The organism is Paenibacillus lutrae, from assembly GCF_009757775.1.
Lineage (GTDB): Bacteria > Bacillota > Bacilli > Paenibacillales > NBRC-103111 > Paenibacillus_F > Paenibacillus_F lutrae.
Genome location: NZ_RHLK01000006.1, coordinates 169018 through 226688 on the forward strand (window position 1 = coordinate 169018; position 57671 = coordinate 226688).

Sequence of the window (57671 nt, forward strand, 5' to 3'; positions counted from 1 at the left end):
TTATGATTCTGCCCCAGGATCGGTTTACCGTGAAAAACAGGATCTGCCGCAAGAGGCGCCAGAGGCTCCGGGTTGCGAAGCACAACATTAATCTGGCGGGCGCTCCGCGCTGCCTGGAGGCTATCTGAAGAAGACAGGGTTCTTCCGTTCAATGCTCCTCACCTCTTCGGTCAGGCGAAGGGCAGCCTGTGGAGGTCTGGCTATCCCTTGCCACTAAAGACTTTGTTGCGAGATAGCGGTCTGCGCGGCGGAGTTTATGACATTGATTGTACCTCTTTCCTAACGAAAAATCCATTCGTCACCCTCCTATTGCCCTTAAGCGGCCCAAGAAAAAAAGAGAGGCTATTGCCCCTCTATTACTCTATTCGATCCCGGCTTGTCTTAGAAATAAAGGCTTGGTACTTTTCCGGCTACCGGACTTCGTTTTTACTATGTGCCGGCTGCCGGGGCTTGTCCCGCAGCTCATCTTCGTCTTCCTGCCGCTTGTCTGAATTAAACTCGGAAGGTGATTCTTCTGGAATTCCTTCAAAGATTTCAACGCCGTTCTCTTCGAGATTCTCTGTATATTCTTCTTCGGGGTACGTTTCTGCGTTCATAACCGGATTCTTATTGAATGCATCATAACTGCCTTCGGCATCTTCCGTTCCCTCAATGGTTCCTTCCTTCTCTTGAGCGGGCTCTGATGGCGTCTTCTGAACCGGTTGCGGTTTCAAATAAACCGATGCCATATCGGGCCGCCAATCCGCAACGAAATACGTAATCAGCTCGGAAGGAACTCCGGCCATATCCGCCTGCTCCCAATCTCCTGTCAAATTCGCCAGTTTGAAATCTTCTCCGCGGTATAGATCTGACACGAAAAAATCGTTGGCCCAGTTTAATTGAAACAGCCGTCCGTCCGCGGATTGAATCGTCGTTGGGGCATAGCCCATTCGGATCTCTTGCGCCTGAGAGGTCGCAAGTCTAACATCCGCAGGCAGCGTATAGACAGATGGCGACACTTCTTTAATCTCATCGCAAAAGCGGATGCGGCGACCGTCCTGCCAAAGATCAATAGGCGGCCTGTTCTGAAAGCTCACGTACGCCATATCGAAGATTTCTCCGCGTACGGTCTTAACTTGGCATGGAACTTCCGCATGCCCGTGTCCATTGCCCGACAGAGCTGGCGGAATCGCTCCGATTCGTCGGAGCGATTCCCAGATAGCATCCGGCAATTGGTAAGAGCCGGCATTCCAGCGCTCTACTAGGCCAGCCTTGGATGGATGAATGTAGGACATCATATTGCCATCCCGTCCCAAATACCACTCACTGCCGCATGAAACACACGTATACTGCCATCCGTGCTTCAGCTGCTTGCTGATTCGAAGAGCACGCTGCACTTGCCTTGATTCCGCATCATCACCATGCTGAAAGCGGGTCCAGTTAAAGGAGATATACCGTTTGCCGCTGCACTGGGGGCAAGCAGCAGGCAGAGAAGGCTTCGCAAACAAACGAGGCATTACGCCTCCTCCCCTTTCAGCATAATGAGCCGGATAAAGTCCTTGCGCTCCACAGCTCCGAAGAAAGAGGTCAAATCCACCTCTTGCAGCGCTTTGGACACCGACTCGGTTTCGTACTTGACGCCAAGAAGAAGCTCCTCAATCTCGGCTACGTCTTTGACCCCAAAGAAATCTCCATAAATTTTGAAAAGCCGGATACAGCCTTCTTCTATAGACATGCGAATATCGATATTCCCGACCGGAAAACGCTTAGAATTGGAAATTTCCGATTTAGGAGATTTTCCATAATTCCAGTCCCAATTGGCATAACGTTCAGCGGATAGTTCACGAATATTGTCCCAATCCTTCTCGGTCAATTGATACTGCGGAATTTCATCCAAGGCCATACCGAAAATATTCTGGAGCAGTTCCACCCGGAATTCTTCAATCGTTATCGGCTGATCGAGAAATTCTGTGATGTTGGCAACCCGGCTGCGGATCGACTTGATGCCCTTGGACTGAATTTTATCCGGTTTCACTTTCAATGCCGACACAACATGTTCGATCTCCGAATCAAACAGCAGGGTTCCATGACTGAAGAGACGGCCTCTCGTCGCAAACATTGCGTTGCCGGATATTTTCCGTTCCCCGACTTGAATATCATTTCGTCCGCTGAGCTGCGCGTCTACACCCAGCTTTTTCAATGCTTGCACTACAGGTTCCGTAAATTTGCTAAAGTTATGGAACGACTCTCCGTCATCTTTAGTGATAAAACTGAAATTCAGGTTGCCCAAATCATGATACACGGCTCCTCCGCCCGATAGACGCCTGACTACATGAATCCCGTGATCCTCCACATACTCCGCATTAATTTCCTCCACCGTGTTTTGATTTTTGCCAATAATGATGGAAGGTTCATTTATATAGAAAAGAAGATACGTCTCGTCTTCCGGCAAATACTTCAGTGCGTACTCTTCGATAGCCAGATTTATTTGTGGTTTGGTTATATTCTCGTTATCAATAAAAAGCATAGTACCCTCCATTATCGTCTTGCTGGTTTACCTCCTATTTTAAATCATTCCTTGTCAAAAACAAAACTTGTCTCCAAACTCAGACTGCACCTTTACCAGCGAATGCACGTTCATAAAATATTCATGTATAACCATTCCATTTATTGTATTTTTACAAATAAACCGGTTCGTTTAAATTCACTGGCTGTGTGGTAAAAGAGACATAGGCGCATGACATCACAAATGAGTTTGTTTTAATCTGCGCGTCTATGGGCAGACTAACTCGTTCGTTAGAGATTATGTAAACGGGCGGATGTGTGCCGGATCTTTGTGTAACTTGCCGCACGTTATGGTGGGGTATGAAAATTCCGGAATTTCGGAATTCTATTACAAGGAACAAGAAAGGGGACGATTGTCATGACATCTAACAACCAGCAGAAGCAAACCTTTCCGCCGCAGCATCAAAATAACCAGCCGGGTATCGAGACTCAAATGGATCCGCAGCCACAGTATCAGGACCGCAAATACCGCCCAGCAGGTAAACTGGAGGGCAAAACAGCACTGATTACGGGTGGAGACAGCGGAATAGGACGAGCAGTTGCGGTCGCCTATGCCCAAGAGGGCGCTGATGTAGCCATTGTCTATTTGAATGAACATTCGGATGCGGAGAAAACCCGTTCTCTAGTCGAGCAGGAGGGCAGAAAGTGTCTTCTGATTCCCGGTGACATCGGGGACGAGTCTTTCTGTAAAGAAACCATAGAGAAAATCATAGCGGAATTCGGTAAGCTCGATATTCTCGTTAATAATGCGGCAGAGCAGCATCCGCAGAATAGCATCGAAGATATAACAGCCGAGCAGTTAGAGAAAACATTCCGGACCAATATATTCTCCATGTTCTATTTGACGAAAGCAGCACTTCCTCACTTATCGCGCGGAAGTTCCATTATTAATACAGCATCCATTACCGCCTATAAAGGCAATCCTACACTGATTGATTATTCTTCGACCAAGGGAGCGATCGTTTCCTTCACGAGAGCGCTGTCCCAGTCTCTGATCGACCAAGGAATTCGTGTGAACGGAGTCGCGCCAGGGCCGATATGGACCCCTCTCATTCCTTCTACATTCGATAAGCAAAAAGTTTCTGAATTCGGATCGGACACGCCTATGAAGAGAGCCGGACAACCTGAGGAACTGGCGCCAAGCTATGTGTTCCTCGCTTCCGATGACTCCTCTTATATGGCAGGACAGATTCTTCATATTAACGGGGGAACTGTCGTAAACGGTTAAACCTATAAGTGTGAACTGCACCCCAATTGTTAGACATCACCTAACAATTGGAGGTGCAGTTTTTTTGACTACATATGCACATGAAGAAAAATTAGAAGCCGTCTTTGCTTATTTAGAGGAAAGATGTCAGTCATCTGTCATGGAGGACTTCCTGGTGCTTCTAAAACAAAGCCAAAGGACATGAGCCCGGTACAGTACCGAACCCATGCCCTAGGGGCTGCTCTATTTGATTTGTGTATCCTTGTCTGGGTTAAATAAGCCGTTTCGGATCATTTTCACAGAATAGACATCGGATTCTTTTAGAAATACTCTCAAAACGCTTGCCTTTTTTTGGTAAATGAGGTATTTTACTAGAGTAGCAGAAATAACCCATACAGAAAGGAGGAAATTCAGATGGAAAAAATGTGTATGCAAATGATGATGAACATGTGCATGGATGACATGATGTGCAAAATGAACTCCATGAAAATGATGATGGGCTGCATGACTGAAAAGAACATGATGCCTGAGATGGACATGGATATGATGATGAACAAAATGCAAGAATGCGATGAAATGATGACTATGATGATGAAAATGATGAGCAACATGAAACAAATGTCTATGTAATCATAGGTAATAATTTATACGATCGCTTCCTTATTCATCCCACAATGAATTCGGAACTTCATTCTTTCCACGGCAGAGCGGTCCACCGCATGTCTTTTTTTATGTTCAAATTCAGCTATACGAATTGATCTTCCTCGTGATTTCAACCCGCATCGTTTTAAGTTCCCACATTTGCTCTCTTAATTGTTCCTGCTTATGACTGTCCTCGGTCATCTTCAATTCTTCAAACAAATCCAGCATTTTCTGATTGATAGCATCAAACTTCTGCCATAATTCTCTTCTGATCGTTTCCAGATAATAACGCTGAACATGTTCTTCTCGTTCTGCCAGAGCAGCAAGAATATGTTCCTGCCAAGCTCTATCACCTAACAAGCTGGCCATATTGTAGAGATCCAGATGATCATCCACCCATATCCGGGATAATTCGTTTCTTAAGGGTGATCTCATCATCAGCATCTCCTGTCGTCCTTTACCAAGTATTATACTCGGTTTAATAAGAAATGCAACAGAAAATACAGAAAATGTATAAAAAAACTCTCGTTACCTGTTGGCAACGAGAGTTCTCATAGTTATCTGTTCTAAATGGTACGAGAATTCATAGTTATCTGTTCTCGTGGTAACGAGAATTCTTAGTTATCTGCCCTCTGTACCTACGCTCGTATCTGGAGGATTTCCCGCACCAGAGGCAGGCGGTTTTTCAGTTGCTGCTCCCCCTTGACCAGGTTTAGGTTTGGGGGAAACGGGTGGAGCAGATGGTGTTGGCGAAGGGGAAGCCGTATTCCCTTGCTCACCATTGCCGTTATCTTCCTGATCTCCGTTGTTCCCGCTGCCGGAATTGTTGTTCCCGTTGCCATTATTGCCGTTATTGCCGTTATTACCGCTATTTCCATTGTTGCCGTTGTTTTCATTGTTTCCGTTATTACCATTATTACCGGTATTTCCATTTTCGTTATTGTTTCCATTGTTGCCATTTCCGTTTCCTTCACCGTTCCCGTTTTCATTCGGATCCGATGGTGTCGGCGTCGGAGCTACTTCGCCTGGCACTGTAACTGAGGCTACGTTGGATTGAACACCGGCCGCTTCACCATTAGCCGGAACGACATAATACTGATAAGAGGCTCCAGGCTGTACAGCCTGATCGATATATTCCGTCGTGTTCGATGGAGTAATTGGAACAAAGTCTCCTTCAGGCCCTTTGCGGAATACCTGATAAGAATCCGCACCGTTCGCCGCGGACCAACTTAAGCGGACCGTATTATTTTCAAACCGGGCCCTCAAATCGGTTACAGTGTTGATATCCTGTTTAGGAGTCTCGATCGGTTTGCCGCCGCTTGGACGCTCAAATCCCTTGACAGGCATCCCTTTCATGGCTTCGCTCATAACAGCACTGAAAATCATGTTGGCACGATCTGAATAGGCTTTACGCACGTAATGTTGCGGATTCGTTTCATCGAATCCTGTCCATACGGCTCCCGTCCACTGCGGGGTATAACCGACGAACCAGATATCTCTGTAATCCGATTCGAGCCCTTTCAAATCTAACTGCGTGGAACCCGTCTTACCTGCCAGCGGACGTCCGAAGTTAGCTTTAACTCCTGTACCGCCATCCCCTAATACTTCCTGCATCATTTGCGTCATGTACCAGGAAGTCTTTTCACTCATTACTTTTTTAGGCTCCGGCTTATGCTCGATCAGCGTACCGTCGCTCTTCTCGATTTTGAGAATGGCAAAAGACGGATTGAGCACCCCGTTATTGGCAAAAGCCGAGTAGGCCTGAGCCATCTGCAACGGGGATTCCCCGCGGGTCATACCGCCCAGTGCAATCGCTAAGTTGTTATCTTTCTCATCAAAGGTCAGACCCAAAGATTCAGCGAACTGCTTGCCTGTGCTGATACCGATCTTACTCAGGAGCCAGACCGCCGGAATATTCTTGGATTTCTTGATAGCGTACGTCATATCAACCTGGCCCAAGTACCGGCCGTCATAGTTACGCGGATTGTATCCGTTAAATTCCTGCTTCGTATCGTCCAGGATGGAAGAAGGCAAATAGCCCTTCTTTTCGATGGCAGGCGCATACACGACAACCGGTTTAAAAGCAGATCCGGGCTGTCTCGGTTTAATCGCGCGGTTCCAAGTACCCGGCTTATAATCCCGGCCGCCGATCATGGCAACAATACCGCCATTAGTGTTATCCACAATAACCATGGCGCTCTGCATAGGCTGCTTGGGACCGTTTGGCTGGAACAGCTTCGCATTCGTATAGGCTTTGTCCATAGCCTTCTGAGCTTCACTGTTCATGGTCGTATAGATTTTATAACCACCGTTGGAAATCTGTTCTTCAGTAACGCCATACTTGTCATTGGCTTCCTTAATCACATAGTCACGGAAGGTCGGGAACATGTTAACCTGCGCAATCGAGGTAGCTGTCTCGGGATTGTAATCTACCGCAGCAGCCTGAGCACGCTGTTCTTCCGTAATAATGCCCTGATCGGTCATCAGTCTCAGAATAACTTCGCGTCTTTCTTTGGAAGCCTCCGGATCAGAAATTGGCGAATACTTGGATGGGGCCTTAGGCAAGCCTGCCAGAGTCGCGATCTGCCAAAGCTCCAGCTGTCTCAGATCCGTTATACCAAAATAACGTTTGGAGGCGGCCTTAACCCCATAAGCCTGACTGCCGAAATAGATCCGGTTTAAATACTTCTCAAGAATTTCTTCCTTGGTTTTCTCCTGCTCCAGGGCAAGGGCAATCGACATCTCGGTACCTTTACGGAAAAAAGTCTTATCCGAATTCAAGAATACGTTCTTCGCAAGCTGCTGGGTAATGGTACTTGCCCCCTCAACCGCACTTCTTGCGATTACGTCCTTGACTACCGCCCGGCCGATCGACCAAATATCAACCCCGCCATGCTCCCAGAACCTGCGGTCCTCGGTAGCGACGAAAGCTTTCACCAGCATATCGGGGAATTCTTCGAATTTCACATTCTCCCGGTTTTCTTTTATCAGCTTCGCGATCTCGGTGTTTCCGGAATCATAGATTACGGAAGCATTGAGCGGATCCTCGAGCTTATCGAAGTTCTCGCGAAGAATTTTAACCCCGTTCATATAAACGACCAAATAAATACCCAAAGCGCATATCAGCGCAAGAAGGGCGGCGATAACAAGGCCCAGTAATACCTTCATACCGCTCGTTTTTTTCTTCTTCTTCTTTACAGGGGGTTTCTTGCTGTTATTATTGTTATTGCTTGGTGCCATCTTGCTCCCTCTCTTTCTGTGCAATGGCTCTCTCTCTGGGGCAGGCCGCCTTGCAAATATGCCGTCCTATTAAAAGAACAACCCTATGGAATAAGGTTGTTCCGGACGGTTCTTTAGTTATATACGAATCTCGCGGTCAAAAAGTTTCTGCTTCCTTATTCTGCCGATGCTGGATCTGTAGCTTGCGGCATCAGTGAAACGGGACGCTGCGGCGTGAAAGTCGAAATGGCATGCTTATAAACCATTTGCTGACGTCCGTCACTGTCAATAATAATGGTAAAATTGTCAAATCCGCGAATCAACCCTCTGATTTGAAACCCGTTTGTTAAATATACGGTAACGGGAATGCTTTCTTTGCGGAGCTGGTTCAGAAAATTGTCCTGAATATTAATCGACTGTTTCATCAGAAGGGTCCCCCTTAACATATTCAAACTAGGCTGCTTCTAAAAGCAAGCGTTTGCTTATGCATTATATTCGTTATCGTGTACAAACTTTCCTGTTATTATATCACGGAATTTATCGAGATGCCTAGAAAAGTTTGAGGGTTCGGTAACGTCGATCCATTGAATATCGCGCATATGGCGGAACCAGGACAACTGTCTCTTGGCAAAATGTCTAGTATCGCGTTTGAGAAGCTCTACGGCTCTATCCAGCGTAATCTCTCCGTCCAGGTAAGAGACTATCTCTTTGTAGCCCAGGCCCTGCATCGCGACTGATCCGCGGGGTACTCCGCTCTCCAGCAGCCTTTGGACCTCATCCACAAGCCCTTCAGCCATCATGATGTCGATTCTCTCTTCGATCCGGCTGTACAACTGCTGGCGGTCCATAGTCAGACCGACTATACAGAGTTCGTACGGTGATTCTTTTTTCTGGGAGGCTGCATGAACGGAAAGCGGCTCGCCTGTCAAATGGTATACCTCCAGAGCGCGGATGACCCTTCTTCTATCATTGGGGTGCAATTTTGCGGCAGAACCAGGGTCTACCTCCTGCAGTTTCCTGTGGAGAGCCTCATCCCCCTGCTCCTCCGCAAACAAATGCTGACTCTGACGGAATTCTTCATCCGCTCCCACTTCAAGGAATTGATACTCATAGCAGACCGATTCTACATACAGCCCCGTTCCTCCAACAAGAAATGGAAGCTTGCCGCGTGCTGTAATCTCCGCAACAAGCTCACGGACACACTGCTGAAACTCGGCAACCGAGAACGGGTAACCCGGTTCATGGATATCGATCATGTGATGCACGGCACGCTGTCTTTCCTCGGGCGTAATCTTCGCGGTTCCGATATCCATCCCGCGGTAGACCTGCATGGAGTCCCCGGAAATAATCTCACAGCCAAATTGCTCCGCAATTTCCAGGCTCAATTTCGTTTTCCCTACCGCTGTAGGCCCGATTAGGGCCAGCAGACGCGGCTTTGCATTCCTTGTACTCAGCATGAAATCACCCCGTAGGCAAGTTTAGCTCCGGAGTTCGTGACTTCATTGAAGCCAAGCCGGGTGAATTCACTGCTCTCTCTGCTTTCCTTGAGAATAACGCAGCGTCTTGCAACCCGCCTGGCCTCCATGACTGCAGCAGCCTCAAGAGCACGGTCATCAGCAGTACTTCGCAGCGGTGAAATCCCCGACGACTGCTCAATTGGACTTCGGAACATGGGATCGAAATACACGATATCACAACTTCGGTCCGGCATGGAGCGCAGACCCGTCAGATGATCGCCATACCGGACTTCGATACGCCTCATAGCGTCATCAAAATCAGCATGTCCGGTCACATAAGTCCGAAGACCTGCTTCTAAGAGAGAAGCGAGTACAGGGCTGTTCTCCCAGGCAATAACCTGACCCTTCGGCCCGGCGGCATAGGAGAAAATAATCGAGTCCGAGGCCAGACCCGCGGTACAATCGACTATAACATCCCCTGGCCTGGCCTTGGACAGCTGGAGCAGAGCGTCGGGCATGTTCTGGCGAATTCTTTTGTAGCGCACCAGAGACATGCTCGGATGGAAGAAAAGCGGATGGTCGCCTCCGTAATCAAAGCGCAGACCGTCACGGGTCACCAGCATAATTTCGTCATCGGAATAACGGGACCGGAGTTTGGAAAGCCCGCTGTGACCCCTGCGCACCAAACGGGCACCCAGTGTTTGAGCGAGGCTCACCGCTTCTTCCAATTCTTCATTTGACGGATCATAAGAAGTAGTTACAAGCACGAATATTCCCTCATTCATATAGTAGCCAAATATGCATCTTCGACACGTAAAGATGCCGGTTCGTCAGACATGTACAACATATCATAATGCTCAGAACCCGTCAAAATGCCCTGCCCAGGCATCATTATCGTCCATCCTATCTTTGGAAAATATCTATTATCGGAACCAAAGCGCTGTCATGCAGCGGACGTTCACATGACGCGTTTAAACATTTTTTCCAACTCATAGGTTGAAAAAGAAATCACAACCGGCCTTCCATGCGGACAAGTGTACGGGTTCATACAGCTTCCCAGCCGGTCCAATAAGGCTTCCATCTCCGCTGTGCTCAGGCTTTGATTCGCTTTAATGGAAGCCTTGCACGAGCAAAGGGTCGAAGATTTTTCCCGCAGCTTCGAGAGGTCGACTCCCTTGCGTTCCGTTAAAATCCACTCGCACATTTCTTCCACAATGCTCTGCTCATCCCCTGCCGGAAACCAGTGCGGATACGCCCTTACCAGGTACGTATTACCCCCAAAAGCTTCCAGATAAACGCCTACTTGTTCAAGAAGCGGAAGCTTCTCCTGGAGGGCAATAAAATCGACAGAAGTAAATTCGAGCGGAATCGGCACGAGCAGTTCCTGGCTGGCTTCCTGAGGCTCGCCGAACTTCGTGTAATAGTACTCGTAGTTAATCCTCTCATGCGCTGCGTGCTGGTCAATCATATACAGCCCGGCTTCATTCTGGGCAAGGAGATACGTGCCGTGCAGCTGACCGATCGGCGCAAGGGACGGAAAATCCGGCCGCCGGAGGGCTTCCTTGTCGCTGCGGGTGTGCAGCGAAGACATCAGGTTCCCCGCAGCCTCACGGGAGAAGGGCCGCTCTTCCTGGCTGGCCCGGCGCTCTTGAGGCTGCATCCGGCGCTCGGCGCTGCGATGCGGAGCCTGCGGCTCATGGCCGGAGCCTCCGCCGAGTCCTGCCGGCGGCTCGGGTGGCGGAGCATCCGGCCACGGTACGGACGCTCCGCCAGAAGCGTCCGTGCTCTGCCCGGCAGGTGCGTCCGGAGCTGCGCCGAGACCGCGCTGCGCAGCCCCAGCCATCGGCTGCCCGGCTGTCGGCGCGCCCGGGGCGTGCTCGCGCGATGACGCGGGGTCGCTGCCGGGACGCTGCTGCTGCGGACTGCCTGCTGCGGCATCCTGGGCATCGCCTGCTCCCCCAGCCGAATCCCCCACGGCTGCGGATCGGACGGCTTCTAAGCCGGCGGTCGCATGACCAGCAGCGATGCCATCGCTTGCAGGCGCGGTATCGCCGCCCAAGTGCCCGGGACCGCCGGCGGCATCGGCGCGTTCCTCCCGAGCTGCTTGGGGCCGCTCCGCTTGTCCGGGCCGAGGGGCATCTGCCGCCTCTGTCATCCCGGGCGGGCCGGGAACAACATCCGCTTGCGGATCAATTCCCGGCGATGCCGGCGCCGGCCGCTGATTCTGCAGCTGCTTGTTATCCCAAGCTGCCGTATCCGGCTTGTACTGCTCCCTCCACTTGGCAGGAGTGGTCCCTGCCTGGAGAAGCGGCTCGGCTTCGGGACGGTAAAGCGTCATCGTCTCCTGCACGAAGCTCTCTTTGATGCGCGCGGTTTGCTGTACGCCTTTGGGTATAAGAACCTGCTGGCCGAGCGCTTGCTTGATCAAATCTTCAACCATACGGATTAATTCCGGTTCTTTGCTGAAACGTACTTCCAGCTTCGAAGGGTGCACGTTGACATCCACCAGCGAAGGGTCCATCTCTATATGAAGTATAACCACCGGAAAGCGGTTAATCGGCAGCAGAGTATGATACCCGTTCATAATCGCATGCTGAACGGCAAAGCTTCTTACATACCTGCCGTTAATGATGATCGAAATGGCGCTGCGGTTAGCCCGGTTTAGCTCGGGACGGGAAATATAGCCGTTGATTTTATAATCCAGGCTCTCTTCCTCCACGGGAAGCATCTGCTTTCCGACTGCCGAACCGTATACCCCGGCGATTACCTGGAGGAGATCTCCCTTGCCCAGAGTTTGCAGAAGCGTGTTCCCGTTATGCTTCAAGGTAAAGGCGATATCGGGATGCGCCAGAGAAAGCCGGTACATATAATCCGAAATGTGCCCTAGTTCTGTTTGGATCGTCTTCATGTATTTCAGACGTGCCGGTGTGTTATAGAACAGTTCTTTGACCGAAATATCGGTACCTTTGCGGGCGGCTGCTTCTTCATGCGCCGCAACATGGCCGCCTTCTACGGCCAGTTTGCGGCCCAAGCCGCTGCCATCTGTCGCTGTAATCACTTCGGTTTTGGATACGGCAGCAATACTGGGCAGCGCCTCTCCCCTGAAGCCTAAGGTACGAATCGAGAACAGATCCTTGCCGGAATTGATTTTGCTCGTCGCATGACGGAAAAAAGCCATCTCACAGTCTTCGCCTTCAATTCCGGCACCATTGTCCGTCACCCGGATTAATTGAAGGCCGCCTTCTTCCACAATAACATCGATACGGCTGCTTCCGGCGTCAATTGAGTTCTCGACCAGTTCCTTCACGACCGACGCAGGTCGTTCCACAACTTCGCCGGCTGCGATTTGGTTGGCGATATGCTCATCTAGAAGCCGAATTTTGCCCATCTGAATCTACTCCTATTCTATGTCGAGCTGCAGCAGGTTATTAGCATCCGTCCACTGCAGCTGAGGGTATTTGTCATCAAATTTATCAAGATTAATATAGCTCGTCCCGTCTTTAAGCAGCAGGCTCCCTGCGGATAAAGCAAAGGTCGATTTACTGCCCGGTGAAAGATGAATTTCAACGCCTTGTATCCCCTGGTTCCACTCGATATCAGCGCCTATGAGCGCTGCCAGCGTACGCGAAGCCACATAGACTTGACCCTTCTCACGGATAGGTCTATGAGGTTCAGTGACTTCAATCTGATTAAGCGTCACATCATGCTTGCCCACCTCAACACGGAATTCCGTGAGACCGGCTTTGCGGAGGGCCGTAATCATTTGGGCCGTGTAGCCGTCTGATTTTACATCAGGATGGATGCCTACCCCGTTAACAGGCTTCAACGAAGGGGTTAAATATTCCTCTATCGTCACTTTAAGCGCACTGCCGTCACTCAGGCTGTACACGCTCTGCATGCTTCCCTTGCCATAACTTTGCATCCCGACAACTTTAGCGGCTCCGTAATCCTGAAGAGCACCCGCCAGCATTTCAGATGCGCTTGCGCTATTTTCATTCATAAGCACATAGACAGGTACATTCAGTTTGCTGCCTTTAGTAATCTCAATCGGGTTGTCCTGTCCATCCCGGTTTTTCGTATGGGCAAAGACACCTTGTTCCACAAAATTGGAAGCGATATTCTGAGCCGACTCGACCAGTCCGCCAAGATTATCGCGAAGATCAATGACAAGTGAGGTCATGCCCATCTCTTGAAGCGCATCCAGGTGAGCTTGGAACAGCTCGTCCGAGTCGCTTGAGAAACTGTCGATATCCATATACCCGATTGACGGTGTCAGCAGGTAACTCGTTACGTTGGGCATCTGAATCATGCCACGGGTGATCGTCATATCCATCTTCTTGCCTTCACGGTCAATCGTCAGTTTGACCTTCGTTCCATCGGGTCCGAGGATGGTGTTGACGACCTCATCGAGACTTTTGCCCTGGGCAGAAACTCCTTCGACCTTCACAATATAATCTTCTTTCTTTAAACCGCTCTTCTCGGCTGGTGATCCTTCAAACACTTTATCTACGTAAATCCCCTGTTCATCCATGCCCATTTGAGCACCGATCCCATAGTAGTTGCTTTCCAGATTGTTCGTGAACTTCTTCAATTCTTCTTTCGTAAAATATACCGTATAAGGATCTTTCTTCTTAAGAAGGTCAATCATTTCCTCAATGCTCTTGCCCTTCAGTTGGCTGTCCTTGATGCCGCTGACATGATATTGACCAAGAAGTTCTCTGACCTCTTGTGTGATTTGTGCGCTTTCTTGCGCCCATGCGGCCGAAGCGGGAAGTACGCCTCCAATTGCAGCTGCCAGAAGAAGGGCTGTTTTGAATTTACGGAATCCGGTAAAAGCCATCGAAAATCACCCTTTTATAAGATTAAGAAAATAATAACAGGTTAACTTCATCAGCATGCTCATGTTGTAGGGTCAAGGGTGTATCCGCTGTGAACAGTTGGAATCCATAAACGAGACTATTGAAGCTTCTTTCTAAGCTCATGCATCACATTAATCGCCTGAAGCGGGGTCATGTTCAGCAGATCCAGCGATTTAAGCTGATCGATAACCGACTGGACTTTGGAGTCCGGCTTGGCGCTTACTTGCTTGGGCTGCGGTTCGCCAAAAAGACTCAGCTGTTCAAAAGCTGCTGCAGAAGATGCATTTCCCCCCGCTTCCGGTCTCATATCTGCAATTACATGCGGTTCAGCGCCCTGCGTAAATTCCGGCTCCGCCTGCTGCTTATCTGCAGGGGTACTTCTTAAACGTATACCTGCTCGAACGGGCGCTTTCTCACCGGAAGGTGCGGCTGTTTCTTCTCCCGATCCAAGCGCTGCTCTCGTCTCAAAAGTTTGCAGCAGCTCATAAGAGCGGGTGATGATGGTATCCGGCAGTCCCGCAATTTCTGCGCAGTAGATGCCGTAGCTTGTGCTGGCGGCGCCACGGATCAGCTTGCGCAGGAAGGTTACCTGCTGCCCGCTTTCTTTGACGGCCATGCAGTAATTGCGCAGCTGCGGCAGCGTCTCTTCCAAGTGAGCCAGTTCGTGGAAATGGGTCGAGACGAGTGTCTTGCAGCCAATCTTGTGATGGAGGAACTCGATCACGGCTTGGGCGATCGCCATTCCTTCGCCCGTAGAAGTGCCCCGGCCCAGCTCATCGATAATAACGAGGCTGCGGGCGGTCGCTTTCTCCGTCATGATCTGGATGTCCATCATCTCGACCATGAACGTGCTCTGGCCCCCGATCAGATCGTCCGCTGCGCCGATGCGCGTGAAGATGCGGTCGATGATCGGCACAACCGCGCTGCGGGCGGGAACGAAGCAGCCGATCTGCGCCATCAGGCAGATCACGGCCACTTGCCGCATATAGGTGCTTTTACCGGCCATATTAGGACCGGTAATGAGCAGCATGCTGCCGTCATCGGCAGTGAGCTTCGTCTCATTCTCGATGAAAGCTCCGCTGTCGAGTACGGCTTCAACGACCGGATGACGTCCTTCCTCGACCAGCAGGTCATAGCCGTCACTGATCTCGGGACGTGTGAAGCGGTTAGATGCGCTGACGGTTGCCAGAGACTGGTACACATCCAGCTCCGCAATCGCTTCAGCCAGCTTCTGCAGCCGTCCGGTCTGGTCCGAAATACGCTCGCGCAGCTGCACGAACAATTCGTACTCCAGATCGGTCCGTTTGTCCTCCGCCTCCAGGATTAAGGCTTCCTTCTCCTTCAGCTCCGGTGTGACGAAGCGCTCCGCATTGGCAAGTGTCTGCTTGCGCTCATAGCGCCCCTCAGGCAGCGCGCCTACATTGGCTTTGGTAACTTCAATGTAATACCCGAACACCCGGTTGTAGCCGACCTTAAGTGTGCGGATACCGGTTGCTTCCCGCTCGCTTCTTTCCAGTTCGGCAATCCAGCGCTTGCCGTTCGTGCTGGCTTCACGCAGCTGATCCAGATAATCGTGGCAACCTTCGCGGATCATCCCGCCGTCCCGGACAGAGACGGGCGGTTCGTCTTCTATGGTACTGCGTATCCAGTCCGCGATATCGGAACAAGGGTCCATGTCTTCCACCAGCTTCTCCAGTACAGAGGCACCGGCATCCGCGCACACGGCTTTGAGGCGCGGAACCTGCTCCAGGGAAACCCGGAGAGCTACCATGTCACGGGCATTGGCACTGCCGTAAGCCATCCTGGCAACAAGCCTCTCCAGATCATAGACTTCCTTCAACACGCTCTGCAGATCGTCGCGCAGCATAATCTGGTTATACAGGATGTCTACCGCATCATGTCTGCTGCGGATCGCCTCCGCCTGCATCAGCGGTTTCTCGATCCACCGCTTGAGCATTCGCGCGCCCATTGCCGTCACCGTCTCATCCAGGAGCCAGAGCAAAGAACCTTTGCGGCTGCGCTCTCGGACGGTTTCGACCAGTTCAAGATTACGGCGGGTAAAAGGATCCATCGTCATGAACTGCTGCGGGGAATAAGCGCGTATTTCTTTGATATGCGTAAGACTCTGCTTCTGAGTCTCTAGCAAATAAGCGAGCAGGGCCGATACAGCAAGCCTGGAAGAAACATCCAGAGCTTCGACTGCCTGAACTCCAAACTGCGCATGCAGGTGATCGTCACCCAGACGATCCCAGGAAGTAAAGACAGCGGATTTGGCCGTCTGGAGGAGCGGTTTCCGAACCTGTTCGAGCAGTTCTTCCTGCCCGATAATCTCCGTAGGCGTATAGGCGTTCAGTTCGTCGATCAACATCTGAAAAGAGCTGTGAAGCGAAGTTGCATACAGCTCTCCCGTAGATACGTCGCAAGCACTAAACCCGTAGCGCCCGTCAGCGATAGATACGGCCGCTATGTAATTATTACTCGTCTCTCCGAGCGTTTTGCCGTCCATAACGGTGCCCGGTGTCACAATGCGGACGATTTCACGCCGTACGACACCTTTTGCAGCCGCCGGGTCTTCGACCTGCTCACAGATCGCGACTTTAAAACCTTTTTCTATCAAACGGGAAATATAGTTATCCGCAGAATGATAGGGAACTCCGCACATCGGAATGCGCTCATCCCCGCCGCCGCCGCGGCCCGTCAAGGTTATTTCCAGTTCTCTGGATGCGGAAATGGCGTCTTCGAAAAATAATTCATAGAAATCTCCCAAGCGGAAAAACAAAAAAGCATCCGGCACTTGAGCCTTAATTGCCAGATACTGTTGAATCATTGGCGTATATTGAGTTTGAGTCATGTTAACCTCCGACAAACGTCCAGCTAGTAATGCTGCCCTAGAATGTTTTCATTATACCATGTTTTCCTGCCTGTCATCTGCTTTACGGCTAAAGGGCCGGATTTTCCAGGCGGGCCGAAAATCCGTCAGTTCCCGCCAACCTTCCATTTGCCGGATCTGTTTTTGAAGCGGTTTGATATAGCGTGCAAACTCCTTGTAAAGAGCGGCCTTCTCCAGATCGGGCCAGAGACCTTCAACCGCTTCGGCAAGGAGCTTCTTCTCCCCTTGATAATACGCCCGCTGAAGCGCTATATCGTCTAAAGGCCGCTGGCGGAGCTCCTCGTATCCGTCCGCGATCAGCCGGGCTAGAGCAAACACTCCGAGCGTAACATGCGGGGAGACGAGCCAGCTCGGCAGCGTGCGGTACTCGAAGCCGCCGTGACTGCGCTGGCGGCGGTAATCGCCCAGCAGGCCGTAACGCGGTCTGCGGCGCGCGGTTGACTCCCCTTCGATCAGCATGAGAGGCAGCGCGAGGTAGTTATCGAGCGCGCGCAGCAGATGAGTATTCAGCCAGCAGCGGCTGAAATGTACGTGCCCGCCGAGCGGAAAGCCGGGCAGCGGCATCCCCCCGGCTACCCATGCGAGGCTCTCGTTGCCGATCTGCCGGGCAGCGGCAATCATCGCAGTGCGCAGATTAGCCGCGAGCTGCGCCGGATCACTGCTCGGCTGCGGACGAAGCTCGGCCAGCGGCATAATGACGCGGTGGCCGCTGAGCACGATGGCATCGCAGCCCGCTTGACCCTCCCGCCCCAAATATTTGGAGGCGGAGACGACCTTCCCGCCCGGACTGAGCAGCAGGAACTCGGGATCGCTGCCGAGTACCGCGGGCTCTGTCCGGGCAAGCTCTTCGGCGAGACTCGCCGCATAGCGCTCGATTGCGCGGGCATAAAGCGCCGCAAGCTTGGCATCCAGCGCAGGGACGGGGTGCACGCGCAGCACCACCGTGCGGCCGGACGGCTCAATCGCCACGTGTACGTGTCCATAGTCCAGGCCAAGCGCATACACGGCCTTCACAGATTCTCGGACCGCCCGCTGGTAATGAAAGGTATGCCGGTCCGCTCCGACTTCCTGGAAGCTCGGGGCGTCACTTCCGGCAAGACCCGGAAGCAGCAGGGAATTCTTCCGCTGAAAAACCGTAAGAACCTCCATATGAAATACATGAACCTGGAATTCATGAGTATAATTCCGGGAGTCCCTGCGGCCCTCAGAAGACGAGGTTACACCAGTCCGTGACCCGTACTCACTCAAGCCGTGCAGGGAAATACCGGTTCCACGTTCAGCCGCAGCAGACCCGGACCTGGGCAGATCATCAGTCCCGGGCCGATGGGAAGTTCTTATGCCGTGAACGGCTAATTGCTTCGAAGCTGCTTCTTTGTCAAGAGCCAGCTGTATTGCGCCTGGTGACTGCAGGACTCTTTTTATAGAAGAAGAAATTAACGCACTGCTCTGCTCCTCCGCCGGCAGCCCCCATATAATTAAAGCGGAAGGATAACCGGGAATTGTCGTTCCGGCCGCTTTACCCAGTTCTTTTGCAAGCAGCCTGGCTGTCCTCGTATCTTCCTCCGCATATAGAACGAATACCTTCATTCCTCATTCCTCCCGGATGCCCATTTGCGCCAGAGAAACAAAAAAGAGGGCAATCGCCCTCTGCAGCAGCTTCATCTGCCGCATACTATAATGTATTCTTTAGTTTATATCGTCGTCGAGCAGGTCGGGATTCAAATCTTCGAAGTCACTGTCATCTCCGATCAGATCGAAGTCCACATGCTTCTCCTCGTAGTCCCCACCGTTAGGGTCTACAATGACGTGCACCTTCGTTTCGGCCGTCAGCTCTACATGAAACTCGCGCTCTACGCGAATCAGCACGTTCCCGCCTCCGGCGATACTTGCCTCTACACAGTTAGGTTCCTGCGTCGCAACCGCGGAAACCTCTGCCGTCGACGATTTGTGTCTTTTGTCCAGATACGATAAACCAACTACCTCCGCATAAGAAACCGTTTCTTTCGCGACATCGGTTTTCGTATTCTTATCATACGAGTACCAGATGTTGATATCGTAAGTACCGACGACCTCGACTCCCTCTCCAGACTTGACGGCTTCGTATTGATTGTTAATAATCCAAGCGCCTAAGATACTGGTTGGAGCATGAGGCGGAGTCACGGTATGGCTTACGTGCGAAAATTTGCGTCCTTTGCCGCAGACAGCTTTAACGAGGATCTCTCTGCTTTGCAAATTTCTATCTATTGACATCCTTTCAACCTCCTCCATGCAATCATTCATTACAAGTGTATGCAGGACATAGGCGTTTGTTGATTGAACGAATGCAATCTAATCCATATATTTTGTAAAACCCGCATAAATCCAAGCATTCCGGTTCTATATTTAATGAATGGAAACAAATCAGTACAAATGAAAAGCGAGCCACATAGATCATTAATGGTAATTATGAAGCCGTAACTAAAAACGGATGCCTCAATTTAGAGGCACCTGTTTTCTTTATTTCTTATCCGGTTCGTTACCCTAGTCCCCTATCTACTTTTCAAAGAAACACAATGCTGTGAGTACCTTATTCTCTATAATCCGCATGGATTTGGAAGATCCGCACGCTCTAGCGCGGCCCTCTTCAACTTTCTTCTCTTAAAGCTGCTTTTCAGGAGCGTGCAGCCGCGGGCTTCTGTTTTTTTTGCTTTTTGGCCGTAATGAGATATTGATGAAGTTCCCGGGTCAGATGCAGCAGGGCAGCCCTAACCTCGAACTCCGCAGGAGTGCGCGGCAGAGGCTGTGTTTTGAACTCCTTTTCAAGCACATGTATTTTCTTCTCGCAGCGGCCCGTATAATAGTCTACCTTACAATCCATGCTGAGCTCTTCAAAAATAGAAGCCAGACTTTCACCGATCGGCAGCTCCTGGCTGACCTGTGAGACAAGTCCCACCATTCGTTCTATGGATTCAAACTGTTCACTTCGCATGTAGAAATAAAGCTGCATATCGGCATAGGCTTCCGTACCGAAAAGCAGTGCATTTTCGAGAGACCGCTCGGCTGTCTCTGTCCCTGCCTTCAGGACTTCGTTCAATTCAAGCAGTTCTTTGCCGTCCCAGACGGCATGGGTGTCCCTCAGATGCTCCGCAATATGCAGGAAGATGACAGAGAAAAGCCCCTCCACCTTGCTGCGATGATCCATCATCATCTTATCCGGCTTCGGCATATACGCGATATTGATCAGTGTGGCGCTACCTAACCCGATTATGAGCAGCAGCACTTCATTCAGGATCAGATCCGCACTGACCGTTTGTGCATTGTAAATATGAAACATCGTGACAGAAGCAGTGACCGCGCCATCGCTCAATTTCATCCGGTGCAGGACCGGAAAGGCAAGAAGTACGAACAAGCTGAGCACCCACACGCTAAAACCGAGTAATGAAAAAAGAATAGACGCAAAAAGAACAGCGAGAATCGAAGCAGCAATGCGCTGAAAAGCGTTCTTGATCCCTCTTCGTTTGGTTACTTGCACGCCCAGGATAGCAAGAAGCCCGGCGGAATTGGGGCTGCTTAAACCAATCCACCCGGCTATTAGAATGGAAACAATGACGGCTAGGGCCGTTTTAAGTACGCGAATGCCAATAAAAGGAATATTCATGAATATTAACTCCGTATAGTGGATTTTTCCTTTATTGATTATTCCATGTTCGGCTGCCGGGTTCAAGTTTTCCGCTTGGCCCCATCCTGTTATCAGGTACCGATTTCAGTTTCATCCGGACTAATTCGTGACAACTTAAAGACTTTTAACCTCGAATTCTTTTTGATATAGTCGGTTCAAGCAGGTGATGACTTCATTAAGTTGTGAACAGGAGGGGTATCATCAATGAGTAAATTGAAAACGGTTACAAGTCGTGAGGGTTTACAAAAAACGAATGGTTGGAAACAGTTTCTGGCCCTGCTTGGCCCAGGCTTTATCACAGCCGCTACGGTTATCGGTCCCGGAAGCATCACAGTCAGCAGCAAATCCGGTGCACTGATGGAGTATACAATTGTATGGGCGCTGGTGGCGGCAGCTATCTTCATGTCCGCTTACACGGTTATAGCAGGCAAAATCGGCGTACTAAGCAGCGAATCCCTGCTTTCCCTGGTTTCCCGTCATTACGGACGCTGGCTGGCAGTCTTGATCGGCGTATGCGTCTTCCTCATCACGGGAGGCTTCCAGACAGGGAACAATATAGGCGTTGGGCTGGCGTTCGATGCTATGTTTGGCGGCGGAATTGCGCTGTGGGCCTTCATCTTCCTCGTCATTACGCTGGTTTTCTTATGGACATCAAATAACTTTTATCAAATGCTTGAGAAAATTATGATGCTGATGGTCATTCTGATGATCGTCGCGTTTGTCGGCAATTTATTCAAAATCACGCCGGATCTGGGAGCTCTGGCGTCCGGTCTGGTTCCTTCCACCCCCAAAATATGGGGATTGGTCGTCGCTATTTCGGCTACAAGCTTCAGTATCGCCGGAGCAGCAGGCCAGGCATACATGGTGCAAGGCAAAGGCTGGAAGCTGCCTGACCTGCGCAAAAGCAATGCAAGCGCACTGATCGGCATTACCATTCTCTGCTTACTGAGCCTCATTATCATGATCACGTCCGCCGCGGTGCTTGCGCCCAAAGGCATCACCGTAGACAGCGCGGTCGATATGGCTGTGCAGCTCGAGCCGCTGCTCGGACCACTCGCCAAATGGCTGTTCCTGCTCGGACTCTTTGCCGCTTCATTCTCGTCCTTCGTGGCTAATGCCGTACTGGGCGGCATGATGCTCTCAGACGGGTTCGGCTGGGGCCGCACGCTCAATGACCGCAGCGTGAAAGTGCTCGGCTCCCTGCTGCTTATCCTCAGTACAGTCGTTGCCGCCGTGCTCCAGGTCAACCCGATCCAGCTAATCGTGGTTGCTCAAGCTACCACGGTACTGGGTGCCCCGCTAATCGCCATTGTTCTGCTTCTGCTCGGGAACAATAAGAAGGTCGTCGGCTCACATAAGAACAGTCTGGTGACGAATATGCTCGCCATACTTGCAACCGTCTGGCTGATTTACTTGTCCTACAACCAACTGACCGACTTCCTGAAATAATCACTTGGCTTGAAGATTCGGAATCCATGGAAGAGAAGGCATGTTATGTATTCCGGCAGTTCCACTCCTAGGTTGATCCGAATTCTGATCCACTATCCATTCCCAGTATAAGAGCCTGCTTCCAGCAGGCTCTTATCATGTTAGATCCTGCCTCCGGAATATGTCCGCGCTTCCATGCTATCCCGATGTCATAACGCACGTTACCTCCGGGAAATCAGCTTTTTCTCCAAATAAACGACAGCCTGGTACATAACCGTAGCTACCAGCGCAATAACAACCAGGCTTGCCATCACCAGTGTGAAGTTGAACACTTGGAAGCCGTAGACAATCAAGTACCCCAGTCCCATTTTAGAAACAAGAAACTCACCGACTATGACGCCTACCCATGCAAGCCCCACATTCGCTTTTAAAGTAGCCACAATGGTAGGAAAAGATGCCGGCAGGATGACGTGACGGAACACCTCGCTCCGGGTTCCTCCGAAGATCCGCACGACTTTAACATAGTTGTCATCGACCTCACGGAAACTTCCATACACGACAAGGGTCGTAATGATGACCGTTACAGACAGTGTTGTAGCGACAATGGACAGGATACCCGGACCGAAACCCACGATAAACAGAGGTCCCAAAGCCACTTTGGGCATCGAGTTCAGCACCACAATGTAGGGGTCGAGGACACGTGACAGAAAAGGCGACCACCAGAGAAGCATAGCCAGAGCCGTACCGCACAGCGTCCCTAGAATGAATCCGACTACCGTTTCCACTACCGTATAGCCCATGTGCGGGAAAATAGAACCATCCGCGATTTTCGTGCCCAGCAGAACAAACACCTTGCTCGGATAGCTGAACAACAGAACGTCAATCCATTTCAAGCGTCCAGCAACTTCCCATAGTCCCAGGCTGGCAATCAAAATGATCAGCTGTGTCACTCGGACATTCACCGCCACTTTGCGCTTGCGAACCAAATGGGCCGTATGAATCCTCTCCGGCAGATTATTCCCGCCTGCGGCATTCTCAGGCAGATCCTGCAAATTTGCGTTCCTCATCTTCCTGCCTCTTCCCCCTTTCCGCCCATAAGCTCGAATTCCCGCCATATATCGCGAAACAATTCGTGGAACCCCGGTATTTCCCTCGCCTGGAGCGGCAAGGTCCGCCGGATTTCTTCCGGAATCACTATTTCCCGCCGGATACGCCCCGGCCTGGGCTCCAGCAGAATAATCCGGTCACTCATCGCGATGGCTTCCGTAATATCATGGGTTACGAGAATGGCGGTTTTGTCTCGATCATGGAGTGTCTGAATGACGAGATCTTCCAACTGCAGCTTGGTCTGGTAGTCAAGAGCGGAGAAGGGTTCGTCCAGCAGCAGAAGTTCCGGTTCGGTGGCAAGCGTGCGGACCAGGGCGACACGCTGCCTCATCCCGCCGGACAGCTGGGATGGCCGGTACGTCCGGTACCGGGATAACCCCATCTCCTCCAGCAGATGAGCCACATAAGCCTCCGTCTCCATATTAAGGCGGCCTAGCAGTTGAAGTCCGATGATGCTGTTATCATAAATGGTCCGCCACGGGAACAAATAGTCCTGCTGCAGCATATAGCCAACTTCCGGTGTCGGAGATGTAATCGACTTCCCGTTGATCCGCACCTCTCCTTGAGTCGGTTGGATAAGGCCGGCGATAATGGACAGCAAGGTGGTTTTGCCGCAGCCGCTCGGACCGAGCAGACTCACGAATTCACCCGGATGAACCGTTAATTGAACATCCTCGAGCGCCATATTCGCCTGATCATCGGACACATACACGTGGGACATTCCGCTGATCTGTACCGTAGCCTCCATGTTCATTCCTCCTTTGCGGCAAGGCATCCTGCAGAATAGAAACAGGGATTTCCCGCCTTTACAGAAAACCCTGTCAGTTTCTTGAAGCCCTGTTCGTTCTCTGTACCAACTGCAGGATTGCATCCGCACTTATTTCACCGTGCTTTTCGCTTTCTCGGCGAACGTATTATCCACCAGCTTGTTCCACTGCGCTCTCTGCTTCAATTCACCCGCCTGAGTCATGATATCCTGCAAGTTGTTCCATTCCTGTTCATCAATGACGGGATCCGTGGCGTAGGAGCCCTGCTCTTTATAGCGCTTTATTACACTTCTCACAATCTCGATATCTGTATCTTCAAAATACGGAAGGACTGCATCTGCAATCTCGTTAACACTCTTCTGATCCACCCATAGCTGAGCACGCTGAACGGCGTTCGTAAACTTCTGCACCGCATTAGGGTTCTGCTTTATGAAGCTTTGCTTTGCCATAAACACCGTATAAGGCAGTTTCCCGCTTTCCACTCCGAAAGACGCCATTACGCGGCCTCTGCCTTCTTTTTCAAAAACAGATGCTTGCGGTTCAAAGAGCTGTACATATTCACCCGTACCGGATGAAAAGGCGGAAGCGATGTTGGCAAAATCAATGTTCTGAATCAAATTCAAATCCCGATGAGGATCGATTCCATTCTTACGGAGTGTGAACTCTCCCGCCATCTGCGGCATTCCGCCTTTTCGCTGACCGAGGAAAGTGCTGCCCTTCAGCAATTCCCATTTAAAATCAGGATTCGGCTCACGCGAAACGAGGAAAGTTCCGTCTGTCTGGGTCATCTGCGCAAAATTGACGACAGGATCATCACTTCCCTGCTGATACACGTAAATGGAGGTTTCGGAACCGACGAGGCCTACATCAATACCGCCTGACAGGAGCGCGGTCATCGTTTTGTCTCCCCCGGCCGTTGTTATCAGTTCAATTTCCAGTCCCTCGTCCTTAAAAAAACCTTGAGAAAGCGCGACATACTGCGGCGCATAAAAGATGGAACGCGTAACTTCACCGACCCGGATTGTACTGACTTCTTCCTGTTTCGAGCAGCCCGGCAGAATCAATCCCGCCAACAGCAACGCCGACAGCAGGAGGAAGACGATAGATCTTCGTTTCATGGCGTCTCCTCCAATTCATTCCTACTTACTGTCAACATATGCGAATGAGAATTCGTTGGTTAATAAACGAACACTCCGTCAATAAAAAAACACTTTTAGGAGGAATTCTCGAAATTTAAACCCTAGACTGCCGCTATTTGTTTGGAAAATAAAAATCCCTGCTTAACCAGAACCGTTAAAGGTCTGGTCAAGCAGGGATCCGGAGGGAAGATACTCTGTCTATTCAGAATCCATATCTATTCATAGGGTCTGACTTACTGCAGCAGGATTCAACCTGCCTTAGCTCAAACCGTATAACGGTTTGTACTTGTCTTTCAAATAATCGACCAGATACTGAGGATTGAGATCCTCGCCGGTCACACGGCGTATAATTTCGTTTGGTGTCTGAGATTTGCCGTATTTATAAATATGCTCGGACAAGAATTCCTTGATAGGGGCGAAATCCCCTTTTGCCAGAAGCTCATCGAACTGAGGAATTTCTTGGCGAAGCGTATGTGCGAATTGCGCCGCATACATGTTGCCAAGGGCATAGGATGGGAAGTAACCGAACGACCCTCCTGCCCAGTGAACATCCTGAAGGACGCCTTCTGCGTCATTGTCCGGCTCTACCCCCAAGTATTCACGATACTTGGCATTCCAGACTTGCGGCAGATCCGCCACAGTGAATTCTCCGCTTAACAGGCCTTTTTCAATTTCATACCGAATCATGATATGCAGGTTATAGGTCAGTTCATCCGCTTCGATTCGTACTAGAGAAGGCTCGGTGTGGTTGACCGCCCTGTAGAAAGCATCTTCCGACACATCGTCCAGCTGCCCCGGGAACGTACGCTGCAAGTCGCCGTAATAGCGGGACCAGAACTCACGGCTGCGCCCCACCATGTTCTCCCAGAAACGGGACTGTGACTCGTGTATCCCCATTGAAGTTCCCGTGCATAAATTCGTCCCGATCAGATCCGGGGAAATATTCTGCTCATACAGCGCGTGGCCGCATTCATGGATCGTCCCGAACAGAGCGCTCGTCGCATCCTCCGGAAGATAACGGGTCGTGATGCGTACATCGCCGGGATTGAGTCCGGTCGCGAAAGGATGAACCGTCTCATCCAGGCGCCCTGCCTCGAAATCATATCCGAGTTCCTTCAATATAAAGAGGCTGAACTGCTTCTGCTTAGCGGCATCGAATTTTTGGCGCAGGAAAGAACGATCCGGCTTCTCCGCCTTTTGAATCTCTGCCAGAAGCGGAACAACTTCTTGACGAAGAGCGCTGAACACTTCATCCAATTTCTCAACCGTCATTCCGGGTTCGTACATATCCAGAAGCGTGTTGTATTTGTGCCCTTCGTAACCCCAAAGTTCGACAAATTTCAAATTTGTATTTACGATTTTTTCCAGGTAAGGCTGGAACATAGCAAAATCAGACGTTTCCTTCGCTTCTTCCCACTTGCTTTCGGCTTGAGAAGTCAGAACCACGTATTCCTGGTACATCGCAGGCGGAATTTTCTTGCTGCGGTCGTATTCTTTCTTGGCTTCGCCTACGATGCGCTGATTCGTTTCATCCAATTGCTGTTGGTGGTCCGGTTCAGTAAAGTAATCGAGATATTCGCCCATCTCATCGGAAACAGATAGTTTGAAAGCCTCGGTAGAGAGTTCTCCAATCACTTCGGAACGCTCATTCATGCCTTTCTTAGGCGCCCCCGTGCGTAAATCCCAATATATAAGGCCGACTGCCTCTTCATAATGTTTGATTTTACGTATGTATTTACGGAATTCATCCAGTTTGCCCTGATAATCGGTTTGGCTCATGGTGGATTCTCCTTTCGTAACTAATAAGTTCCTTTAATCATACTTTCTAGGCGCGGGATAATCAAATTCATCAGATTGTGGTACAATCAGAAGAGGAGGGATCAGTGTATGTATCTTCATTTTAGCGAGTCAGCGATCCAGGAGATCAACCGGCGTATCCCGCCTAATGCGATCATCAGGCTTGTATGGGATATCGAAGGCTGTGGTTGCGCTCTTAGCGGAGTTGCCGCTCTTCATGCGCAGAATACGCGGACGCCTGACGATGTGGATGCCGAGAGCAACGCGTTCACCGTTCAGTACGACCCTCGCAAAGAAGTGTTTTTTGAAGACAGAATGACGGTAGACTTCCAGCCCAGCCGCGGCTCCTTCATTCTGAAAAGCAGCCAGCAGACTTATAACGCCGCTATGCAGTTGGTCAGCTACTGCGCCTAGAACTACCGCTGAATGACCTATTTATTAAAGATGAGACGAATCGGAGGATGGAATATGAGTTTGGTATCTGAAATCATGACGTATAATGAATCATTTGTACAAGACAAACAGTACGAGAAATTTGTAACCACCAAATTTCCCGATAAACGGATGGTTATTCTAACCTGTATGGATACCCGCCTTGTAGAGCTTTTACCTAAAGCGATGAATTTGCGCAATGGGGACTCCAAAATCATTAAGAATGCAGGGGCGCTCGTCTCCCACCCGTTCGGCAGTATTATGCGCAGCATTATTGTAGCCGTGTACGAACTGGACGCAGATGAAATCCTGGTCATCGGGCACCGCGATTGCGGCATGACCGGTCTGAACTCCGCGAATGTACTCCGCAAAGCACAAGAAAGAGGCGTCAAGCCCGAGGTGCTGGATACGCTCAAAAATTCCGGCATCAAACTGGATAATTGGCTGACCGGCTTCGATCATGTGGATGAAGCGGTAATCGGAAGCGTCAATATTATCCGGAACCACCCTCTGCTGCCCAAGAACCTCCCTGTACACGGACTCGTGATGAATCCGCACACAGGCAAACTCGATCTTCTTGAAGAAGGCTATGAAGTGACCAATAAAAATTCTGTCGGGCTCGAGGAATTTCCTTTCATCTAATCCTCACGCTCGGTGGATATAAATCCAACAGACCCCGGACACCCTATAGAAAAAGACATGAAGATATAAAATCCCCATGCCTTATTCTATCGGGTATTTGTGGTCTTTAGGCCCCCCAGTTTCTTATAACTGACCCCTACGATAACTAAACCTGCCAAGTACACTACGGCAAAGCCTGATGTCATCCAAAGCGCTGTAAGTGTTCCCCAATCGTCCATTACATACCCGATCAAGGCCGGGAATACTGCACCGCCTAACCCCGCCAGCCCTGTAATCAGACTCGTAACGAGCCTTGCCATGCCAGGGAAAGTATGATTCGCATACACCATTGTGATGGAGTAAACACCCGACAGGAATAAGCCCAGCAGGACAATCAGCGCATACCCTGCCCAAATATTACGCAGCAGAATAAAGGCAGCCAGCACGACAAAACTTCCGGACAACGAAGCGAACAAGAACTTACTGTAGGTAACTTTGCGGATAATCCATCCGGTTACCAGACGCCCCAGCACCATGGCGGCCCAGAAAATACCGATGCTGAGCGAAGCATACGCAGGAACCGCTTCGAGATAAGTGATGAAGATAGACGATAGGAAATTGTTCATCGTGCCTTCAATGCCGCAGTACACGAAAATCATAAATCCGAACAGCGTAAGCAGCAGCACTTTGGTGCGAGGCGTCATATTCTCGGGCGGAGCCAGATTAGCTGCATCTTGAGGCGCAGCATGATCCACATCCGACAAGGAGTACGAAATCACACTCCATACAACAGCCATAAGGAGAGCCGTCACTCCTGTGAGCAGAAAAACAAACCGCCACTCGCCCAACGAAATCAGCAAGCTTGAGAGCAGGGGCATAATTAAGGCCCCGAGGCCGAAAGAAACTTCCAGGTAGCTCATAACGACCGCCCTGCGGCCGACAAAGACTTCCATCATTAGCGTGGCGACTACAATTTCCACGGAAGCAGCCCCCAGAGAGTTCAGGAAGTTCAGCACAATTAGAGCGGGAAATGGCGGTAAGGACCACATGCCTACTTGTGCCAGCGCGATAACTACGCAGGCCAGTAATAAGATCCGTTTTTCGCTAAAACGGCTGAGCAAAAACGACGAAATAGGAACGCCGAGCAGGAATCCGATCGCTCCCCAGAAGACGAGCTGCCCTCCCATCGTGTAGGAAACTCCATAATGCGTTAGAATTTGCGGGAGAACAGAGCCGATCGTCGTAATAACAAGGCCTGCCAGAAAATACATGACATATGATGCTTGAGCAAAACGTTTCAAAAGCGGACTCACTCCTAGTTTCGGTAGTATCGGGTTATAGGTGCACCTCCCTATGCTAGTAGAGAATGCGCGAGAATACAATTGTTAATTGAATTGCTATTTTACCATTTAAATTACTGCTGCACGGTTCAAATCTCCAAAAAATATTCATATATAATCAAGCTGCAAACCCTCATCCCTGTAATAAACCTGAGGAGCTGCTTGCCGTACTATAAGCCGGGTAATGCCCGGCACGCCAAGTCAGCTGACTTGGGAGAATCTAACCTAGAGGTCATTCACAGCCTATCTTTGAATGACTTTAAACTGACGCTAACCTTACCTATGGGTGTCTCAATAACCATCTTCCCCTCTCCGCAACTTCCTGCTCTCAAGCTGCCGGGCACGTTCACGAATAACATCGCTTCGATCTCTAAGCTTATGCTTATCCAGCAGATGCTTGTCAGACAAGTCACTTGATTTTCCCCACTCCAGTCCCCTTTCCTGACATTCCGTCTGACTGGCCTTTAGAAGTTTCAGGTTACGAATCGGTAGATTCAGATCTATGTAAGAGAATCCGCCCGATTCTACTTCATGCAGTCTTTGTCCAATCAAAGCCTGTAACAATTCCGGATCTAATCCAAGCTTGTCTACCGGCATTTGTTCCAAATAATCTAGAGAGCTCCTTAGCATCTTCGCTGCGCCTGCCAGGTTCCCTCTTCGCTGATGATACAGACCCACGGCAAGCTGAATTAAGCCTACATAGGCGTCGGCCAGCGGGTGTGCGCCCGCTTCTTTCCAATATTCTTCCAAAACTTCGTGGCATTCAAAAAAATCCCGGTCCCCGTGAAAATGGATCAAAAAATCGATATAAGCTTGCGGATACTGTTCCAAATCCGGCCCTCCCCGACAGCGTTTTATTTATTTTAACAAGTTTCGAAAAAAAATTGAAACCATGCTGCTTCTTATACGTATAGCATATACGCAGACAATAACTTTGTCGCACACACATTAAAGGGGGAAGCTTACATTGAAGAAATTGTTACTGCTAGTTATGGCCTGCATGCTCACCTTCACGATGACACTGCCGGGTACAGTTGAAGCTAAGAAATCTTACAGCTCGACTAAAAAATCTTATACACCTTCGGCGCCGAAAAGTAATTCTACGAATAACTCCGTAAATAAATCGGATGCCAATACATCTTCGACGAACAAAGCGAACACGACAGCAGCAACGAAGAAACCCGGCTTTTTCAGCGGCGGTCTGATGAAAGGTCTACTGATCGGCGGTATCGCCGGCATGCTGTTCGGCGGTCTGTTCGGCGGCATGGGCATGCTGGGCAACATCCTTGGTTTGATGGTTAACCTGCTTGCTATTCTTGTACTCGTTATGGTAATCCGCCGTATCGTTGTTTACTTCATGGACAAGCGCAAAGCCAACAAGCTCAAAGAGAAGCATAACCTGACATGAAGCTAAACGAACAGGAAATCACGAACGCGTTATGCCTGAATATGGCGCAGCGCAAACAGTTAAATCCCTCACAGGTAGAAGTAGTTCTCATGTGGGACGAAGATCTCGGCTTTTCCGCCGAAGTGTTTGCTGAAGGACGCAACCAGATCCTGATTGAAGCGAATATCCATGAAGCGCTCATGCAGTTCCTGGCGCAGCAGCAAATCCGCGTTTTCCGCGAACAGATTCGCTTAGAGCTTGAAGATGAAATCGTGGCTTATATTTCGGAATAATGATTTAATACCAGAAACCTCCTCGGGATTACTCCTAGGGAGGTTTTTTTTGCGTGGCATGCGGCATCTGTAGAACTTGATTATCCTTGCGCTAAGCGATGAATGGTCCTGTAAACGGCTAGCTGCACGATCCCTGGATCAACTTCGGTAAGAACGATTTGATACCGCCAAACTGCCCGCAAACCGCTGTTTTGCTTCTTTTTGCCTGTAAAGCGCAACTAAACAGAGGTTCCTTGCGTCCAATAGTAGGAAGATTGATAGAAAGAGGCGTGATAGATGAAAGCAATGCGTTGGATACTAACAGGAGCCATCGTCGTCAGTCTTGTTACCCCGCTTGGAGCACAAGCAGCAGACAAAACTACCAAATACCGCGTATATCAGAACAACAAAATCCTGGTTGAAATGTCCGACTATGAACAAGCCAAGGCTTATGCCCAGCAATATAAAAATTCATATGTCGAAGATATTTCCTCCCGCAACTGGCTGTGGAACAACTTCCCCCGCTATCAGGTTTTTCAGTATGATGCGACCCTGCCCGAATGGACTTTCTCTACGCTGGAGGCTGCAATTACTGAAGCGAGGCGCTGGGGCCATGCCAGTGTCCGGGATTTGCAAAGCGGCGGCTGGGCTTGGAATAACTACCCCAAATACCGGGTCTATCAAGGAGATAACACTCTGAGTGGATGGGAGTTCCTTACTTTCGACGAGGCTAAGAACGAAGCCCGCAAATGGCGCCATTCTCATATCCTGGATCTCAATTCGAATACTTGGATCTGGGACAACATCAGTGACGCCGATAAGAAACAGATGCGCGCCGGTAAAGGAATCTATCAAGTCTATCAAGGGACAACGACCGATAATTCCTGGAATTTCGCTTACCTGGAAGACGCTGTTGCCAAAGCCGTACAGCTCAAAGGCTCTTCTATTGTCCGCGCCTCCGATAACAAAGTCATTTACCAGAACGAAATTCGTTACAAGGTCTACCAGAATGATGTGTTTCTGAGCGAGTTCGTCTCTCTCGCCGATGCACAAGCTTATGCCGCACGCTGGGCTCATAGCGAAATCTCACTCGATGGCAAAATCATCTGGAGCAATTATCCTTACTATCAGGTATTGCAGAATAATTCCCTTATCGGGGATTTTAATACCATTCCTAAAGCGCTTGAATATGCCAAAAATTACTCCAATACAACGATCCGTACCCTGGACCGTAAAGTGATCTGGGATAACCTGCGCAAGCTTCAATATTGGGGTTGGACAGGCTCCTCCGCTGCCGCCACTGTGCAGGCCCAGGCTGCGGCGACTACAGGACTCGATGTCGTATCTCCAACCTACTTCCAGCTGATGGATGCGACAGGCAAAGTCGACGACAAATCCGACGCGGCAACCGTGGAATTATTGAAGAAGCAGGGCTTCACCGTCTATCCGCTCATCAACAACCAGTTTAATGCACAGCTTACAACCGCATTTCTGGCCGATCAAGGTGCCGTAGACCGATTCATCAAGCAGATTGTCGACAAGGCGGCGCAGCTCAAAGTGGACGGCCTTAACCTGGATTTTGAAAGTCTGGACGGCAAGGACCGAGAACGCTTCAGTGCTTTTGTCAAAAAATTCGCAGATGCTGCCCGTCAGAAGAAACTGAACGTCTCCATTGATCTGCCCCGCGGCAGCATCAAATGGAATGCCAAAACGGCGTTTGACCACGAGAAGCTCGCTTCTTACGTAGACTACGTCGTCATTATGGCCTACGACCAACACTATAAAGGCAGCACAGAACCCGGTTCCGTATCCGGACTTCCTTGGGCCGAGCAGGGCGTCATTGAATTCCTGAGCTATGGAATACCAAGAGATAAGCTCATCATGGGAATCCCGTACTACGTCCGGGATTGGACGCTCGATGCCGCAGGCAAGCTCGTGGCGAACAAAACCGTCCTGCTTAAAGATATTCCCAAACTGATGACGGAGAAGAAAGCCGTCAAAACATGGGACAATGAATTTAAGCAGTACCGCGTTGAGTACACCGAGAACGGCCAGAAGCACGTATTCTGGCTGGAAGACCATGACACCGTCAAACAGAGACTTGGGATCGCGCACAAGTATGACCTCGCTGGTGTCGCAGCTTGGAGGCTCGGGTACGATACCCCCGAGCTGTGGAACATGATGCTGCAGGAGAAGTAGCAGCATCACGGGATAGACAGGGGCCCCTTGAGCCGCCCTGTCGTGTAAGTGAAAGGTGACGATTCTGATTGCTGGAATCGTCACCTTTTTTGTGTAAGGATAAGCGTTATGATGATGCACAGCTCAGCCAGTACCTCCCTTTATTCGCCCAGCTGACAAGTTTACCCGGATTTACCGTCACTTGAAGGAAACCGTACAGCAGCATCACATTGCGTATAAGGACACTTAATTCACCGCTGTCGGCCACCCACGACAATCCCAAACCGAAGACAAGCAAAGTCCAGAAACCATAAAGAGAACTTGAAATCGTACGGGTCCCTATTCTTATTCCTCTAAGACGCAACCATTTATGTAAGCAACTAAATTGCCTAGTTGGGGGAGGCAACTCCCTCAACTAGGATATGCTTACAAGCGGACATTTTACGATTAACCTTCATCTAATGAAGATCTTTTTTATCAGGTTTCAGAATTGATATTGGGCAATCTCTTTCTATTTACTAGCTATTAAATCTAGCACCCTTCCCCCCACTCCCCTAACCCCACCTGCAAAAAGACTGCCCCTTAAAAGGGCAGCCAGCTCCAAACTATCCTATACAGCTTGTTAAACATAAACTTTCATCCCACTAATCAAGAGAAATCTCAATCACCTTATTGTATTTTTTCAAATAGTGCATGCCTTCAACTAGTAAATATTCCGGGACAGCGGTTGTGTCAAACAGCAAGGTGCGTTCCTCCATGGTTTTGCCATCTGCTTGATTAACGTAGCCTTTATTTTTTGATGCTTTTAAAGGTGTTGTTCCCGCTCGTGTTACGACAGATAGTCCGTCCAGCCTCATGTCCACTTCTGTGGCTATTTTTATTTCGACTCCCTGCGCAGTTGTTGAGACTTGTTTCACCCTTAGTTCCTTATCTTTGAGAATAAATGATATTTCACCCGTTGAAGCCAGAGGTACTTTCTCTTCTAGCTGCTGATAGCCGACAAATTCATCTAAGACGATTTGGAGTGAATCCAGTTGTCTGGGCAAGGTCTCAAAGCGAATGTGAAATTCTCTTATATCAGCCAAAGGCTCACTTGTACCATGGATAAGTCCACTCCGAGTTTCCGTTGCTTTTACCGGACTCCCATTAGCTATTAATTGTATTCCTCCTAACGCATTACCAATTTTATAGAGATTGTCGACATCTAAGGTTCCTGTGATTTCCGTCATGATTGGTGTAGCTGTGATCGAGTTGAATGTAACCGTACCCTTGTCGACTGCAATCTTCTTGTTGATGGACTGCTCGATATGAGTCGGCAAAGCTCTATTGGGATTATAAGGGAATGTAATGGATCTTTCTTTTCTTTCACCGTTCTGACGGGTTTCCCAGAAGTGCAGCGTTAATTCTTTTGCAAAAGGGCTCACGCTATCAAAATTCATGGTACCTTTAATCTCGGTATGGTTGTCATTGATGTCGGACACGCCGCCTCTTGAACTTGAATTCGTTAAATACCCCCTTAATCTGTTGGGAGTAAAAAAGCTGACTGTATCGTTGCTCAGCCCATTGGGATTGGTAAATGTATAATACAGGTTCAATTGATTGGCATCGGATATTACTCCGTTAATCGTCATCTCTGTACCGTCTGCTAAACTCATTTTTTTGTCAACTCTTTGGCCCATGCCTTCCTCGTTGAATTGTTTCAGATCTCCATGAATGAATTTATCAAATCCAAAAATTTGTTTGCCGTAATAAGCAAAGGCATTGTAATTGTTGCCGGCTATAACTAGTACCAATAGTACAACGGCTGCGGTTTTCCAGAATGTTGGAATTCGTTTCACCCTTCCGGGAGCAGCCTTATCTAGAGCACTTCTTAATCTTGTTTCCAGCTCTTCTGGCGCTGTAATGGATTCTAAGAGTTTTTTCTCATCAGCTAGTCGTTTCTCGACGTTATCCATCAACTCTCCCCCTTATAATAATCTCTTAGTTTCTTCAATCCTTGAAAAACTCTTGATTTCACGGTTCCAATCGATACGTTCGTCATATCAGCTATGGTTTGGTAGTCAAGATCGTGCAGATATTTAAGCTGGATCGCTTCTTTTTGATGCTGATTAATGTGGATGAATAAGGCCTGGATGTCCATCTGCTGATCACTGCTTATGTAAGGGTCCTTGGTCATAGCCTGTCCCGCTTCTCTTTCATCCGTTCTTTGCAAATCGTCAAGCAATACAACTTTTTTGCGCTTCTGAAGCAAGCTTTTGCAGCTATTCACCAAGATCGTCCTGCTCCAGCTGTAAAAAGCTTCTTCGTTCTTTAGCTGATCGATTTTTTCGTAGAGTCTTACGATCATGTCCTCCATGGCATCCATAGCATCGTGGGTATTTCCCATGTAAGTGTAAGCAAGTTTATAGTAAGCATCTTTTTCAGACAGAATGAGCTGAAGTAACGCTTCTTTATTCCCCCTCTTAGCTTTTTTGACCAACTGAGCAACCTTCATGTCTTCACCTCTCTCCTCTATAAGAGGAAAAATCGCAGTAAAAAGTTCATTTTCCGTTAAAAGCTCTATTTCAAAAGAAGTGTGATCGTCAAATTTACTAAATCCATAAATGAATAAGCTATGCACACACGGTAATACATGTTATTATTTTACATATTTGGTGACTATAAAATTAGTGAGGAGTTATCTAGTTTAGGCGTAACAATACTATTCTCAAAAAAAGAGAGGAATAAGACAAATGAAAAAAATCGGATATGTTGCCTTGGCATCCGCATTGGTATTTGGCTTCAGCAGTGCGGTATGGAGTCCGGCTGCATCAGCGGCAGAGACAGTTACAACGATTCAGCCGATCAATTTGGCTGTAGGCGGAACGGTAACGGCAAGTGGAGAGAACGGAGTTGCTGAAGGGAAGAATAAGGCGTTCGACCAGTATGTTTTTTCCAAATGGTTAACATTCGACACTCCGGCATGGCTGCAATATGAATTTACTACCGCGAAGATTGTGAACTCATACTCCATTACTACTGCTGAAGATGCACCGGATAGAGACCCGAAGAACTGGGTGCTCAAAGGGTCTATTAACGGAATCGATTGGGATGTTCTGGACACTCAGCAGAATCAGTTCGCGGGTGCTACCAGACACCTGAAAAAAACGTATTCATTCACCAATACGACTGCTTACAAATTTATCAAATTCGAGAATATCACCAACCAGCTAGGAAACAATCAGCTTCTTCAGCTATCCGAGATTGGTTTATACGGCCCTGATGTACAGACGTTCAAAACCATTAAACCTACGGTTACGGCTAGCGGAGAAAATGCGCCAACGGATGTGAAGGCGAATCTCGTAGACGGAACAAGTACGACCAAGTGGCTGACCTACAGTAATACGGCCTGGCTGCAGTTCGACTTCGGCGAACAGGTAACCATTGACGGTTACGCTCTTACATCGGCCAAATCGAATAACAATACTGCCGATGCCGATCCCAAGAACTGGGTTCTGCAGGGCTCCAATAATGGCACATCCTGGACCAATTTGGACACGCAAAGTAATCAGAACTTCAGCCTGCGGCATCAGCGTAAACATTACTTATTGAATGCGAATACAACCGCTTATCAATACTATAGACTCAATAACATACAAAATCATAGCGGCTACACTACGCAATTGAGTGAAGTGGAGTTCTCACGTACGAATGATATGTGGCATACGGAGAACCCGATTATTGAAATTCAAAATCTTGCGGGTTACGCTCCTTTCAATCAAGCGCTTCCTGATGCCCAGAGAGATATTCTGGCGATCTTGCGTAAAGTAAATGAAATACTGTATAAGAGTCCAGAAGATATGCCGGTCCGAGTGAAGAAAATTGTGGTCCAGATTGAAGACGTACCTGGTGCAGCGTGGATTTCCGGTGACAATGAGGTGAAGACACTGGGAATCAGCTCCCAGCATCTCGCCTACTTCGCTGCTAATACCAGTTCTCTGCGCGACGAAATTATCGGCATGCTTTATCACGAACTCGGCCATGCTTATCAATACAGCAACTTCGATGTGGAAGCCGTAGCGGACAGCTTGCGTTTTGCTGCCGGTTACCACAATCGTTACGGTATAAGCCCCGGCGGAGCTTGGTATAATACCGGCACCGCGAACTTCATCCGCTGGATTGAAGATACGAAGTACCGCGGTTTTATTCGTGCCTTGAATGCGACGAGCAGTCCCTACGGGCTGGATGCCAATCAATTTCAAGCATGGAAAGAAAGCCGATTCTTATCAATTACCGGAATCGACGTGAATACGCTCTGGAATCAATATCAGCAATCACTAACTAGCAATTAATAGTGGTCTATTAACCTGAGAAGAGGAGCCGGTTATCGGCTCCTCTTCTATTATTATGAAACTAATTTTTTGTATAAACAATTGGCGTTGCTTGGTCACTTAACGACCTCATAACGAAGTCTCGTCGAACCACTCGTTTCGTAGAGCTGTGTACCAATGAGCTTGAGGTCCTTATTTGCCGTCATACAATCCAGGTATCTTTTGCCGCTCCCGAGAATGACAGGGTGGATAATCATATTGATTGCATCCACGAAACCTGCGTTTAGTAGACTCTGCACAAGGCCGGCACTTCCCGGAACGATGATCTTACCTTCAATCTCTCTCTTAACCGCAGGTACACGTTCGTTCAAGTCACCAGCCAGCAGTGAAATTGTGTCGCCGTAGTCCCCCCACTGCGCTTCCGTTACCGGGATTGCGCGTAGCCACATACTTGGGAGTCTTGTTCATGACTTCGGCAAACTCTCCCTCCTGGAATGGCCTATAGGTCGCAACGCCTTCGTAATTAACCCGCCCCATCAAAATGGCATCTGCTTGCTGGAACATAATCAGATTATCGGTGGTTGAGTCAATAATTCCGGGCATTGCCCAGCCCGCTATATTATTCTCATCGCCTAGCTTGCCTGTATAGATTCCATCCAACGTACGCTAACCGACGCAATAATTTTACCCATCTAATCTCCCCGATTCTTTGTTAAAGTTCATTCAAATTAGCCGCAAACTTATCTAACGACTGGTTCATCCCCAAGATGGCGTTTTTCATCATCTCTCCGGCAGACCATCCATATTCCGTAATCTTAAGCTCAGTTCGTTCCCCCTTGGCGATGAATTCAATAACAAACTCGATATTCCGGGGAAAATCCGACGGGACGCCTACTTGAACCGGATCAATGGCGTTACCCTCTCGGTCGGATAAGTATGAGTTAAATTCAAGCCGCTCCGTCGGCACAATTCTCTTATACACGCCCGCCGAGTACGACTCCATGCCGCCGTGTGTATCCGGAGCGCGCATGCAAAACACGTATTTACCGCCTTCGCGTAAATCGATCTCGCATCGGGGTGAGGTATAGTTAGTCGGCCCTTGAGCTTTAAGAAGTATGTTGAAAAATGTAAAATATTAATATACAATTACTTTACACATATGTAAATATGTGTAATTACGAATGCTGGCCAGCTTCGAAATTATGGAGGTTTTAAATTGAAAAAAATTATATCGGTAGTTCTTGTCGTTTCGCTTTTTTTAAGCATGACTGTAGTCGCAAGCGCCTCGTCTTCTAGTATAGAACATGGACAAATAATAACCATTGATAGTTATAAAGATTTCTTAAAACAAAAGGGAAAGAATGATCCTTTAGCTTTAGACATCTTGAAGAAGTTCGAGGCATTAGGGAAAGAAAAGCAGAAAGATTTTATCAATGTACTCAATAATCCCGAGTTATCCCAATCCCTAAAACCTGAAAATAAAAAATATTCGATAAATGGAGTTTCCGTAGAAAACTATGTCCAGCCTAATTTGGTTTTAAGTAAAATAAGAACAGTCCAGTGGGGACAAAGAATCTTGGGAATTGACACTACTATGTTTTACTTGACAGTTGACTTCGAATATGCTGGTAAAAATGCCTCTGTTAGTGTATTTAGGGATGCATATGGAAGTCACAAAAATTATAATCCTGGTATTATTATTTCTGAAAACGGAGCTCCGACAAAGAATATAACAACTGACGGGTATGCGTATGCTCATCAGTCCTGGACAGCTAAATATTTAGCTGCAGGTGGTTTTGCATCAACAACAGAGCACATTTATGTTAAAGCAAATGGTTACTATGGCTACACTAAATTTGAAACAACAAGATCTTCTGGTCCGAGCCCAGGCATGGGTGCTTGGTATCAATTCTATAATGAACCGTTAATTGAAGCATAAAACTCCAATTCTAATTCATTCATAAGCAGTCAACGCGTGCCGGTATTCAACGGGTGCGCGTTGCTTTAATTTTGTCTAAAATCATTCTTCACCCATTCCTAGAATTTGGGTTGAAATCTTAATGCAGCCATCTTTCCCCTTTAAATAAGTCTTTACCACTTGCCTTTTATACTCTTCTCCAAAGGTTTGAAATCTGCCCTTTTTTGGCCATAGCAATATCCCCTCCAAGTTCCTCAATCCAAATAGTACCGGGCGGACTTTTTTGCGGTGTCTACTAGAAGGGGATAATACCAATTTGCTAATTCTCTAACGACCTTTAACGTTATCGTTTTTATTGGTTACAATAGCAATTGTTGCTATGGGGCCAATTATTAGAGAGATAATAAACCAGAAAGTTTTGTTCATGTTTTTAATTTCCGCAAAACCAATATTAATAAATGCAAGTGTAATCCATAATATCAACTTATACCAATCGATCTCCATTGATACACCTCTCTTTATACCTTTTTCCTTATTTTAACATATTTTGATTTTGTCGTCGATTTCATGCTGACCAGTCAAATTTTATTTAGCTATCATCTTTCTTTATCAAGCTACAATCCACGCACCCATACAGAGTGCGACGAGAAAGTACGGGTCGAGAAAAATATCGCGTGGCTATTTCAATCCACGCACCCATACAGGGTGCGACGTGATTGACCTTTATGATAAAGGGCTTGTCATTATTTAATTTCATTCCACGCACCCATGCAGGGTGCGACTCAGAAACTATCCAGTAATGACCGTTATGCCGGATATTTCAATCCACGCACCCATACAGGGTGCGACCAAAAAGATTGGTAAAGATTTTATGCATATTAAATTTCAATCCACGCACCCATACAGGGTGCGACGTCCTTTACAACCGATGATGGCACAACGCTCATATTTCAATCCACGCACCCATACAGGGTGCGACGTTATCCTGGGCCTCTGGTTCTTTGTCATCCGCAAATTTCAATCCACGCACCCATACAGGGTGCGACCGAGTTAGCGGAAAAGAATCCCTCCGGTGCCTTGATTTCAATCCACGCACCCATACAGGGTGCGACAATCCCGGTCGCCATCGTAAATGTGTAGGCGCCGAATTTCAATCCACGCACCCATACAGGGTGCGACCACGGATTTGTACCTGTATTGGCGGCAATGAGTCCGGATTTCAATCCACGCACCCATACAGGGTGCGACATGCGGATTTGGATTTGGATGCTAATGACATCGAATTTCAATCCACGCACCCATACAGGGTGCGACATCTTAAGCATCCAAAGACAGAGAACTCAAAGAATTTCAATCCACGCACCCATACAGGGTGCGACGTCTTGTATTTCACCGTAATTGATTCAGACACCTATTTCAATCCACGCACCCATACAGGGTGCGACTGTACTTTAGGTAAACCATTCAACTGTGCCATATATTTCAATCCACGCACCCATACAGGGTGCGACTATGGTGGTAGTGTGGACATGGTCCCGATCAGACCGATTTCAATCCACGCACCCATACAGGGTGCGACGAGCAAATACAGCTAGAGCCGTGGAGGTATCCTATTTCAATCCACGCACCCATACAGGGTGCGACGATGATCAAAACAACATCGTCCATCAGTTAATTATATTTCAATCCACGCACCCATACAGGGTGCGACTACAACAAAGGCGATCTTTACGACCGTAACAAAAATTTCAATCCACGCACCCATACAGGGTGCGACTTGTTGCACAGTACAAGGCATGTTCTGAGCTTTGTATTTCAATCCACGCACCCATACAGGGTGCGACGTTGTTGAACAACGTCATAGCCCGGTCAACAAAATTTCAATCCACGCACCCATACAGGGTGCGACAAGCATTGAGACCTAGAATGAACATGCGGAGATATTTCAATCCACGCACCCATACAGGGTGCGACTGAGGGACATACCTGATGGCGATCCCTAGCAAGATATTTCAATCCACGCACCCATACAGGGTGCGACCCGATCGAGGATACCAACACTGATCCGCCGGAACCGATTTCAATCCACGCACCCATACAGGGTGCGACTCACGGGTAAGGTGAGGCTATGATTCGGGTAACTATTTCAATCCACGCACCCATACAGGGTGCGACTTAATCTTAATGTCCGGATGAGGGATATAATACTATTTCAATCCACGCACCCATACAGGGTGCGACCCATGTTTTATAACCAACTTCTCCGTATGTGGGATATTTCAATCCACGCACCCATACAGGGTGCGACTCCATGAAGCCGATCCTTATGGTAATAACGACCTTTAATTTCAATCCACGCACCCATACAGGGTGCGACTCCGTTTTTCAAGCAAAAACATCTCAGAAAACGGCTTTCCAGCTAGTAATCATAACAAAATAATTTAATAACACTCTAATACAGCTAATTTTAGTTTACTTTTTTTGTAAATTTTTCATCAAAAAGTATTATTAATGGTGCGAATCCCCCAGGGAAATCATGTTTGCTAGACATTCGCACTACATAATTAAAGGCCCTTCCAAGTCCAAGGATTCTTTTATGCCGACGTGCTCTACCTTATTTCTATAATTATTGCCCAGCTGATAAAACCTCAGACTGTCTTTTTCTGGGTCAATAACTTCGATCAATTTCAATTTGAGAACGGCAAACTGCGTGGAATCAACGATGCATTCGAATACAGAATGCTGTACCCGCTGACCATAATTTTGGCATATTTTTGATACTTTGCGCAACCTCCGCTGTCCCGAGCCGCTGGTCGTGCTTACATCATACGTAATTAGAACAAGCATAAGCTGCACCTACTTCCAGAGGAAAGGCGGATATTCATCCAGGTCATTACGCAAATACCGCGCCAATAATAGTGCCTGCACATGAGGGACCAGGCCCCAAGAGATTTTCTCCCCCAAATAGGGATGGGTGATTTTCTCTTGCTTTTTACTCTGCCAAGCCGTCAGGAACTTCTTCCTGCCTTCATCGGTCATGATCACAGCGCTATTTTCCTTACTCACAAAATCCTCACCGTTGATCACCTTTTTGTTAATTAAGGATAAGACAAACTTATCCGCATAAACGCCTCGCAGTTCCTCCATCAAATCAAGGGCCAGCGAAACTCGTCCGGGGCGATCCCGGTGCAGGAAACCGATATACGCATCCAGCCCGACTCCCTCCAAAGCAGACGCCGTATCATTAGCCAGCAGCGTGTATGCGAGCGACAGCATAGCATTTACAGGATCGAGCGGCGGTCTGCGGGAACGTGTGCGATAATAGAAGTCTTCCTTTTGCTGCAAAATCATGGAATCAAACTGTTGGTTGTAAATTAAGGCTGCTTGTCCTTCCAGACCTCTGATCCGCTCCAAATCCTCGCACTCTCGTATGCTCAGCATGATGGTTGACAGCAGCTGGGATGCCGCTTTGAATTCCGCCACATCTATACGCAGAGGGTAATCCCGGGTCATCCGTTCCAGAATCCACTTGTGGTTATAAATTTTACCTGTAATGAAGTTGCGGGCAATTCTCGCCGATAGAAGCTCATTCTCGGATACAAGACTTTGTTTTTTTCGTAAAACAACGTTTCCCTTGCTTGCACCTATTACCCTTGCCAAAAATCTGCCGTTCATGGTCAAGAACACTATGGAGATATTCCGCTCCGCACAATAACCCATCAAGGCCGGACTTGCGCCTGTATAACCGAATGCTACCACAGACGCCAAATTATGAAGGGGCAGTCTGCCCAATCTCTCCTGCTCTTTCAACAGAACGATATTATCGCCATCCAGTGATAGGTACACATCCGGTTGCGTAATAAAAAGCGTGTTCATGAGTTTCTTCATTCTTGGATTTTCCCCTCAACATAACTTCGGACCGTCCGCTTATTCATAACCTCCGGTAAACAGATCGATTGCAGGGAACAGCTTTGGCAGAAAGAACCTGTTTTCACTTTCGGTGTATGTCTCCGTGTGTAATAATCATTCATTTCAGAGACAATTAACTTCACTTTATTTTTGATTTCCACGGTTAGGGGCACTTCGACCCTGCGCTTAATTTCATTATAAAACAGATAACCCCTGTATATGCGGCACAGCAGCATTTCTTCGAGGCACAGCGCTTGCGCAGCCAGCTGCAGGACATCGGCATCGTTAGTTTTGGGCTTGCCCCGCTTGTATTCGACAGGAAAAGCCGTATAGCGGCCTTCGGCTCCATGGATCTGAACGCCTTCATCGTCCTGAATAAACTCCACCACGTCGCAAATCCCTGTAATCCGAAGCTCTTCCGATTTCACAGGCATGGCACGCACCGTAAGCTTGTCGCCCCGCTTCTCTCTGACGAAGGGCTGATCTGCTTTGCGATGAAGATATTCACCTTCCACGGTTCTCACATTCTCTTCCCACTGCTGTTCAATATGGATGAGAGCCCACTGCCGTCTGCAAAATTCGAAATGTTGAATACCCGAGAGCATTAAATAAGACTCATCTTCGTTAGCGGCCATCCACAACTTCTGCCTTTAGACCATCTAATTCACTTAACTCAATGTCAAAATCTTCGAACGTTCTCGGTTCATCATTCCGTGATTGAATAGACAAAGTGCGGTGCACTTTGGCAGATGAATATTGACCTAGTTTGGAATTATGCTCCCACCAGTACACCTTGTGAACTTCCATACTCCCATCCGGTCTGGCTGCGGACAAATCATTCTCGAATAAAGTAACGAGCGCTTCTTTGATCTTCTCTGCATCCTCATTCGTAAACCCGGTTTTATCGGCAAGCTGTGTATTGATACTTCCATAGAAGACATACAGGCCAAAATCCACGCGGTGTTTCATCCCCATCGTATCCGATCCTCTATCCTTACCCGGTTCGGAGTTGACGCTTTTCGTAATTTGCATACTCGTAATATCGATCGGATTCACGCTCTTTGCCGTATGGATCGAAACCGGGCCTCTTACGCCGACGGAGACGCTTCCTCCTTTATCCGATCCTTTGAAAGCAAACACTTGACCAAAGCTGCGGACATCTATCCAGCTCTGGCAAGCCACACTGGCGAATTCTTCACTCGACCCGGTTTTGGATTTCAGAATCTTATTCAGCTCCGCATTGCCGTCTGCCCGCTCTCTTAAACTGCCATAAGCATCCACTTTCCGGTCATTGGATTGTACAAAAATAGACTCTCCCATGTCTTGCAGCCGGTTTCTAATCTTGCGTTTAATGGCTACATCCGATATTTCCCCATACCCGTCATAGTTTTGTCTCGGACGATTGCCGTTCAAAGGATCTCCGTTCGGATTGGCCCCTGTCACCGATACGACCACTGCAAAATCTACCTTATGATCCAAGCTGCTCATCGTTTATCTCTCCTCATCATGAGTTACATCTTGTGTATCCTCATTTTTATTTTTCTTTTGATAGAGCTCATGCCGCTGGCTGTAAAAGCCTAATAAATATTCGCCGCTTAACGGCTTATTATTGAAATCTTCCGTCTGAAACCTGGAAGCGACCTCGTCAATAATTTTGGACAAATAAGTGGCTTTCGTTCCCATCTTGGCCTGGTAGGGCTGTAAACTGGATTGGATCGTCATCCATGTCCTGGCGGGATGCTTCGAGAATGAATTCATATACCGGATGGCATTGCTCGAACGCGTTTCTTCCTTTCCCAGGGCCTGTCTTTCCAGAACATCCGCCACCGCCAGCAAGCGGCCGAACAAATAATCACGGTTATTCGTTTCCGTATCTAATGCCAATTGCAATCCCTCCTGTTTGTTAATCAAAGCACATGCAATGCTGAGCGTCTTCTCCCACTCCCATTTCTCCATGGATACCGGATTCGAGGCGCGATGGAATGCACTGTTTACAATGTCCCGGGGAATCCGGGAGTCATCTAGGATACATGGCAGCATCCGCTCCATGAGCCCTTTGACGATCTTGTCGCTTGCTCTTGGCCCGTAGGCGGCAAAAGCGATATCTTTCGTTGCGGGAGCCCCGTAGAATCTCACGAATTCACCGTGCTCATTTTTGCGGTAAAGATGAAGCCATACACAAGTGGAATGCCACTTAACCAGCCTGTCCAGATAAAGCTCTTTGTTCATATTCCGGTAGTACAAGACGGCCATACGTCCTGTTGTCGCCGAATCGAGAATCATAATATTGACATCGGATTTGGAAAATTTGCCGGGATCAGAGGTAATTTGATTCTTGTAGCCATCCAGCGCTTTAGCCACTTCAACGGCATACGCCCGGTTCGTATTGGACTCTATTGTGGCTGCCACAATCCGATCGGGATCAATGGAGAAGGTATCCTCCGCAGGATCGGGAATATCCAGGGCATCGTTCCCCCATACCAGAAATACGCGCTGTTCCATGAATTTTCCCTGACGATTAATCAGCCATTTCAGTGCGTTATGAGCTTTTTGTGACACCTCATAGCTGATACTTGCGGCATCCCTGCTCTGATTGAATCGTCCGCGGAATGTAAAACCCGACGTATCATTGGCGGAGATTAACTTGGCTTTATCCGCTGCATTCCGGATCTTATTCGCATGCTTATCCGTACTGGGCAGCATTTCCCCCGTCACATAGCAAATATCTTCATCACCCAAGCGTCCCTTGTAATAGCGGATAAAAGATTCGTACATCGCGGGGTCTTTCCAAACATCCGTCAAGATGCTCCGGGGCGAATACACATTGAAACGGACAAAAGCGCTGTCCTGCTCGCCGGCTAACACGCCAAATATCTCCGGCTTCTGCGGATAGAGGGATTCGTATTTCTTATCCCATTTAGTCAGAAGCACGTTATTCTCATCGACACACAAAATTTTATGCCCGACCAGATCTTGTATGAGCTGTCCCTTGCTTAAATAACGATAGATACTCTGTACCTTGGGATCTGCCGAGGGTGATTCCGCCCAATTCTTCAGCTCCTGAATGTAGACTGCAAAGGGTTCTTCATCCTTCACTTTGCCGCCGTAAGCTTTGAAATCTCCGGCCACATAGCTTAATTTGTCGTGAAGCGGATATGGCGAAATGACCGCCCCGGCGCGGCTGGCCGACTTCTCCGTGCACGGAATTAACGTGCTTGCATCGCTTTTGTCAATCACGAAAGCCGAATGAAATTCCCCATCTTCCGTAATTTCCACTTGAATGTGGGCATTCTGAGTGGTGTGAGAGACGGGCAGCAGCGTAAATTCACGATCATTGTACGTCTTCTCAATCACACCTACACGGTTTAAGTTAGATTTATAGGTTTCGTATAAATTGAGCAGCCAGCTCATAGATTTCCCTCCTCTCCCCACCTTGCTGACAGCTCGTCTACCGATTCCACATTGTTTGCATCAAAATGCTTGGCTTTCATGTCCGAAACTTTACGAACCTGCGTACACTGATCCGGTCTGGGGAATGAAATGATGCCGTTCTTCATTACAGGGCTCCAAAGACGTACTTCCATTTGATCCCTGCCGGTTTCATCCGGATAGTTGATGCCGTGCACCATATTTCCGAGATGTATGTCACCGTAATCATCATAAAAACTTTCACCTTCGCCAAACGTGCATGGCTCCACGTAGCCTTGACATTCCCTGGTGCCGAGGAAAATATCCCGTCGCCCTCCCGCCTGAAGACACCGTTTAAGGACATTATGATGCTTATGCTCGTTACGGTCGTGTTCCAGATCCGGGCGATTCATGTTGAATTCAAAGTGGCAGCGCACTTGATAGCGCGGTTCCTTCAAATACGTGTAATTTGCTAGAGTATTGCCACCGCTGTAATCCATCGGACGAATCCCTTTGGATTCCATCCGGATGGGGTTCATGACGCGGACTTGATCGACGACCATAATCAAGGTCGGCTTCCAGTAAATACTCTCGACAATTCCCTTAATGGCTTGATATGTCGGCACTTGATAGGAAAGCTTCTCTCCGCCCAGCTTAGTTAAAGGATCTGTGAATAAAGCATAGTCGCCGTAGACGACAAATTCGATCGAATTTCGCACAGGTTGACCTCCTTCCTTATCATGCTTGATGTGAGAGTCTACCTTCTTAATAAGATAGGTTTTTGCCTTGCTAAAAGAGGTTCATATCCAGGCTGCTATCATTTGTAGTATCCACACCAAATTCTTTACTGTAAGCCCTCTCATTCAGCACCAGCATCTGTCCATCCAGACAACGTTCCAAGCCGCCGTTCTTGTCCAGCTGCTGCAACTCATAATCAAACAGATTTATCGTATACTGCTGTGCTTTCCGTAATAATCTGGAGAGTTCTTCGATCCGCCTGGCACCGTTTAACTCTGCAATGATTGCTTTGCCTTCCTCTTGATAAGGAACGATCACTGCTTTGGTTGCCGAATCAATGACGTGAAAATGCTCCGCCGCTGTCAGATAGCTATTGGCCAGGAATAAAGGAATTCTCTCTTTCGTATTGCTGTAATAGTCGTGACAATAAGTATTCTCTTCTTTAGTGGCGAACAACAATCGGGTCATTCCTTGCCCTAATTTGGGGATCTGGTAATTCAAGTCCAACTCGAATTTTTTATAAAACCTCTGGAAATACCTTTCCATCGCTTGAACAGAAAGTATGTGACCGCCATGTTCTGATGAATCACGCTTCAGGTCGATCAAAATCTGCTGGGAAATTCGCTTGCCTTCTTTCACTTCTTTCAAACGATCCAAATTCTCTTCCTCATGGTCAATCACATATACTTGCTGCCGTTCATGTTCTCCATGCCGATTGCACCTGCCTGCAGCTTGTGCGATGGAATCGAGCCCCGCCAGGGAACGGATCACGCACCCGAAACTCACATCGACTCCTGCTTCGATTAACGGCGTGCTGACGCAAATAACTTTTTCTCCTTTTTTCAGGAGATCCCGCACTTCTTCCAGAATCTCTTTGCGGTGTACCGCGCACATAGACGTACTCAGATGATAGATTGGAACGTTGCTGACCGTCGTTAGCAGCTGCTGATACAGCTTTTTGACCACAGACTTCGTATTTAAAATGGCCAGGACACTTCGCTTCTCTTCAATAATCTCCGTAATAAACTCCGTAAGCTTGTCATTATTGAAACTTTCAGTTGTCGCTCTATCCAAAATCTCTACCCGTGTAAACGCCGTAATCACGTCATGCAGGTTATCGATCATTTCAGCATCCGGGCTGAGATTCAGCTTATGCTCAACAAAATCCAGTGCAGGCTGTGTAGCCGTACACAAGACAAGGCTGGCATTGCCATATGTTCTCAGGAAATTTAAAGCTTCATTAAATAAGGACACACAGGAGACGGGAACCTTCTGCACTTCATCAAACACTAGAACCGAGCTGCTCAAATTATGCAGCCTGCGGATATTCCGGCTTCCCTTGGCATAGAACACGTTCAGAAATTGCACCATCGTTGTAAAAATAATGGGAACATCCCAGTTATCCCGGGCTAATTTCAGCTTTTGCCGAACATTGATCATGCCGTCCATATGCTCATCATCGCCATCTATATCGTCGATCACATTAGAATGATGCTCCAGAATGTTCGCTTCATCCAGAAGTATCCGGCGCACTTCTGCTGCATTCTGCTCGATAATGGTCGTGTAAGGCAGAACATAAATAATATGCCGCTTCCCATATTTTCTGGCGTGCTTAAGGGCATATCGCAGACTCGCCAGTGTCTTGCCGCCCCCCGTCGGAATCGATAATGTATAAATTCCTGAGGGCTTCTCTGCAAAACGGTCACACTGCTCAGACATCTCGCTTCTTAGCCGGTTGATTGAGGACAGCGTCTTATTCGGATCGCCAAACCGCCCGATTTCATCAAGAAGTCTTTTGTAATAAGTATCAAAAAGCTCTTCGACCGGCTGTACAGGTTCTTCTGCTGCGTTCTCTTCAAACTTTCTCGTATTGGTCCGATCCGCATCGATCAGTGTACTGAATACAAACTTGGTTAAGAACATGCACCTCGCTTCCATACCCATTGAAGAGGATTTAGCCAGATAGCCCTCTAATTCTTCTGAAGCACGGTCCACATAGAGATGAAAATCCTCCTTGCTCATCACCTTTTGGAAAAAAAGCGCTACACTCTGGTCAAATTCCGTCAATTCTTTATCACGCACACGCTGCAAATAATTAGATTCTAACTCAGGATTCAAAAAATCCTGCAGATAGGAATGATGGGAAATAATAGCGTTCCCTATGATCTCTGCCAGAATTCCTTTAAACCGATTGATCTTTACGGTGTGATAGGTTTCATATAACAGTCTGCCTCCGGCGGTTGAGTGATCCACACTCCCCCGTTTCGGCGGAGCTTCGGGGTTGTATACCGCTTCCAGAATGTAATTACGAAAAGCACTCGTGTATTTCCCCATATCATGCAGCAGACCAGCCAATCCACAAATGTGTTTGAGACCTATACCAGCACCGAAATCTTCAGCAAGAGATTGTACGCCGAGTAGATGCTCTTCTACGCTCTGCTGCTCCTCATCGCTTTCACGAATATGGGCAATATAATTCATGATGTCACCTCCTCCTCAAAAAAATCACTGCACACCTAAGAAGTAGTTCCATATACCTAATAATTTTACTAAACCTTCCATAAAGTAATTCTACAGACTCATTATAGTTCCTTCCTAAAATATACATATTTCGATAATTTTTTTGGGTCATTTGAATTGGGAATGTTTTATGAGCAGTTTTGAAACTGTTTTAACGCAAAAAATCCTCTTCGCGAAGTTGCGAAGAAGATTTTGTTGTGGAATAGACCGGTATTGAGACGTGCTGATGAAAAGGAACTTTTCAATACACGCACTTATGTAAGGTGCATCACTAAGAAAAACATACGGGTACTTTTTTTATAATAATTCACGAACCTGTGTAAGGTGTGACCTTGAAATTTTGGTAATGATCTTCCCTTGCTCTTTCAATTTCAATCCACACACATGTGTAAGGTGCGACTTACCGACCAAGTAATTAGCCATAAATGCCTCCAAATTTCAATCCACGCACCTGTGTAAGGTGCGACCTCGCATGAGGCCGTACCCCATGCCACCGATCCCGGAATTTCAATCCACGCACCTATGTAAGGTGCGACAAAAAAGACAAAAAACGTGATGCCGGTATTAAAATTTCAATCCACGCACCTATGTAAGGTGCGACGCTGGCTAAAATGGGGAAGGACGAATATGTTTCCTTAATTTCAATCCACGCACCTATGTAAGGTGCGACAAGATGGGCGCTTGATGGAGATATACTTCGCCATCGTATTTCAATCCACGCACCTATGTAAGGTGCGACGAGGGCGGCGACTTTCGAAAGATCGGAAGCATCCTTATTTCAATCCACGCACCTATGTAAGGTGCGACAACGCTCCTGCATGCGGAGTAGGCGTTGTCATAATTTCAATCCACGCACCTGTGTAAGGTGCGACTGCATCAGGTCATAGGATGCGGCGGCATTGGTATTATTTCAATCCACGCACCTGTGTAAGGTGCGACTAAGACCTACGACAAGATGACAAAGGAGAGTAATGATTTCAATCCACGCACCTGTGTAAGGTGCGACTTTAAGAGTTTGAATAAGCGACTCGGGAACATTTGTATTTCAATCCACGCACCTGTGTAAGGTGCGACACCGATTTTCAAGCAAAAAAACTTAAAAATCGAACCTTTTACTAAAAATATGTTTAAATTCTCTCAAATAAACAAAATAACAAATTGCTATATTTGTAAAACCAATCTCAAAAAGTAAAATATTTGGTGCGAATCCCTCAGGAAAATCATGTTCGCTTGGCATTCGCACTACAATAATATGAAGGTGCCCCTGTTCCCGAATTTGAAAATAAAGTTACTCGAGGATCATCCCTGATTTTCCCATATTCTAACGGTTTAATCAACTCTGCTATCCTACTTCTCTTCCATCGGGTTATATCCCCGCAAGAATTCTTCCAATCTATTTTTCCAAAAAAAGTTCCCAAAAAGAAGTTCCCAAACAGAAAAACAGAAAGTCACCCGGACTCCCTGTTTTCTGGTCTTGCGTTCCAATGCTCATAGTAAAAGATCCCTAATCAACCTACCCATACAACTGCGCATAATACCCGCCCCGTGCCAGCAAATCCTGATGCGTCCCCTGCTCCACTATGCTTCCCTGGCTCATGACGGTGATGGAATCGGCTTTCTCCACGGTGCTGAGGCGATGAGCGATCAGAATGGTCGTGCGTCCTTTCATCAACTCGTTCAAGGCTTTCTGCACCCAGTATTCCGACTCGTTATCAAGGGCGGAGGTCGCTTCATCGAGCAGCAGAATAGGAGCATTTTTCAAGATGGCCCTGGCGATAGCGATACGCTGCCTTTGACCGCCGGACAGAGAGGCGCCGCGCTCCCCCACTTGGGTCTGATACTTCTCGGGCAGCTCCTGGATAAAAGCATCGGCGTATGCAGCCCCGGCCGCCTCCCGCACTTCCTCTGTCGACGCTTCCGGATTGCCGTAGCGGATGTTGTCTTCGATGGTTCCGCTGAATAAGAAGGCATCTTGCGGCACATAAGCGATTTGCCCGCGAATTTCTTCGAGCGTGTAGTGCCCGAACGACTTGCCTTGCAGCAGGATTTCACCGCGGTCTACGGGATAGAAACCAAGGAGCAGTTTGATCAGCGTGCTCTTGCCGCTTCCGCTGGCTCCTACAATGGCGGCAACCTGGCCGGGCAGCACCTTCATGGACAACTCGCACAGCACTTTTTTATCCGACTGGTAGGAAAATTCGACGTTGCGGAATTCCACCATGGCCTCCGACACCTGTTTGCTGTCCCAAGTACCGATCCTTACCGGCTCTTCTTCTTCGTTCAAAATTTCTTGAATCCGCTGTGCGCCGGCTAATGAATTCTGCGCATAAGGTTCGACGTCTAAAACGGCGTTTTTGCCCCAGACTCGCCGGTATTTCAATCCACGGACCTGTGTAAGGTGCGACTTCGGCCATTGATTTAATGCTGCCGTTCTGGTCATTTCAATTCACGCACCTACATAAGGTGCGACTATGAACTTCCTGTCGCTTACTATGCATCCATCAAAATTTCAATCCACGCACCAACATAAGGTACGACCAGATCAATCACCGAAGCCGTAGTAATGCGATATTATTTCAATCCACGCACCTACATAAGGTGCGACGATGATGATTGAAATGGGTGTCTACACCATCAATATTTCAATCCACGCACCTACATAAGGTGCGACTTGATCAACCTTATTAACCATAAGATAAAACGATGCAGAATTTCAATCCACGCACCTACATAAGGTGCGACTATGCCCTGGTCGAGTCGGACACGATGGACATTGAATTTCAATCCAAGCACCTACATAAGGTGCGACCGTGTACCCAAGGTGGAACTTATTACCTATTTAGTATTTCAATCCACGCACCTACATAAGGTGCGACTGTATCGTTAGCGATCTCCACCATACCCACGATTGATTTCAATCCACGCACCTACATAAGGTGCGACTTGGTTACATGATTGATTTTCCCAGCATATTGAGATTTCAATCCACGCACCTACATAAGGTGCGACCCCGATTTGGTTGATACCAGGTGGGATACTTGGAAGTATTTCAATCCACGCACCTACATAAGGTGCGACGGCCCTGATTGTTGACTAGGTTGGATAGACTTTTATTTCAATCCACGCACCTACATAAGGTGCGACATAGCCTGTGCCCATGCCCGCGGATCTCCTTCGTATTTCAATCCACGCACCTACATAAGGTGCGACTTCATGTTGTCGATGTACCACTGCACCGGGAACGAATTTCAATCCACGCACCTACATAAGGTGCGACTTGGACTCCCTTTCTCATACGATGCCCTGGCACTAGTTATTTCAATCCACGCACCTACATAAGGTGCGACTTGTAGCTGTCATATGTGGCCTTCATGTCACTATTATTTCAATCCACGCACCTACATAAGGTGCGACAAGAGAGCCACAACGCAGGGGCGGGCGTGGGGAATTTCAATCCACGCACCTACATAAGGTGCGACACCGATTTTCAAGCAAAAAACTTAAAAATCGGACCTTCTACTAAAAGCAACTACAAACTTACACAAATAAACAAAATAATGAATTACTATATTTGTAAAATCAATATCAAAAAGTAAAATATTTGGTGCGAAACCCCCAGGGAAATCATGTTCGCTTGGCATTCGCACTACAATAACAGGAAGCTGCCCATGTTCTCGAACTAAAAAGAAAGTTATGTAAGGTCATTCCTGATTTCCCCATATTATATTACTTTAATCAACTCTGCTATCGTATTTCTCTTCGGGTTATATCCCGCCGAATCTATGTAGAAGTTTTCAAACAGAATAATAGGAAGCCACTCAGACCCCTCGCTTACTTATCTTTCGTTCCATTGCTCATTGTAAAAGATCCCTAATCAACCTACCCATACAACTGCGCATAATACCCACCCCGTGCCAGCAAATCCTGATTCGCCCCTTACTCTACTATGTTTTTCCCTAGTTTCACTACGGTGATGGAATCGGCTCATTTTAAATCGATCACCTCTTCCAATCTCTAATTCTTCATTGACATGCTATCCATTCTTGAAAATGAGATATGTTACTTTCTCATCTTTCCTATTGGTAATGGCATTTTTTACAGTTACAATTGATTTCAAAAAACTTGTGAGTAAGCATGGTGGATCCAGTCACAATGAACCTGTTCAGTGTAACGGAAAAGCATATTTGGGTTATAAAATTTCGAGAATTTCTCGACAGTCTTTTTTATGTCTACCTCATTTAAAACGACACTTGCAAGCAACTTCTGTTTATCTTCTCTGCTCAATCTTAATTTTTTCGCAGGTATTAGAATATTCTACTCGTTGGGCTCAATGAAGTCTGTTGGTTTATTTAGAATACCGTTACATCAGTCTCTAATCGGTAATGGATTTAAGTTTTCGTCGTCATAAGGTAATGGCAGGATGCTCAGTATGGACAAAAACTTGTACCTTTAATAGAACCATTCTCACATTGGCGTTAATACAAAATCATACAAATAAATTAAAAAAGGAGCAGCGCCTCTTACTAAGGCACTGCTTCCCTATGTCCTTAATTTTTATTAATTCCAGTTTCGAATGTACGCTGTTCCACCACTAGCGCCCACTGTTAGTTTCACACGATATTGACATCCACCTGCCATATAATAGTTGTCAGTATCAGTAGTAGAATCACTTGTTGTATTAACTTCTACGCTATCTCTATCTACCCAAGTGCTCCCGCACTTCTCTTGTAGTGTTCCAAGTATTCCACCAATTCCATCAGTCATTGTGACAGTGTACCTGCCATATTGGTGTTGACCATTTACAGCATCCGTGTATTTAGGATATTCTCGGTTCGCTGAGACTGACGCATATTCATTTGCAGCAAGAGCAGAAGAACCTGCACTTAATACACCAAAGACAACTGCGAGACTCAAAACTGTGGTTTTTCTAAACATTGTCATTCTCCATTCTATTAGTTATTTGTGCACACCTTCACACTAACTTTAATTACAGAATTTATCAATAATATATAGTTTTTCTATAAATAATAGTTGATTATAAATAAAAATAACTATTTATGTATATAAATAGTTATGTTATCATAAAAATTATAATGCGAGGTGAACAAATGAACAGAGAAGAATTAAGCCAATTGGTAAATGAACATATTCTGGCTGTTCCTGAAGTCATCAAAGAGTTAGGTATAACAAACCAAGCTTTGAGTTCACTTATTGAGCGTGGAAAGCTTATGCCGATTAAAAAAGTTGGAAGAACCCGATTATTTTTAAGGCAGGATGTTGAGGAAAGAAAACAAGAAGCAACATTACTCAAAGAAAAATACAGACCTTTTGACTAATCTAACGTCTGTCATGATACGTGATATCTATACATTGCAATTAAAAATACTCCGGATTTGCCGGGGTGTGGGAATCTCACAAACAAAGAAGTCGAAAAACGTAAACAAGCCAATTAACATGAATGGGCAGAGCTTTATGTGTCAAAAACATGTTCTTGAAGGGTCTACCACAGAAAAACAGGAAGTCACCCAGACTCCCTGTTTTTTAATTTATCGTTTCATTGTTCATCGCAAAAAAATCTCTGATCAACCTTTCCATACAACTGCGCCTAATACAAGCCGCATGCCATCAAATACTGTTGCGTATTTTGCTCGACTATATTTCTCTAATTCATGACTGTCTTGAACCCGCTGTGCTCCGGCTAATGAATTTTGCGCGCGAGTCAAATTGATCTGCAGGAAAGCAAATGCAGCCACGCTGTTCATTCCAAACTACTAGCACCCTCTTTTAGAGTCACTAATCCAAGCACCTTTTAAAGGTGTGACCATATAAATTTTGTCAACAACCATAACAATAGCAATTTCAATTCAGGTACCTATGTTAGGTGTGACGGAGGCCGAGAAAAAGAAACAGATGCAGAGTACCGTATTTCAATCCACGTACCTATGTAAGGTGCGACGCCTGAATGAGTCCTTGGCTCTGTAAGTATGTTACATTTCAATCCACGCACCTATGTAAGGTGCGACTGACTATGACAGGAGCCGAGATTCTGGCGGGGCTATTTCAATCCACGCACCTATGTAAGGTGCGACATACAAGCAGACAGGAGTGAGTCTCCGGTGTACATCATTTCAATCCACGCACCTATGTAAGGTGCGACGCGATCATCGCTTTATCCTGACGTTTGCCGGGAATTTCAATCCACGCACCTACGTAAGGTGCGACCCACCTCGTATTCATTTTGTTTCTAGAGCCTTCGCATTTCAATCCACGCACCTACGTAAGGTGCGACCTTCTTTGTTCGACGGCTTCGTGTGGCTTCTTTTCGATTTCAATCCACGCACCTACGTAAGGTGCGACAACTTAGGTAACATGATGGTTACTCAAACCCTTGCTATTTCAATCCACGCACCTACGTAAGGTGCGACGAAATCAATACAAGCCGATCGGATCGATGTTAAAATTTCAATCCACGCACCTACGTAAGGTGCGACTGGGTGCAGGGTTAACATAGATCGGGCCATTGGTGAATTTCAATCCACGCACCTACGTAAGGTGCGACAATAATGTTCACTGTCATTATTCTTCAAAATCAAATTATTTCAATCCACGCACCACGTAAGGTGCGACATCAACTTCGCCCAGTATAAGACTTGATGATCAGGGCATTTCAATCCACGCACCTACGTAAGGTGCGACGGCTGCCTTGTGGCACCTTTGAGGTGGATTCATTCATTTCAATCCACGCACCTACGTAAGGTGCGACGCTTGGGCAGAGGACAGGTCTTTTGTGCTTCCAATTTCAATCCACGCACCTACGTAAGGTGCGACCCTCAGTTTGCGTTGCTCCTCGCGAGACATGTTGATTTCAATCCACGCACCTACGTAAGGTGCGACATCCTGCCGTAGTTCCCGGGACTGTATCTGCCCCTATTTCAATCCACGCACCTACGTAAGGTGCGACCGGTTTAGGTAACATTACTTCGCCCTCTTTCCGAATTTCAATCCACGCACCTACGTAAGGTGCGACGATGATCAAAACAACATCGTCCATCAGTTAGTTATATTTCAATCCACGCACCTACGTAAGGTGCGACGATAACATGCCGAAACTGGCGCCCGCATTGATTATTTCAATCCACGCACCTACGTAAGGTGCGACAATGGACAGGTCCGGGTACATCTTAGGGTCAAGAGATTTCAATCCACGCACCTACGTAAGGTGCGACACCGATTTTCAAGCAAAAAAACTTAAAAATCGAACCTTCTACTAAAAACAACTACAAACTTACACAAATAAACAAAATATCAAATTACTATATTTGTAAAATCAATCTCAAAAAGTAAAAGATTTGGTGCGAATCCCCTAGGGAAATCATGTTCGCTTGGCATTCGCACTACTATAATGTGAAGCTGCCCATGTTCTCGAACTAAAAATAAAGTTACTCAATAATCATCCTGATTTTCCCATATTCTAACGATTTAATCAACTCTGCTATCCTGCTTTTCTTCCATCGGGTTATATCCCGACAAGAAATTCTTCTAATCTATTTTTCCAAAAAAAGTTCCCAAACAGAAAAACAGAAAGTCACCCGGACTCCCTGTTTTCTGGTCTTGCGTTCCAATGCTTATCATATAAATCCCTAATCAATCAACTTACCCATACAACTGCGCATAATACCCGCCCCGTGCCAGCAAATCCTGATGCGTTCCCTGCTCCACTATGCTTCCCTGGCTCATGACGGTGATGGAATCGGCTTTCTCCACGGTGCTGAGGCGATGAGCGATCAGGATGGTCGTGCGTCCTTTCATCAACTCATTCAACGCCTTCTGCACCCAGTATTCCGACTCGTTATCGAGGGCGGAGGTCGCCTCATCGAGCAGCAGAATAGGAGCATTCTTCAAGATGGCCCTGGCGATGGCGATA

Annotated in this window: 45 protein-coding genes, 2 pseudogenes and 5 CRISPR repeat arrays (2 of these 52 only partly in view); of the genes and pseudogenes, 11 read left to right on the forward strand and 36 right to left on the reverse strand. The window is 47.8% G+C overall.

What is annotated here, in order from left to right; translation table 11 throughout:
- The 3 genes from EDM21_RS12970 to EDM21_RS12980 all read right to left on the reverse strand — a co-directional run.
- A protein-coding gene (locus EDM21_RS12970) for an AAA family ATPase (protein WP_157336082.1) crosses the window boundary here: on the reverse strand, window positions 1-152 show its start. The gene continues 835 nt to the left of window position 1, outside the view; the window shows 152 of its 987 coding nt (coding positions 1-152); it begins with the start codon at window positions 150-152; its stop codon lies beyond the left edge, outside the window.
- Window positions 153-410: 258 nt separating this feature from the next.
- Complete coding sequence (locus EDM21_RS12975) at window positions 411-1496, reverse strand: hypothetical protein (protein WP_201280791.1); 1086 nt, start codon at window positions 1494-1496, stop codon at window positions 411-413.
- Window positions 1496-2506 (reverse strand): lipoate--protein ligase, encoded by a 1011-nt coding sequence (locus tag EDM21_RS12980; RefSeq protein ID WP_157336084.1) that lies wholly within the window; start codon window positions 2504-2506, stop codon window positions 1496-1498. Before EDM21_RS12980 ends, EDM21_RS12975 begins: the two co-directional genes overlap by 1 nt.
- A gap of 396 nt (window positions 2507-2902) precedes the next feature.
- On the opposite strand from EDM21_RS12980, the gene EDM21_RS12985 reads away from it, so the two are divergent.
- Window positions 2903-3772, forward strand: coding sequence for an SDR family oxidoreductase (locus EDM21_RS12985; RefSeq protein ID WP_157336086.1), 870 nt, complete (start codon window positions 2903-2905; stop codon window positions 3770-3772).
- A 393-nt stretch (window positions 3773-4165) separates the two neighbouring features.
- Entirely contained in the window at window positions 4166-4381 is a 216-nt protein-coding gene (locus EDM21_RS12990; protein WP_068775589.1) for a hypothetical protein, read from the forward strand.
- A 111-nt stretch (window positions 4382-4492) separates the two neighbouring features.
- On the opposite strand, the gene EDM21_RS12995 is transcribed toward EDM21_RS12990, so the two are convergent.
- The 11 genes from EDM21_RS12995 to EDM21_RS13045 form a co-directional block, all read right to left on the reverse strand.
- Window positions 4493-4828: a hypothetical protein gene (locus tag EDM21_RS12995; protein ID WP_157336199.1), complete on the reverse strand. Its 336-nt coding sequence runs from the start codon at window positions 4826-4828 to the stop codon at window positions 4493-4495.
- 186 nt (window positions 4829-5014) lie between these two features.
- Entirely contained in the window at window positions 5015-7633 is a 2619-nt protein-coding gene (locus EDM21_RS13000) for a transglycosylase domain-containing protein (protein ID WP_157336087.1), read from the reverse strand.
- Between the two features lie 155 nt (window positions 7634-7788).
- A complete protein-coding gene (gene hfq, locus EDM21_RS13005; protein ID WP_157336089.1) occupies window positions 7789-8037 on the reverse strand; it encodes an RNA chaperone Hfq in 249 nt (82 codons plus the stop codon).
- Window positions 8038-8094: 57 nt separating this feature from the next.
- Window positions 8095-9069: a tRNA (adenosine(37)-N6)-dimethylallyltransferase MiaA gene (miaA, locus tag EDM21_RS13010; protein WP_157336091.1), complete on the reverse strand. Its 975-nt coding sequence runs from the start codon at window positions 9067-9069 to the stop codon at window positions 8095-8097.
- Complete coding sequence (locus EDM21_RS13015) at window positions 9063-9836, reverse strand: class I SAM-dependent methyltransferase (RefSeq protein WP_166541983.1); 774 nt, start codon at window positions 9834-9836, stop codon at window positions 9063-9065. Before EDM21_RS13015 ends, miaA begins: the two co-directional genes overlap by 7 nt.
- A 191-nt stretch (window positions 9837-10027) precedes the next feature.
- Window positions 10028-12457 carry a DNA mismatch repair endonuclease MutL gene (gene mutL / locus EDM21_RS13020; RefSeq protein WP_157336095.1) on the reverse strand — a complete coding sequence of 810 codons (2430 nt, stop codon included), beginning with the start codon at window positions 12455-12457 and terminating at the stop codon, window positions 10028-10030.
- Window positions 12458-12469: 12 nt separating this feature from the next.
- Window positions 12470-13909 carry a S41 family peptidase gene (locus EDM21_RS13025; RefSeq protein WP_157336097.1) on the reverse strand — a complete coding sequence of 480 codons (1440 nt, stop codon included), beginning with the start codon at window positions 13907-13909 and terminating at the stop codon, window positions 12470-12472.
- 116 nt (window positions 13910-14025) lie between these two features.
- On the reverse strand, window positions 14026-16779 hold the full coding sequence (gene mutS, locus EDM21_RS13030) for a DNA mismatch repair protein MutS (protein WP_157336099.1): 2754 nt from the start codon (window positions 16777-16779) through the stop codon (window positions 14026-14028).
- 51 nt (window positions 16780-16830) lie between these two features.
- Window positions 16831-18405, reverse strand: coding sequence for a putative amidoligase domain-containing protein (locus EDM21_RS13035; protein WP_157336101.1), 1575 nt, complete (start codon window positions 18403-18405; stop codon window positions 16831-16833).
- Between the two features lie 99 nt (window positions 18406-18504).
- Window positions 18505-19068: an outer spore coat protein CotE gene (gene cotE, locus EDM21_RS13040; protein ID WP_068775580.1), complete on the reverse strand. Its 564-nt coding sequence runs from the start codon at window positions 19066-19068 to the stop codon at window positions 18505-18507.
- Between the two features lie 400 nt (window positions 19069-19468).
- Window positions 19469-20455: an aromatic acid exporter family protein gene (locus EDM21_RS13045; RefSeq protein ID WP_157336103.1), complete on the reverse strand. Its 987-nt coding sequence runs from the start codon at window positions 20453-20455 to the stop codon at window positions 19469-19471.
- 225 nt (window positions 20456-20680) lie between these two features.
- Between EDM21_RS13045 and EDM21_RS13050 the strand changes: the two genes are divergently transcribed.
- Entirely contained in the window at window positions 20681-21925 is a 1245-nt protein-coding gene (locus EDM21_RS13050; RefSeq protein ID WP_157336105.1) for an Nramp family divalent metal transporter, read from the forward strand.
- A gap of 200 nt (window positions 21926-22125) precedes the next feature.
- Here EDM21_RS13050 and EDM21_RS13055 read toward each other — a convergent pair whose 3' ends face one another.
- The 4 genes from EDM21_RS13055 to EDM21_RS13070 form a co-directional block, all read right to left on the reverse strand.
- Complete coding sequence (locus EDM21_RS13055) at window positions 22126-22971, reverse strand: ABC transporter permease (protein ID WP_157336107.1); 846 nt, start codon at window positions 22969-22971, stop codon at window positions 22126-22128.
- Window positions 22968-23759: an ABC transporter ATP-binding protein gene (locus tag EDM21_RS13060; RefSeq protein ID WP_201280792.1), complete on the reverse strand. Its 792-nt coding sequence runs from the start codon at window positions 23757-23759 to the stop codon at window positions 22968-22970. The genes EDM21_RS13055 and EDM21_RS13060 overlap by 4 nt, the downstream gene beginning before the upstream one ends.
- Before the next feature lie 129 nt (window positions 23760-23888).
- Window positions 23889-24896, reverse strand: coding sequence for an ABC transporter substrate-binding protein (locus tag EDM21_RS13065; RefSeq protein WP_157336111.1), 1008 nt, complete (start codon window positions 24894-24896; stop codon window positions 23889-23891).
- Between the two features lie 279 nt (window positions 24897-25175).
- Window positions 25176-26696, reverse strand: a complete 1521-nt coding sequence (locus tag EDM21_RS13070) for a carboxypeptidase M32 (protein ID WP_157336113.1) — start codon at window positions 26694-26696, stop codon at window positions 25176-25178.
- A gap of 108 nt (window positions 26697-26804) precedes the next feature.
- On the opposite strand from EDM21_RS13070, the gene EDM21_RS13075 reads away from it, so the two are divergent.
- Together EDM21_RS13075 and EDM21_RS13080 are read left to right on the forward strand one after the other, a co-directional pair.
- Window positions 26805-27128: an iron-sulfur cluster biosynthesis family protein gene (locus EDM21_RS13075; protein ID WP_157336115.1), complete on the forward strand. Its 324-nt coding sequence runs from the start codon at window positions 26805-26807 to the stop codon at window positions 27126-27128.
- A gap of 54 nt (window positions 27129-27182) precedes the next feature.
- On the forward strand, window positions 27183-27788 hold the full coding sequence (locus EDM21_RS13080) for a beta-class carbonic anhydrase (protein WP_157336117.1): 606 nt from the start codon (window positions 27183-27185) through the stop codon (window positions 27786-27788).
- Window positions 27789-27874: 86 nt separating this feature from the next.
- Here the strand turns inward: EDM21_RS13080 and EDM21_RS13085 are convergent, their stop codons facing one another.
- Window positions 27875-29068, reverse strand: coding sequence for an MFS transporter (locus tag EDM21_RS13085; RefSeq protein WP_157336119.1), 1194 nt, complete (start codon window positions 29066-29068; stop codon window positions 27875-27877).
- 330 nt (window positions 29069-29398) lie between these two features.
- Window positions 29399-29938, reverse strand: a complete 540-nt coding sequence (locus EDM21_RS13090; protein WP_157336122.1) for a DUF309 domain-containing protein — start codon at window positions 29936-29938, stop codon at window positions 29399-29401.
- Window positions 29939-30074: 136 nt separating this feature from the next.
- Here EDM21_RS13090 and EDM21_RS13095 point away from each other — a divergent pair, with 136 nt between their 5' ends.
- From EDM21_RS13095 to EDM21_RS13105, 3 genes are all read left to right on the forward strand, one after another.
- Window positions 30075-30515, forward strand: a complete 441-nt coding sequence (locus EDM21_RS13095; protein ID WP_172798844.1) for a hypothetical protein — start codon at window positions 30075-30077, stop codon at window positions 30513-30515.
- Window positions 30512-30787, forward strand: coding sequence for a DUF2653 family protein (locus EDM21_RS13100; protein WP_068775570.1), 276 nt, complete (start codon window positions 30512-30514; stop codon window positions 30785-30787). The genes EDM21_RS13095 and EDM21_RS13100 overlap by 4 nt, the downstream gene beginning before the upstream one ends.
- 276 nt (window positions 30788-31063) lie before the next feature.
- Window positions 31064-32965, forward strand: coding sequence for a glycosyl hydrolase family 18 protein (locus EDM21_RS13105; protein WP_157336124.1), 1902 nt, complete (start codon window positions 31064-31066; stop codon window positions 32963-32965).
- A gap of 623 nt (window positions 32966-33588) precedes the next feature.
- On the opposite strand, the gene EDM21_RS13110 is transcribed toward EDM21_RS13105, so the two are convergent.
- Window positions 33589-34899: a DUF4179 domain-containing protein gene (locus EDM21_RS13110; RefSeq protein WP_157336126.1), complete on the reverse strand. Its 1311-nt coding sequence runs from the start codon at window positions 34897-34899 to the stop codon at window positions 33589-33591.
- A complete protein-coding gene (locus EDM21_RS13115; protein ID WP_157336129.1) occupies window positions 34899-35438 on the reverse strand; it encodes a sigma-70 family RNA polymerase sigma factor in 540 nt (179 codons plus the stop codon). The genes EDM21_RS13110 and EDM21_RS13115 overlap by 1 nt, the downstream gene beginning before the upstream one ends.
- 238 nt (window positions 35439-35676) lie before the next feature.
- Between EDM21_RS13115 and EDM21_RS13120 the strand changes: the two genes are divergently transcribed.
- Window positions 35677-37275 (forward strand): basic secretory protein-like protein, encoded by a 1599-nt coding sequence (locus EDM21_RS13120; RefSeq protein ID WP_157336131.1) that lies wholly within the window; start codon window positions 35677-35679, stop codon window positions 37273-37275.
- Between the two features lie 95 nt (window positions 37276-37370).
- Here EDM21_RS13120 and EDM21_RS13125 read toward each other — a convergent pair whose 3' ends face one another.
- Window positions 37371-37703, reverse strand: coding sequence for a dihydrofolate reductase family protein (locus EDM21_RS13125; RefSeq protein WP_157336133.1), 333 nt, complete (start codon window positions 37701-37703; stop codon window positions 37371-37373).
- A 263-nt stretch (window positions 37704-37966) separates the two neighbouring features.
- Window positions 37967-38371, reverse strand: a complete 405-nt coding sequence (locus tag EDM21_RS13130) for an SRPBCC domain-containing protein (protein ID WP_166541991.1) — start codon at window positions 38369-38371, stop codon at window positions 37967-37969.
- Between the two features lie 99 nt (window positions 38372-38470).
- Here EDM21_RS13130 and EDM21_RS13135 point away from each other — a divergent pair, with 99 nt between their 5' ends.
- On the forward strand, window positions 38471-39193 hold the full coding sequence (locus EDM21_RS13135; RefSeq protein WP_157336135.1) for a hypothetical protein: 723 nt from the start codon (window positions 38471-38473) through the stop codon (window positions 39191-39193).
- A gap of 306 nt (window positions 39194-39499) precedes the next feature.
- Here EDM21_RS13135 and EDM21_RS24590 read toward each other — a convergent pair whose 3' ends face one another.
- The 10 genes and pseudogenes from EDM21_RS24590 to EDM21_RS13180 form a co-directional block, all read right to left on the reverse strand.
- Window positions 39500-39676 (reverse strand): hypothetical protein, encoded by a 177-nt coding sequence (locus tag EDM21_RS24590; RefSeq protein ID WP_166541984.1) that lies wholly within the window; start codon window positions 39674-39676, stop codon window positions 39500-39502.
- Between the two features lie 109 nt (window positions 39677-39785).
- Window positions 39786-41549: a CRISPR direct-repeat array (repeat unit 32 nt; unit sequence ATTTCAATCCACGCACCCATACAGGGTGCGAC).
- A gap of 179 nt (window positions 41550-41728) precedes the next feature.
- Window positions 41729-42019, reverse strand: a complete 291-nt coding sequence (gene cas2 / locus EDM21_RS13140) for a CRISPR-associated endonuclease Cas2 (protein WP_157336137.1) — start codon at window positions 42017-42019, stop codon at window positions 41729-41731.
- A gap of 9 nt (window positions 42020-42028) precedes the next feature.
- Complete coding sequence (gene cas1c / locus EDM21_RS13145) at window positions 42029-43060, reverse strand: type I-C CRISPR-associated endonuclease Cas1c (RefSeq protein ID WP_157336139.1); 1032 nt, start codon at window positions 43058-43060, stop codon at window positions 42029-42031.
- A complete protein-coding gene (cas4, locus tag EDM21_RS13150; protein WP_157336141.1) occupies window positions 43057-43716 on the reverse strand; it encodes a CRISPR-associated protein Cas4 in 660 nt (219 codons plus the stop codon). The genes cas1c and cas4 overlap by 4 nt, the downstream gene beginning before the upstream one ends.
- Window positions 43706-44569, reverse strand: a complete 864-nt coding sequence (cas7c, locus tag EDM21_RS13155; RefSeq protein ID WP_157336143.1) for a type I-C CRISPR-associated protein Cas7/Csd2 — start codon at window positions 44567-44569, stop codon at window positions 43706-43708. Before cas7c ends, cas4 begins: the two co-directional genes overlap by 11 nt.
- Before the next feature lie 3 nt (window positions 44570-44572).
- Window positions 44573-46492 carry a type I-C CRISPR-associated protein Cas8c/Csd1 gene (gene cas8c, locus EDM21_RS13160; RefSeq protein WP_157336145.1) on the reverse strand — a complete coding sequence of 640 codons (1920 nt, stop codon included), beginning with the start codon at window positions 46490-46492 and terminating at the stop codon, window positions 44573-44575.
- The gene (gene cas5c, locus EDM21_RS13165) at window positions 46489-47208 is read right to left on the reverse strand and encodes a type I-C CRISPR-associated protein Cas5c (protein ID WP_166541985.1); all 720 of its coding nucleotides are present in this window, start codon (window positions 47206-47208) and stop codon (window positions 46489-46491) included. The genes cas8c and cas5c overlap by 4 nt, the downstream gene beginning before the upstream one ends.
- A gap of 70 nt (window positions 47209-47278) precedes the next feature.
- Window positions 47279-49708 carry a CRISPR-associated helicase Cas3' gene (cas3, locus tag EDM21_RS13170; protein WP_157336147.1) on the reverse strand — a complete coding sequence of 810 codons (2430 nt, stop codon included), beginning with the start codon at window positions 49706-49708 and terminating at the stop codon, window positions 47279-47281.
- A gap of 407 nt (window positions 49709-50115) precedes the next feature.
- A CRISPR array of direct repeats spans window positions 50116-50821; the repeat unit is 32 nt; unit sequence ATTTCAATCCACGCACCTATGTAAGGTGCGAC.
- Window positions 50822-51260: 439 nt separating this feature from the next.
- Window positions 51261-52070: pseudogene (locus EDM21_RS13175) on the reverse strand (ABC transporter ATP-binding protein); the annotation flags it as partial.
- A gap of 49 nt (window positions 52071-52119) precedes the next feature.
- Window positions 52120-53226: a CRISPR direct-repeat array (repeat unit 33 nt; unit sequence TATTTCAATCCACGCACCTACATAAGGTGCGAC).
- 1078 nt (window positions 53227-54304) lie between these two features.
- Complete coding sequence (locus tag EDM21_RS13180; protein ID WP_157336149.1) at window positions 54305-54682, reverse strand: hypothetical protein; 378 nt, start codon at window positions 54680-54682, stop codon at window positions 54305-54307.
- Between the two features lie 173 nt (window positions 54683-54855).
- Between EDM21_RS13180 and EDM21_RS13185 the strand changes: the two genes are divergently transcribed.
- Window positions 54856-55083, forward strand: a complete 228-nt coding sequence (locus EDM21_RS13185; protein ID WP_157336151.1) for a helix-turn-helix domain-containing protein — start codon at window positions 54856-54858, stop codon at window positions 55081-55083.
- A 246-nt stretch (window positions 55084-55329) separates the two neighbouring features.
- On the opposite strand, the gene EDM21_RS13190 is transcribed toward EDM21_RS13185, so the two are convergent.
- Together EDM21_RS13190 and EDM21_RS13195 are read right to left on the reverse strand one after the other, a co-directional pair.
- On the reverse strand, window positions 55330-55509 hold the full coding sequence (locus EDM21_RS13190; protein WP_157336153.1) for a hypothetical protein: 180 nt from the start codon (window positions 55507-55509) through the stop codon (window positions 55330-55332).
- Between the two features lie 94 nt (window positions 55510-55603).
- A CRISPR array of direct repeats spans window positions 55604-56307; the repeat unit is 32 nt; unit sequence ATTTCAATCCACGCACCTACGTAAGGTGCGAC.
- A gap of 104 nt (window positions 56308-56411) precedes the next feature.
- Window positions 56412-56973: a CRISPR direct-repeat array (repeat unit 32 nt; unit sequence ATTTCAATCCACGCACCTACGTAAGGTGCGAC).
- Between the two features lie 427 nt (window positions 56974-57400).
- Window positions 57401-57671, reverse strand: a pseudogene (locus EDM21_RS13195) (ABC transporter ATP-binding protein) (its annotated part continues 632 nt past the right edge of the window); the annotation flags it as partial.

Excerpts from the sequence above, each read along its gene's own strand:
- EDM21_RS12975 (WP_201280791.1), bottom strand. The coding sequence starts at position 1,496 with ATGCCTCGTTTGTTTGCGAAGCCTTCTCTGCCTGCTGCTTGCCCCCAG.
- EDM21_RS12980 (WP_157336084.1), bottom strand. The coding sequence starts at position 2,506 with ATGCTTTTTATTGATAACGAGAATATAACCAAACCACAAATAAATCTG.
- EDM21_RS12985 (WP_157336086.1), top strand. The coding sequence starts at position 2,903 with ATGACATCTAACAACCAGCAGAAGCAAACCTTTCCGCCGCAGCATCAA.
- EDM21_RS12990 (WP_068775589.1), top strand. The coding sequence starts at position 4,166 with ATGGAAAAAATGTGTATGCAAATGATGATGAACATGTGCATGGATGAC.
- EDM21_RS12995 (WP_157336199.1), bottom strand. The coding sequence starts at position 4,828 with ATGAGATCACCCTTAAGAAACGAATTATCCCGGATATGGGTGGATGAT.
- EDM21_RS13000 (WP_157336087.1), bottom strand. The coding sequence starts at position 7,633 with ATGGCACCAAGCAATAACAATAATAACAGCAAGAAACCCCCTGTAAAG.
- hfq (WP_157336089.1), bottom strand. The coding sequence starts at position 8,037 with ATGAAACAGTCGATTAATATTCAGGACAATTTTCTGAACCAGCTCCGC.
- miaA (WP_157336091.1), bottom strand. The coding sequence starts at position 9,069 with ATGCTGAGTACAAGGAATGCAAAGCCGCGTCTGCTGGCCCTAATCGGG.
- mutL (WP_157336095.1), bottom strand. The coding sequence starts at position 12,457 with ATGGGCAAAATTCGGCTTCTAGATGAGCATATCGCCAACCAAATCGCA.
- EDM21_RS13025 (WP_157336097.1), bottom strand. The coding sequence starts at position 13,909 with ATGGCTTTTACCGGATTCCGTAAATTCAAAACAGCCCTTCTTCTGGCA.
- mutS (WP_157336099.1), bottom strand. The coding sequence starts at position 16,779 with ATGACTCAAACTCAATATACGCCAATGATTCAACAGTATCTGGCAATT.
- EDM21_RS13035 (WP_157336101.1), bottom strand. The coding sequence starts at position 18,405 with ATGAAGGTATTCGTTCTATATGCGGAGGAAGATACGAGGACAGCCAGG.
- cotE (WP_068775580.1), bottom strand. The coding sequence starts at position 19,068 with ATGTCAATAGATAGAAATTTGCAAAGCAGAGAGATCCTCGTTAAAGCT.
- EDM21_RS13045 (WP_157336103.1), bottom strand. The coding sequence starts at position 20,455 with ATGAATATTCCTTTTATTGGCATTCGCGTACTTAAAACGGCCCTAGCC.
- EDM21_RS13050 (WP_157336105.1), top strand. The coding sequence starts at position 20,681 with ATGAGTAAATTGAAAACGGTTACAAGTCGTGAGGGTTTACAAAAAACG.
- EDM21_RS13055 (WP_157336107.1), bottom strand. The coding sequence starts at position 22,971 with ATGAGGAACGCAAATTTGCAGGATCTGCCTGAGAATGCCGCAGGCGGG.
- EDM21_RS13060 (WP_201280792.1), bottom strand. The coding sequence starts at position 23,759 with ATGGAGGCTACGGTACAGATCAGCGGAATGTCCCACGTGTATGTGTCC.
- EDM21_RS13065 (WP_157336111.1), bottom strand. The coding sequence starts at position 24,896 with ATGAAACGAAGATCTATCGTCTTCCTCCTGCTGTCGGCGTTGCTGTTG.
- EDM21_RS13070 (WP_157336113.1), bottom strand. The coding sequence starts at position 26,696 with ATGAGCCAAACCGATTATCAGGGCAAACTGGATGAATTCCGTAAATAC.
- EDM21_RS13075 (WP_157336115.1), top strand. The coding sequence starts at position 26,805 with ATGTATCTTCATTTTAGCGAGTCAGCGATCCAGGAGATCAACCGGCGT.
- EDM21_RS13080 (WP_157336117.1), top strand. The coding sequence starts at position 27,183 with ATGAGTTTGGTATCTGAAATCATGACGTATAATGAATCATTTGTACAA.
- EDM21_RS13100 (WP_068775570.1), top strand. The coding sequence starts at position 30,512 with ATGAAGCTAAACGAACAGGAAATCACGAACGCGTTATGCCTGAATATG.
- EDM21_RS13105 (WP_157336124.1), top strand. The coding sequence starts at position 31,064 with ATGAAAGCAATGCGTTGGATACTAACAGGAGCCATCGTCGTCAGTCTT.
- EDM21_RS13110 (WP_157336126.1), bottom strand. The coding sequence starts at position 34,899 with ATGGATAACGTCGAGAAACGACTAGCTGATGAGAAAAAACTCTTAGAA.
- EDM21_RS13115 (WP_157336129.1), bottom strand. The coding sequence starts at position 35,438 with ATGAAGGTTGCTCAGTTGGTCAAAAAAGCTAAGAGGGGGAATAAAGAA.
- EDM21_RS13120 (WP_157336131.1), top strand. The coding sequence starts at position 35,677 with ATGAAAAAAATCGGATATGTTGCCTTGGCATCCGCATTGGTATTTGGC.
- EDM21_RS13125 (WP_157336133.1), bottom strand. The coding sequence starts at position 37,703 with ATGTGGCTACGCGCAATCCCGGTAACGGAAGCGCAGTGGGGGGACTAC.
- EDM21_RS24590 (WP_166541984.1), bottom strand. The coding sequence starts at position 39,676 with ATGGAGATCGATTGGTATAAGTTGATATTATGGATTACACTTGCATTT.
- cas2 (WP_157336137.1), bottom strand. The coding sequence starts at position 42,019 with ATGCTTGTTCTAATTACGTATGATGTAAGCACGACCAGCGGCTCGGGA.
- cas1c (WP_157336139.1), bottom strand. The coding sequence starts at position 43,060 with ATGAAGAAACTCATGAACACGCTTTTTATTACGCAACCGGATGTGTAC.
- cas4 (WP_157336141.1), bottom strand. The coding sequence starts at position 43,716 with ATGGCCGCTAACGAAGATGAGTCTTATTTAATGCTCTCGGGTATTCAA.
- cas7c (WP_157336143.1), bottom strand. The coding sequence starts at position 44,569 with ATGAGCAGCTTGGATCATAAGGTAGATTTTGCAGTGGTCGTATCGGTG.
- cas8c (WP_157336145.1), bottom strand. The coding sequence starts at position 46,492 with ATGAGCTGGCTGCTCAATTTATACGAAACCTATAAATCTAACTTAAAC.
- cas3 (WP_157336147.1), bottom strand. The coding sequence starts at position 49,708 with ATGAATTATATTGCCCATATTCGTGAAAGCGATGAGGAGCAGCAGAGC.
- EDM21_RS13180 (WP_157336149.1), bottom strand. The coding sequence starts at position 54,682 with ATGTTTAGAAAAACCACAGTTTTGAGTCTCGCAGTTGTCTTTGGTGTA.
- EDM21_RS13185 (WP_157336151.1), top strand. The coding sequence starts at position 54,856 with ATGAACAGAGAAGAATTAAGCCAATTGGTAAATGAACATATTCTGGCT.
- EDM21_RS13190 (WP_157336153.1), bottom strand. The coding sequence starts at position 55,509 with ATGAACAGCGTGGCTGCATTTGCTTTCCTGCAGATCAATTTGACTCGC.